This window comes from Pantoea dispersa (genome assembly GCF_014155765.1).
Lineage (GTDB): Bacteria > Pseudomonadota > Gammaproteobacteria > Enterobacterales > Enterobacteriaceae > Pantoea > Pantoea dispersa.
This window is the reverse complement of sequence record NZ_SCKT01000003.1, coordinates 432,249-489,473: the sequence shown is the minus strand read 5'-3', so window position 1 is coordinate 489,473 and position 57,225 is coordinate 432,249. Positions and strand designations below refer to the sequence as shown.

At 58.9% G+C, this 57,225-nt stretch carries 51 protein-coding genes, 1 tRNA gene, 1 pseudogene and 1 riboswitch (1 of these 54 cut by a window edge); of the genes and pseudogenes, 26 read left to right on the top strand and 27 right to left on the bottom strand.

The genetic code is table 11. From position 1 onward, the window contains the following. The 6 genes from mdtC to yegS form a co-directional block, all read left to right on the top strand. Positions 1–1,123 carry the 3' portion of a multidrug efflux RND transporter permease subunit MdtC gene (gene mdtC / locus H7K56_RS12320; protein ID WP_150360800.1) on the top strand. Its footprint begins 1,952 nt before the window's first position, so 1,123 of the gene's 3,075 nt are visible here — the last part of the coding sequence; its start codon lies off the left edge, out of view; its stop codon occupies positions 1,121–1,123. Positions 1,124–1,221: 98 nt separating this feature from the next. After that, positions 1,222–2,628 (top strand): multidrug transporter subunit MdtD, encoded by a 1,407-nt coding sequence (gene mdtD, locus H7K56_RS12315; RefSeq protein ID WP_031280060.1) that lies wholly within the window; start codon positions 1,222–1,224, stop codon positions 2,626–2,628. Continuing rightward, on the top strand, positions 2,625–4,010 hold the full coding sequence (gene baeS / locus H7K56_RS12310) for an envelope stress sensor histidine kinase BaeS (RefSeq protein ID WP_058757282.1): 1,386 nt from the start codon (positions 2,625–2,627) through the stop codon (positions 4,008–4,010). Before mdtD ends, baeS begins: the two co-directional genes overlap by 4 nt. 9 nt (positions 4,011–4,019) lie before the next feature. Then, positions 4,020–4,727, top strand: coding sequence for an envelope stress response regulator BaeR (gene baeR, locus H7K56_RS12305; protein WP_031280058.1), 708 nt, complete (start codon positions 4,020–4,022; stop codon positions 4,725–4,727). 139 nt (positions 4,728–4,866) lie between these two features. Beyond that, positions 4,867–6,237: a prephenate-dependent tRNA uridine(34) hydroxylase TrhP gene (gene trhP / locus H7K56_RS12300; protein ID WP_021509309.1), complete on the top strand. Its 1,371-nt coding sequence runs from the start codon at positions 4,867–4,869 to the stop codon at positions 6,235–6,237. A gap of 229 nt (positions 6,238–6,466) precedes the next feature. Then, entirely contained in the window at positions 6,467–7,366 is a 900-nt protein-coding gene (gene yegS, locus H7K56_RS12295; protein WP_150360799.1) for a lipid kinase YegS, read from the top strand. Positions 7,367–7,498: 132 nt separating this feature from the next. Here the strand turns inward: yegS and H7K56_RS12290 are convergent, their stop codons facing one another. Beyond that, positions 7,499–8,620, bottom strand: coding sequence for a Gfo/Idh/MocA family protein (locus H7K56_RS12290; protein ID WP_150360798.1), 1,122 nt, complete (start codon positions 8,618–8,620; stop codon positions 7,499–7,501). Positions 8,621–8,928: 308 nt separating this feature from the next. Here H7K56_RS12290 and H7K56_RS12285 point away from each other — a divergent pair. Further along, positions 8,929–9,004 (top strand) — tRNA-Asn (locus H7K56_RS12285). Positions 9,005–9,059: 55 nt separating this feature from the next. Here the strand turns inward: H7K56_RS12285 and H7K56_RS12280 are convergent. From H7K56_RS12280 to H7K56_RS12270, 3 genes are read right to left on the bottom strand one after another with little or no spacing between them, the layout of a single operon-like run. Further along, positions 9,060–9,833 (bottom strand): molybdopterin-binding protein, encoded by a 774-nt coding sequence (locus tag H7K56_RS12280; protein ID WP_150360797.1) that lies wholly within the window; start codon positions 9,831–9,833, stop codon positions 9,060–9,062. After that, positions 9,830–10,660, bottom strand: a complete 831-nt coding sequence (locus H7K56_RS12275; protein ID WP_150058663.1) for a cytochrome b/b6 domain-containing protein — start codon at positions 10,658–10,660, stop codon at positions 9,830–9,832. Before H7K56_RS12275 ends, H7K56_RS12280 begins: the two co-directional genes overlap by 4 nt. A 41-nt stretch (positions 10,661–10,701) precedes the next feature. Beyond that, positions 10,702–11,337, bottom strand: coding sequence for a hypothetical protein (locus H7K56_RS12270; RefSeq protein WP_150360796.1), 636 nt, complete (start codon positions 11,335–11,337; stop codon positions 10,702–10,704). A gap of 230 nt (positions 11,338–11,567) precedes the next feature. Here H7K56_RS12270 and H7K56_RS12265 point away from each other — a divergent pair, with 230 nt between their 5' ends. From H7K56_RS12265 to H7K56_RS12245, 5 genes are all read left to right on the top strand, one after another. After that, a complete protein-coding gene (locus H7K56_RS12265) occupies positions 11,568–12,113 on the top strand; it encodes a chorismate mutase (RefSeq protein WP_150360795.1) in 546 nt (181 codons plus the stop codon). A gap of 297 nt (positions 12,114–12,410) precedes the next feature. Then, the gene (locus tag H7K56_RS12260; RefSeq protein ID WP_150360847.1) at positions 12,411–13,421 is read left to right on the top strand and encodes a Zn-dependent oxidoreductase; all 1,011 of its coding nucleotides are present in this window, start codon (positions 12,411–12,413) and stop codon (positions 13,419–13,421) included. A 151-nt stretch (positions 13,422–13,572) separates the two neighbouring features. Continuing rightward, a complete protein-coding gene (locus H7K56_RS12255; RefSeq protein WP_150360794.1) occupies positions 13,573–14,856 on the top strand; it encodes an MFS transporter in 1,284 nt (427 codons plus the stop codon). Positions 14,857–14,908: 52 nt separating this feature from the next. Continuing rightward, positions 14,909–16,369: a mannitol dehydrogenase family protein gene (locus H7K56_RS12250; protein WP_150360793.1), complete on the top strand. Its 1,461-nt coding sequence runs from the start codon at positions 14,909–14,911 to the stop codon at positions 16,367–16,369. A gap of 99 nt (positions 16,370–16,468) precedes the next feature. Beyond that, positions 16,469–17,155 (top strand): GntR family transcriptional regulator, encoded by a 687-nt coding sequence (locus H7K56_RS12245; protein ID WP_021509299.1) that lies wholly within the window; start codon positions 16,469–16,471, stop codon positions 17,153–17,155. A 213-nt stretch (positions 17,156–17,368) separates the two neighbouring features. Here the strand turns inward: H7K56_RS12245 and fbaB are convergent, their stop codons facing one another. From fbaB to thiM, 3 genes are all read right to left on the bottom strand, one after another. Then, positions 17,369–18,421, bottom strand: a complete 1,053-nt coding sequence (fbaB, locus tag H7K56_RS12240; RefSeq protein ID WP_058757271.1) for a class I fructose-bisphosphate aldolase — start codon at positions 18,419–18,421, stop codon at positions 17,369–17,371. Between the two features lie 146 nt (positions 18,422–18,567). Then, positions 18,568–19,368: a bifunctional hydroxymethylpyrimidine kinase/phosphomethylpyrimidine kinase gene (gene thiD / locus H7K56_RS12235; RefSeq protein WP_104188485.1), complete on the bottom strand. Its 801-nt coding sequence runs from the start codon at positions 19,366–19,368 to the stop codon at positions 18,568–18,570. Continuing rightward, positions 19,365–20,150 carry a hydroxyethylthiazole kinase gene (gene thiM, locus H7K56_RS12230; protein ID WP_150360792.1) on the bottom strand — a complete coding sequence of 262 codons (786 nt, stop codon included), beginning with the start codon at positions 20,148–20,150 and terminating at the stop codon, positions 19,365–19,367. The genes thiD and thiM overlap by 4 nt, the downstream gene beginning before the upstream one ends. 33 nt (positions 20,151–20,183) lie before the next feature. Then, a riboswitch (TPP riboswitch) is annotated at positions 20,184–20,280 on the bottom strand. 345 nt (positions 20,281–20,625) lie between these two features. Between thiM and H7K56_RS12225 the strand changes: the two genes are divergently transcribed. Continuing rightward, positions 20,626–20,823 (top strand): hypothetical protein, encoded by a 198-nt coding sequence (locus H7K56_RS12225; RefSeq protein WP_021509295.1) that lies wholly within the window; start codon positions 20,626–20,628, stop codon positions 20,821–20,823. Positions 20,824–20,875: 52 nt separating this feature from the next. Here the strand turns inward: H7K56_RS12225 and ahpF are convergent, their stop codons facing one another. Together ahpF and ahpC are read right to left on the bottom strand one after the other, a co-directional pair. Beyond that, positions 20,876–22,444 carry an alkyl hydroperoxide reductase subunit F gene (gene ahpF / locus H7K56_RS12220; protein ID WP_058769944.1) on the bottom strand — a complete coding sequence of 523 codons (1,569 nt, stop codon included), beginning with the start codon at positions 22,442–22,444 and terminating at the stop codon, positions 20,876–20,878. A gap of 70 nt (positions 22,445–22,514) precedes the next feature. Next, positions 22,515–23,078, bottom strand: coding sequence for an alkyl hydroperoxide reductase subunit C (gene ahpC, locus H7K56_RS12215; RefSeq protein WP_010617942.1), 564 nt, complete (start codon positions 23,076–23,078; stop codon positions 22,515–22,517). Between the two features lie 290 nt (positions 23,079–23,368). Between ahpC and H7K56_RS12210 the strand changes: the two genes are divergently transcribed. Beyond that, entirely contained in the window at positions 23,369–23,812 is a 444-nt protein-coding gene (locus H7K56_RS12210; protein WP_125309732.1) for a GNAT family N-acetyltransferase, read from the top strand. Positions 23,813–23,815: 3 nt separating this feature from the next. Here H7K56_RS12210 and apbC read toward each other — a convergent pair whose 3' ends face one another. Beyond that, entirely contained in the window at positions 23,816–24,928 is a 1,113-nt protein-coding gene (apbC, locus tag H7K56_RS12205) for an iron-sulfur cluster carrier protein ApbC (RefSeq protein ID WP_150360791.1), read from the bottom strand. 162 nt (positions 24,929–25,090) lie between these two features. Between apbC and metG the strand changes: the two genes are divergently transcribed. Next, positions 25,091–27,124, top strand: a complete 2,034-nt coding sequence (metG, locus tag H7K56_RS12200) for a methionine--tRNA ligase (protein ID WP_150360790.1) — start codon at positions 25,091–25,093, stop codon at positions 27,122–27,124. Between the two features lie 819 nt (positions 27,125–27,943). On the opposite strand, the gene H7K56_RS12195 is transcribed toward metG, so the two are convergent. Further along, positions 27,944–28,291 carry an endonuclease domain-containing protein gene (locus H7K56_RS12195; protein ID WP_088516611.1) on the bottom strand — a complete coding sequence of 116 codons (348 nt, stop codon included), beginning with the start codon at positions 28,289–28,291 and terminating at the stop codon, positions 27,944–27,946. Between the two features lie 151 nt (positions 28,292–28,442). Between H7K56_RS12195 and H7K56_RS12190 the strand changes: the two genes are divergently transcribed. The 5 genes from H7K56_RS12190 (at position 28,443) to sanA (ending at position 33,247) form a co-directional block, all read left to right on the top strand. After that, positions 28,443–28,826, top strand: a complete 384-nt coding sequence (locus H7K56_RS12190; protein WP_021509289.1) for a CidA/LrgA family protein — start codon at positions 28,443–28,445, stop codon at positions 28,824–28,826. Beyond that, a complete protein-coding gene (locus H7K56_RS12185) occupies positions 28,819–29,511 on the top strand; it encodes a CidB/LrgB family autolysis modulator (protein WP_150360789.1) in 693 nt (230 codons plus the stop codon). The genes H7K56_RS12190 and H7K56_RS12185 overlap by 8 nt, the downstream gene beginning before the upstream one ends. 124 nt (positions 29,512–29,635) lie before the next feature. Beyond that, positions 29,636–30,532, top strand: coding sequence for a cytidine deaminase (cdd, locus tag H7K56_RS12180; RefSeq protein ID WP_127834342.1), 897 nt, complete (start codon positions 29,636–29,638; stop codon positions 30,530–30,532). Positions 30,533–30,690: 158 nt separating this feature from the next. Beyond that, positions 30,691–32,388 (top strand): NAD-dependent malic enzyme, encoded by a 1,698-nt coding sequence (locus H7K56_RS12175; RefSeq protein WP_150360788.1) that lies wholly within the window; start codon positions 30,691–30,693, stop codon positions 32,386–32,388. Positions 32,389–32,527: 139 nt separating this feature from the next. Then, positions 32,528–33,247, top strand: a complete 720-nt coding sequence (gene sanA, locus H7K56_RS12170) for an outer membrane permeability protein SanA (RefSeq protein ID WP_150360846.1) — start codon at positions 32,528–32,530, stop codon at positions 33,245–33,247. A 64-nt stretch (positions 33,248–33,311) separates the two neighbouring features. Here the strand turns inward: sanA and mglC are convergent, their stop codons facing one another. The 7 genes and pseudogenes from mglC to H7K56_RS12135 form a co-directional block, all read right to left on the bottom strand. Next, entirely contained in the window at positions 33,312–34,322 is a 1,011-nt protein-coding gene (mglC, locus tag H7K56_RS12165; protein WP_021509284.1) for a galactose/methyl galactoside ABC transporter permease MglC, read from the bottom strand. Positions 34,323–34,340: 18 nt separating this feature from the next. Beyond that, entirely contained in the window at positions 34,341–35,861 is a 1,521-nt protein-coding gene (mglA, locus tag H7K56_RS12160) for a galactose/methyl galactoside ABC transporter ATP-binding protein MglA (RefSeq protein ID WP_021509283.1), read from the bottom strand. A 71-nt stretch (positions 35,862–35,932) separates the two neighbouring features. After that, entirely contained in the window at positions 35,933–36,928 is a 996-nt protein-coding gene (gene mglB / locus H7K56_RS12155) for a galactose/glucose ABC transporter substrate-binding protein MglB (RefSeq protein ID WP_021509282.1), read from the bottom strand. Between the two features lie 308 nt (positions 36,929–37,236). After that, positions 37,237–38,277, bottom strand: coding sequence for an HTH-type transcriptional regulator GalS (gene galS / locus H7K56_RS12150; protein ID WP_058757261.1), 1,041 nt, complete (start codon positions 38,275–38,277; stop codon positions 37,237–37,239). 141 nt (positions 38,278–38,418) lie between these two features. Then, positions 38,419–39,579, bottom strand: coding sequence for a DUF418 domain-containing protein YeiB (gene yeiB, locus H7K56_RS12145; RefSeq protein ID WP_058780325.1), 1,161 nt, complete (start codon positions 39,577–39,579; stop codon positions 38,419–38,421). Between the two features lie 54 nt (positions 39,580–39,633). After that, positions 39,634–40,299: a GTP cyclohydrolase I FolE gene (folE, locus tag H7K56_RS12140; RefSeq protein WP_021509279.1), complete on the bottom strand. Its 666-nt coding sequence runs from the start codon at positions 40,297–40,299 to the stop codon at positions 39,634–39,636. Between the two features lie 124 nt (positions 40,300–40,423). Continuing rightward, positions 40,424–41,552, bottom strand: a pseudogene (locus tag H7K56_RS12135) (YbfB/YjiJ family MFS transporter). Between the two features lie 103 nt (positions 41,553–41,655). Between H7K56_RS12135 and ptrR the strand changes: the two are divergent. The 3 genes from ptrR to fghA are packed head-to-tail and all read left to right on the top strand — an operon-like array spanning position 41,656 to position 44,592. Continuing rightward, the gene (gene ptrR, locus H7K56_RS12130) at positions 41,656–42,567 is read left to right on the top strand and encodes a putrescine utilization regulator PtrR (RefSeq protein ID WP_182689018.1); all 912 of its coding nucleotides are present in this window, start codon (positions 41,656–41,658) and stop codon (positions 42,565–42,567) included. A 45-nt stretch (positions 42,568–42,612) separates the two neighbouring features. Next, complete coding sequence (locus tag H7K56_RS12125; protein WP_021509276.1) at positions 42,613–43,737, top strand: S-(hydroxymethyl)glutathione dehydrogenase/class III alcohol dehydrogenase; 1,125 nt, start codon at positions 42,613–42,615, stop codon at positions 43,735–43,737. Positions 43,738–43,749: 12 nt separating this feature from the next. After that, positions 43,750–44,592 carry an S-formylglutathione hydrolase gene (gene fghA, locus H7K56_RS12120; protein WP_021509275.1) on the top strand — a complete coding sequence of 281 codons (843 nt, stop codon included), beginning with the start codon at positions 43,750–43,752 and terminating at the stop codon, positions 44,590–44,592. A 47-nt stretch (positions 44,593–44,639) separates the two neighbouring features. Here fghA and H7K56_RS12115 read toward each other — a convergent pair whose 3' ends face one another. From H7K56_RS12115 to H7K56_RS12095, 5 genes are all read right to left on the bottom strand, one after another. After that, positions 44,640–45,428 carry an ABC transporter ATP-binding protein gene (locus H7K56_RS12115; RefSeq protein WP_150361309.1) on the bottom strand — a complete coding sequence of 263 codons (789 nt, stop codon included), beginning with the start codon at positions 45,426–45,428 and terminating at the stop codon, positions 44,640–44,642. Then, positions 45,428–46,507, bottom strand: coding sequence for a FecCD family ABC transporter permease (locus tag H7K56_RS12110; RefSeq protein ID WP_058769937.1), 1,080 nt, complete (start codon positions 46,505–46,507; stop codon positions 45,428–45,430). Before H7K56_RS12110 ends, H7K56_RS12115 begins: the two co-directional genes overlap by 1 nt. Before the next feature lie 596 nt (positions 46,508–47,103). Beyond that, positions 47,104–48,570, bottom strand: a complete 1,467-nt coding sequence (locus H7K56_RS12105) for an amino acid permease (RefSeq protein WP_021509272.1) — start codon at positions 48,568–48,570, stop codon at positions 47,104–47,106. Positions 48,571–48,706: 136 nt separating this feature from the next. Continuing rightward, positions 48,707–49,573 carry a DNA-binding transcriptional regulator YeiE gene (gene yieE / locus H7K56_RS12100; protein ID WP_021509271.1) on the bottom strand — a complete coding sequence of 289 codons (867 nt, stop codon included), beginning with the start codon at positions 49,571–49,573 and terminating at the stop codon, positions 48,707–48,709. Positions 49,574–49,582: 9 nt separating this feature from the next. Further along, the gene (locus H7K56_RS12095) at positions 49,583–49,960 is read right to left on the bottom strand and encodes a YkvA family protein (RefSeq protein WP_021509270.1); all 378 of its coding nucleotides are present in this window, start codon (positions 49,958–49,960) and stop codon (positions 49,583–49,585) included. A gap of 106 nt (positions 49,961–50,066) precedes the next feature. Between H7K56_RS12095 and H7K56_RS12090 the strand changes: the two genes are divergently transcribed. Both H7K56_RS12090 and nfo read left to right on the top strand, forming a co-directional pair. Beyond that, a complete protein-coding gene (locus H7K56_RS12090) occupies positions 50,067–51,113 on the top strand; it encodes a YeiH family putative sulfate export transporter (protein WP_150361310.1) in 1,047 nt (348 codons plus the stop codon). A gap of 56 nt (positions 51,114–51,169) precedes the next feature. Then, positions 51,170–52,015 (top strand): deoxyribonuclease IV, encoded by an 846-nt coding sequence (gene nfo / locus H7K56_RS12085; protein ID WP_058775787.1) that lies wholly within the window; start codon positions 51,170–51,172, stop codon positions 52,013–52,015. A gap of 70 nt (positions 52,016–52,085) precedes the next feature. On the opposite strand, the gene fruA is transcribed toward nfo, so the two are convergent. The 4 genes from fruA to H7K56_RS12065 form a co-directional block, all read right to left on the bottom strand. Beyond that, positions 52,086–53,792 (bottom strand): PTS fructose transporter subunit IIBC, encoded by a 1,707-nt coding sequence (fruA, locus tag H7K56_RS12080; RefSeq protein ID WP_104188504.1) that lies wholly within the window; start codon positions 53,790–53,792, stop codon positions 52,086–52,088. A gap of 16 nt (positions 53,793–53,808) precedes the next feature. Beyond that, the gene (fruK, locus tag H7K56_RS12075) at positions 53,809–54,747 is read right to left on the bottom strand and encodes a 1-phosphofructokinase (protein WP_021509266.1); all 939 of its coding nucleotides are present in this window, start codon (positions 54,745–54,747) and stop codon (positions 53,809–53,811) included. After that, positions 54,744–55,874, bottom strand: a complete 1,131-nt coding sequence (fruB, locus tag H7K56_RS12070; protein WP_058769932.1) for a fused PTS fructose transporter subunit IIA/HPr protein — start codon at positions 55,872–55,874, stop codon at positions 54,744–54,746. Before fruB ends, fruK begins: the two co-directional genes overlap by 4 nt. 277 nt (positions 55,875–56,151) lie before the next feature. Then, entirely contained in the window at positions 56,152–56,406 is a 255-nt protein-coding gene (locus H7K56_RS12065; protein WP_058757250.1) for a YkgJ family cysteine cluster protein, read from the bottom strand. Positions 56,407–56,558: 152 nt separating this feature from the next. On the opposite strand from H7K56_RS12065, the gene yeiP reads away from it, so the two are divergent. Continuing rightward, positions 56,559–57,131, top strand: coding sequence for an elongation factor P-like protein YeiP (yeiP, locus tag H7K56_RS12060; RefSeq protein ID WP_031280049.1), 573 nt, complete (start codon positions 56,559–56,561; stop codon positions 57,129–57,131). The last annotated feature ends 94 nt before the right edge of the window (positions 57,132–57,225 follow it).

Here is a 57,225-nt window from a genome sequence, read left to right as displayed (position 1 = left end):
CGTCGGCGGACGCGAGTCGAACGCCAGCTACCAGTACAGCCTGCTGTCGGATAACCTCGCCGATTTACGTGAGTGGGAGCCGAAAATCCGCCAGGCGTTCGCCGCGCTGCCAGAACTGGCCGATGTGAACTCGGATCAGCAGGACAACGGCAGCGAAATGGCGCTGACTTACGATCGCGAAAGCATGGCGCGCCTCGGCATCGACGTGTCGGCGGCCAATGCGCTGCTGAATAACGCCTTCGGCCAGCGGCAAATCTCTACCATCTACCAGCCGCTGAATCAGTACAAAGTGGTGATGGAGGTGGATCCGCGCTATACCCAGGATGTCAGCGCGCTGGATCAGATGTTCGTGATCAACAGTGACGGCAAAGCGATTCCGCTGAGCTGGTTTGCCAAATGGCAGCCGGCCAACGCGCCGCTGTCGGTCAACCATCAGGGGCTGTCGGCGGCCTCGACCATCTCGTTTAACCTGCCGGAAGGGGTATCGCTGTCGCAGGCGTCAGAGGCCATTGACCGCACCATCACGGCGATTGGCGTGCCGTCCAGCGTGCGCGGCAGCTTCGCCGGCACTGCGCAGGTATTTCAGGATTCGCAGTCGAACCAGCTGTGGCTGATGCTGGCGGCGATTGCCGCGGTGTATATCGTGCTCGGCATTCTGTATGAGAGCTACGTGCATCCCCTGACGATTCTCTCTACCCTGCCCTCGGCGGGCGTCGGCGCGCTGCTGGCGCTGCAGCTGTTTAATACGCCGTTCAGCCTGATTGCGCTGATCGGCATCCTGCTGCTGATCGGCATTGTGAAAAAGAACGCCATCATGATGGTGGATTTTGCGCTGGAGGCGGAGCGCAACGGCAACCTGTCGGCGCGCGACGCCATTTTCCAGGCGTGCCAGCTGCGTTTCCGCCCGATTCTGATGACCACGCTGGCGGCGCTGTTTGGTGCGCTGCCGCTGGTGCTGACCAGCGGGGACGGCGCGGAGCTGCGCCAGCCGCTGGGCATCACCATTGCCGGTGGGCTGGTGATGAGCCAGCTGCTGACGCTGTACACCACACCGGTGGTGTACCTGATGATGGATAAACTGCGCCGTCGGAAAAAGCAGCCGCGGTTGATAACGGAGCCATAACGCCATACCTGCACTAACCGTAGCGGCGCAATTCAACGCGCGATAAATCGCGCCGCTACGCGACCTGCGGTTGATGAAACTGTTAACACGGGATGACCATGAACGCACAAACCGCCACTGTCCGCTGGCAACTGTGGATTGTGGCCTTCGGCTTTTTTATGCAGACGCTGGATACCACGATTGTGAACACCGCGATACCGGCGATGGCCCACGATCTCAACGTCAGCCCGCTGCATATGCACTCGGTGATTGTCTCCTACGTGCTCACCGTGGCGGTCACGCTGCCGCTCAGCGGCTGGCTGGCGGACCGCTTTGGCGTGCGCAACATCTTCTTCTGCGCCATCGTGCTGTTTAGCCTCGGTTCGCTGCTGTGTGCCTTCGCCACGTCACTTGACCAGCTGGTGATGGCGCGCGTGGTCCAGGGCATTGGCGGCGCGATGATGGTGCCGGTCGGCCGGCTGACGGTGATGAAGATCGTGCCGCGTGAGCAGTACATGTCGGCCATGACCTTTGTCACCCTGCCCGGCCAGATTGGCCCGCTGCTCGGCCCGGCGCTGGGCGGCATTCTGGTGGAGTATGCCAGCTGGCACTGGATCTTCCTGATTAACATTCCGGTCGGCATCATCGGTGCCATTGCTACGCTGCTGCTGATGCCGAACTACACCATGCAGACGCGACGCTTTGACTTCCTCGGTTTTGTGCTGCTGGCGGTCGGCATGGCTACGCTGACGCTGGCGCTCGACGGCCAGCGCAGCGCCGGCGGCTCACCGCTGCTGCTGTGCCTGCTGATTCTGCTGGGGGTGTTTTCCCTGTTGTTCTACCTGATGCACGGTCGCAACAACGATAACGCGCTGTTTAGCCTGAAGCTGTTTGACAACCGCATATACGCCATCGGCCTGCTCGGCAGCTTCACTGGCCGCATCGGCAGCGGCATGCTGCCGTTTATGACGCCGATTTTTCTGCAGGTGGGTCTCGGCTTTAGCCCGTTCCACGCCGGTCTGATGATGATCCCGATGGTGCTGGGCAACATGGGTATCAAACGCGTGGTGGTGCGCATCGTAAATCTGTTTGGCTATCGTAACGCGCTGGTGGGCGGCACGCTGGCGCTGGCGCTGGTGGTGCTGCTGTTTCCCGTCGTGGCGCTGCTCGGCTGGATCTGGCTGCTGCCCGTGGTACTGCTGTTGCAGGGCATGGTCAATGCCATCCGCTTTTCGTCCATGAATACCCTGACGCTGAAAGAGCTGCCGGACGAGCTGGCCTCGAGCGGCAACAGCCTGCTGTCGATGATCATGCAGCTGTCGATGAGTATCGGCGTCACCGTGGCCGGTCTGCTGCTCGGCGCTTTCGGCCATGGCGCGGTGAGCGACAGCGCCGCGACCCATCAAACCTTTATGTACACCTATCTGTGCATGGCGCTGGTGATTGCGCTGCCGGCGCTGGTGTTCTGGCGCGTACCCGCCGATGTGAGTAAAAACGTGGACCTGAGAGGCAGGAGAAAAGGATGAAGCAGCCGGTAAAACTCGGCATCAGCGCCAAACTGTTTATGGCGATTTTTTCCACCTGCATGCTGGTGATCATCACCATGCACTGGGGCGTGCGCCTCAGCTTTGAGCATGGCTTTGTCGATTACATCAAAAAGGGCAATGAGCAGCGCCTGACGCTGCTGAGCGATGCGCTGGCCGATCAATACGAACAGCACGGTAGCTGGGATTTTTTGCGTAACAACGACCGGCTGATTTTCACCATTCTGCGCTCGCTGGAACAGAATCCCGGCAGCGGCACTCAGCTGCCGCCGCACGGCTGGCGCACCCAGTTCTGGATTATCGATCAGCAGTACAAAATATTGTCCGGCCCGCGCTCGCCGGTGCCGCCGGAAGGCTCGCGCCGCAATATCACCACCAGTAACGGCAAGATTGTTGGCTGGGTGATTGCCTCGCCCGCCGAGCGGCTGACGCGCAGCACCGATATCAATTTTGACCATCAGCAGCGTCAGACCAGCTGGCTGATTGTCGGCCTCACCACGCTGCTGGCCGCGCTGGTCACCTGGCTGCTGGCGCGCGGCCTGCTGGCACCGGTGAAACGGCTGGTGGACGGCACCCATCAGCTGGCGGCGGGCAAATTTACCACCCGGGTGGAGGTTGGCAGCAGCGACGAAATTGGTCAGCTGGCGCGCGACTTCAACCAGCTGGCGCGCTCGCTGGAGAAAAACGAGAGCAACCGGCGCGCCTTTATGGCCGATATTTCCCACGAGCTGCGTACGCCGCTGGCGATTTTGCGCGGTGAGCTGGAGGCGATGCAGGATGGCGTGCGCAAGCTGACGCCCGACGCCATCAGTTCGCTGCAGAGCGAAGTCGCGCTGCTGACCCAGCTGGTGGAAGACCTGCACCAGCTGTCGCTCTCCGACGCGGGCGCCCTCGCCTACCGCAAACAGCCGGTGGATCTGGTCAGTCTGCTGGAGGTGGTGGCGGGCAGTTTTGGCGAACGCTATCGCAGCCGGGGGTTGACGCTCAGCCTGATGCTGCCGGCACAGGCCAGCAGCTTTGGCGATCCGGACCGGCTGATGCAGCTGTTTACTAACCTGCTGGAAAACAGCCTGCGCTACACCGATGCCGGCGGCACGGTGCAGCTCAGTATGCAGCTCAGCGGCGAGCAGTGGCAGCTGCAGTTTGCCGACAGCGCACCGGGCGTCGAGCGCCAGCAGCAGGCACAGCTGTTTGAGCGCTTCTTCCGCGCCGAAAGCTCGCGCAATCGCGCCAGCGGCGGCTCCGGGCTCGGTCTGGCGATCTGCAAGAATATTGTTGAGGCGCATGACGGCAGCATTAATGCGGCCGACTCTGATTTAGGTGGGCTGAAAATCACGCTAAACTTGCCGTATGTTCCTCACTAGACACCCTTTATGAGCACGGAAAATAGCGATCCCCTGATTCTTGTTGTGGAAGACGAACCCAAACTGGCGCAGCTGATGATTGATTATCTGCAGGCGTCAAACTACCGCACGCATCACCTCGCCGATGGCAACGCGGTACTGAGTTACGTGCAGCAAACGCCGCCGGACCTGATGCTGCTGGATTTGATGCTGCCGGGCCGTGACGGCCTGACGCTGTGTCGGGAAATTCGCCGCTTCTCCGAGCTGCCGATTATCATGGTGACCGCACGCACGGAAGAGATTGATCGCCTGCTCGGGCTGGAGATTGGCGCTGACGACTATATCTGCAAACCCTTCAGCCCGCGTGAAGTGGTGGCGCGGGTGAAAACCATTCTGCGCCGGGTGAAACGTTCGCCAGAAGAGGCGCAGCTGGCCTCGCATCTGCTGATCGACGAAGGGCGTTTTCAGGCCAGCTGGCGCGAACAGCCGCTGGAGCTGACGCCCGCCGAGTTCCGCCTGCTGAAAACGCTGGCGCTGGAGCCGGGCAAAGTGTTCTCGCGCGAGCAACTGCTGAACCATCTGTATGACGACTATCGCGTGGTCACCGATCGCACCATTGACAGCCACATCAAGAACCTGCGGCGCAAGCTGGAGAACCTTGATGCCGAACAGCCGTTTATTCGCGCCGTGTACGGCATGGGATATCGCTGGGAAGCGGATGTTGGCCGCCTGCTGTAACCGCTTAGATTGATCCAGGTCAATTTACATCGGGAGTCGCCCTGCCTACAATTCCCCACCTTTTGCAGGGCCGCCTGACGCGGCCGCTGCACGTGCCATCCGTGATGGCATGCTGACCTGACATCAGTGAGAACTCCCCATGCTTAAACCCGAACTGCTTTCGCCGGCAGGCACGCTGAAAAATATGCGTTACGCCTTTGCCTACGGCGCCGACGCGGTCTATGCCGGCCAGCCGCGCTACAGCCTGCGCGTGCGCAATAACGAATTCACCCATGAAAACCTCGCCAAAGGCATCAGCGAGGCGCACGCGCTCGGCAAGAAGTTTTACGTGGTGGTGAATATTGCCCCGCACAACGCCAAGCTGAAAACCTTTATCCGCGATCTGACGCCGGTCATCGAAATGCAGCCGGATGCGCTGATCATGTCTGATCCCGGCCTGATCATGCTGGTGCGTGAAGCCTTCCCGCAGATGCCGATTCACCTGTCGGTGCAGGCTAACGCGGTGAACTGGGCCACGGTGAAGTTCTGGCAGCAGATGGGGCTGACGCGCGTGATTCTGTCACGCGAGCTGTCGCTGGAGGAGATCGCCGAAATTCGCCAGCAGGTACCGGAGATGGAGATTGAAATCTTTGTTCACGGCGCGCTGTGCATGGCCTACTCCGGCCGCTGCCTGCTCTCTGGCTATCTGAATAAGCGCGATCCCAATCAGGGCACCTGCACTAACGCCTGCCGCTGGGAATACAACGTGGCCGAAGGCCAGCAGGATGAGGTCGGCAACATTGTTGGCTTCCATCAGCCGGTTGCGGTGCAGCCCGCGACGCTCGGCGTCGGTCAGCCCACCGACCGGGTATTCCTGCTGGAAGAGAAGATGAAGCCAGGCGAGGTGATGAGCGCGTTCGAAGATGAGCACGGCACCTACATCATGAACTCGAAAGATCTGCGCGCGGTGGCGCACGTCGAACGCCTGAGCCAGATGGGCGTGCATTCGCTGAAAATTGAGGGCCGCACCAAATCGTTCTACTACTGCGCGCGCACCGCGCAGGTGTACCGCCGCGCAATCGACGATGCGGCCGCCGGCAAACCTTTCGATCCGGCACTGCTGGAGACGCTGGAAGGGCTGGCGCACCGCGGCTATACCGAAGGTTTTTTGCGTCGCCACACCCATGACAGCTATCAAAACTACGAGCAGGGTTTTTCCATTTCGGAGCGTCAGCAGTTTGTTGGTGAATTCACCGGTGAGCGGCGCGGTACGTGGGCGCAGGTGGCAGTGAAGAACAAGTTCATGCTGGGCGATAGCGTAGAGATCATGACGCCGGACGGCAATCTCAACTGCACGCTGCAGGCGATGCAGAATGACAAGGGTGCCGCGGTTGAAGTCGCTCCGGGAGATGGTCATCGCGTCTGGATCAGCGTGCCGGAGGGGGTCGATCTGGCCTATGCGCTGCTGCTGCGCAATTTTACCGACGGTAACAGCACTTACGATCCGCACGGTAAAAATCGCACTAAATGAAAAGAAAACGGCGAAGTTAGAACAGGATCACAGACCGCCGCTTCGCCGCGCTTTAGAATCGCGCCTGCTGCTAACGAGTAACAACAAACAGCAGGTAGTACCAGGAACCACCTCATTCACCCGCCCGGCTCCCCCGTGCGGGTTTTCTTTTTTTCATCGTTCGCCGATAAAGTTCCCGCCGCAGCTATGCTATAACCACAGCTCTGTCTTACTCATCAGGGAAGCGATAATGCAAAATAAACCCCTCACTTTGCTGATTCTGAATGGAAAAGGCGCAGGCAATGAAGAGTTGCGTGCCGCCGTGAATACCCTGCGCGACGAAGGCTTTAACCTGGCGGTGCGCGTGACCTGGGAAAAAGGCGACGGTGACCGCTACGTGCAGGAAGCGCTGCAGCTGCAGGCGGAAACCGTGGTGGCTGGCGGCGGCGATGGCACCATCAATGAGATTGCCACCGCGCTGGCCGCCCTGCCGCCAGCGCAGCGGCCGGTGCTGGGGATTTTACCGCTTGGCACTGCCAACGATTTTGCTACCAGCGCCGGTATCCCGGCAGAAATGGAAGCGGCACTGCGGCTGGCGGTGCTGGGCAAAGCCATGGCCATCGATCTGGCGCGGGTTAACGGCGACCGTTACTTCATCAACATGGCGACCGGCGGTTTTGGCACACGCATCACTACGGAAACGCCGGAGAAACTGAAATCGGCGCTGGGCGGCGTCTCCTATTTTATTCATGGCCTGATGCGCGTTGATGCGCTGAAGCCGGACAGCTGCGAAATCAGCGGACCGGGCTTTCACTGGCAGGGTGACGCGCTGGTGATTGGCATTGGCAATGGCCGTCAGGCCGGTGGCGGACAGCGGTTGTGTCCGGAAGCGCTGATCAATGACGGACAACTCAATCTTAGTATCGTAACCGCTCAGGAGCTGCTGCCAACGCTGCTGCACTCGCTGACGCGCGACGATGAAAACCCGAACATTGTCGCGGCACAGCTGACGTCACTGACCATCCGTTCACCGCATGAGATGACCTTTAACCTCGACGGCGAGCCGCTGTCCGGCAGCGAGTTTGTGATTGAGGTGCAGCCAGGCGCGTTGAGCTGCCGCCTGCCGCCGCAGTGTCCGTTGCTGGCGTAATCTTTGGAAAATTTCTGCATTATCCCGGTGCGCATAAATGCGCACCCTGTGAGGATCGCCATCCCTGCACGCACAGTGTAGGGTCGCCATTGATGGCGACCGGTGACGTGCGTCTGCGGCTGACGCTCTGCATCACACCTTCATCCAACGGCGCTCCACGGCGGAAATCGCCACCGCTTCCAGCACCTTCTGCACCTGCAGCCCTTCGGCAAAATCCGGCCACATGCGATCGCCGGCGGCGATGCCGTTAATCAGATCGCGAATCTCGACCGTTTTCTGATCGTTAAAACCGATGCCGTGGCCGGCCGAGACGCAGAAGCTGGCGTAATCCGGGTGCGCCGGACCGGTGAGAATGGTTTTAAAGCCCTGGCGACCGGCCGGATCGTCGTGCAGATACAGTTCCAGTTCAGCCATGCGCTCCTGCGTGTAGCGCAGCGTGCCTTTGGTGCCGGTCACCACATAAGTCAGCCCCATCTTGCTGCCGCAGGCGATACGCGAGGTTTCAATCACGCCGTGCGCGCCATTTTTAAAGCGCAGCAGCGCGCTGGCCTGATCTTCATTTTCCACCGGCAGCAGACGTGACGGCGCCTTCGGATCCGGTCGCTGTTTGATCACCGTCATCATGTCACCGCTCACCTCATCAATATCACCGACCAGATAGTGCGCCATGTTGACGATATGCGCCGCCAGATCGCCAAGCGCGCCGAGACCGGCCAGCGCTTTCTGGCAGTGCCAGTCGAGCGGCGTCTCCGCGCGCGCCAGATAATCTTCGTTATGGGTGCCGTAAAAGTGCACCACCTCGCCGATCTCACCGCGCGCAATAATCTCCCGTGCCAGCTGACTGGTGGGGTTTTTCATGTAGTTGAAGCCTACCAGGGTTTTCACCCCCGCCTGCTCTGCCGCCTGCACCATCTCTTCGGCATCGGCCACCGAGAGCGACAGCGGCTTTTCGGAGTAAACGTGCTTGCCGTGGCGAATCGCCTCCAGCGCCATCTCTTTGTGCAGGAAATTGGGCGCGCAGATATCGACCACGTCGATGTGCGGATCGCGCACCAGCTCGCGCCAGTCGCCCGTCGAACGGGCAAAGCCAAACGTCGTCGCCTGCTGCGCCGCCAGCGCCGGATTCACCTCTGCCAGCATCTCGCGCACAATCTCACCCTTGAGGGCGAACACCGTGGGTGCCTGCGCATAGGCAATCGCGTGACAACGCCCAATATATCCACTGCCAATCATACCGATTCTGACTTTGTTCATGCTGCACCTGCGGTTCACGGGGATGAGTTTCCCGGAATATATGTTTCGTTTTGGGCGGCGACAACGGCGAAATGAAATATCTGTGATCATACATGCGAGGTATCTGACAGACGCGACAAATCAGAATGTAATTTTGCATAGCATTGGTGACATCTCTCACAATCAGGCACAGTGCTGGCGCTAATTCGCGCCATCGCGCGGGCCCGCGTCGGGCAATTGACGCTTTATTCAGCAGTCAGAAAAAATTGTGAAAAAGAGCTTTGACAAGCCACAGCCTGCCCGATAATATGCGCCCCGTTCCAAACGATTCCTCTGTAGTTCAGTCGGTAGAACGGCGGACTGTTAATCCGTATGTCACTGGTTCGAGTCCAGTCAGAGGAGCCAGATTTAGAAAAGCCTGCTTTTATAGCAGGCTTTTTGCTTTTCTGCGTTCTGCCGGTTAGATACCGCCATACCACTCATAGCCGCGATCTTCCCAGTAGCCGCCGCGTCCGCCCCACAGCTGGGCAAACGAATCCACCACTTTAATTTCCATCAGATACTTGGCGTGCTTGTAACCGAGCTGGCGCTCGACCCGGAGACGCAGCGGCGCGCCGTGCGCGACCGGCAGCTGCTGATCGTTCATACGGTAGGCCAGCAGCGTTTGCGGATGCCATGCATCCTGCAGATCGATACTTTCGTAGTAGCGCCCGCTGCCGTCCAGCGTCTGCTCCAGCTCGTCGGCACACAGGAACACTACGTAGCGGGCACCTGGCCGCAGGCGCGCCGCATCCAGCACCAGTCCGAGCGGTACGCCCTGCCATTTGCCAATCGCGCTCCAGCCCTCCACGCAGTCGTGACGGGTGATTTGCGTGCGGCTAGGGAACCGCTGCAGATCGCTGAGCGATAAACTCAGCGGCTGCTGCACCAGCCCGGTGACGCGCAGCCGCCAGTCGGCAAACCCGTTCGCCAGCAAACGCGCATACTCGTCGGAGTCGGGCATTTGCGTGCCGTTGGCGCGGAACAGCGGCGAAATATCGGCCTCGCTGAACTCTGGTGCCAGCCGCTGGCCGCCCAGCAGGCGCTGGCTGGCACGCGTCAGCCGCTCGGTCTGATTGAGCCAGCCGCTGACCGTGTCGTTTTGCGTCAGTTGATCGCAACCGCTCAGCAGCGCCGCGCCGGCGCCGGACAGCGCGCCCAGCAGCAGGCGGCGACGCGACAGCTCGATTTTCATGATGGGGTATCCTCTTTGTCGATCGCGTAACGTCCGGTGATCATCGAACGCAGGTTATTGAACACGCCTGACACCAGCACCATCACTACATGCACCAGCACAAACAGCACCAGCAGCGTTGCGGTGATAAAGTGCACCGTGCGCGCCGTGGGACGGCCGCCAAACAGATCGGGTAAAAACGGCAGCGCCGCATCCAGCGCTGGCGACAGGGTTAATCCACTGAGCAGCATCAGCGGCAGCAGTATGAAGATCACCAGCAGATAGCTGAGTTTCTGCAACGCGTTATAGCGCCGCGCCGCTTCACCGCGGGCGAAGCGCAGCCGGGCGTGGTCGCAAATCTCCTGCCACAAATGACGCGCGCCCAGCTGCTGACGGTCGGGCAACAGATCGCGGCGAAAGTGCCGGTGCCAGAAACCGTGCAGCAGATAAATCACGCCGTTGAACAGCAGCAGCCAGGCAAAAAAGAAGTGCCAGTGGCGACCGGCTCCCAAATCCTGCCACGACGGCAGCGTCAGCCAGCCGGGGAACGCGCGCGCCGTCAGCGTGCCCTCCAGCTTCGAGACACCGAGCACGCCGGTGGTATTCAGTTGCAGCGAGCCGAGCCGGACAAATCCCTGCTGCTGACGATTGCCGATTTCAAACACCGGCTGCTCATGGTCTGCGCCATACAGGCCGACATACAGACGTGGATGCGCATTAAAGATTTGCAGTCCGCTCATCAGCAGTACGGCAAAACACAGGGCGTTGACCCAGTGCGTCACGCGCACCAGCAGCGAATGACGACGGATTAGCGTTTTACTGCGGGAAGGTGAAGGCTGTTGCATCATCGAGCCCCTTACCAGCCAGGCGAGGCCTGGCTGGAGCCGGATTACATCGGCGGCACTACGCCGTTTTTGCCGACAATGATATTGCCTGCGGTGAGCTTACCGTCGGCGCCTTTCTCGGCCGGAACAAACACCGTGGTGCCGGGTTTCAGGTCATCCGTGGTAGCGGCGGCCAGTGTCACCACCGGCGTACCGGCCGGAATGGCAATTTTTTTCTGATGGCCGTGATAGCTCACCGTCACTTCGCTGTTGTCCACCGAGGTGACGCTATTGGCGACCGTGGCGTTGGTCATTGAGCTGCCCGGCTTCAGATCCCAGCTGAAGTTGCCCTCGCCAGCACCTTTCAGCTGCGCCGGGAAAATCAGCACTTCGAGCGCGCCATCACCGCCGCCCGCTTTCGGCAGCGAGGCTATGCCCACGTAATCGCCCTTTTTAATGTCGCTGATGCTGGCCTTCGCCACCGCAGACACCATCGCGCCTGGCTTCATGGCCACGCTGACATCCGATCCTTCGCGTGACTTGATAGTGAGCTGCTGCCCGTTTACCGATTCAACAACGCCACGTACCTGCACTTTTTGCCCTGCCATCTCTGCCGCCATCGCCAGCGACAGCGTGGCGCCGGCCAGCAGTGAACCGGCAATCAGCAGTGAAAGGCGTTTGTAATGTGATAAGACCGTCATGGAGTATTCCTTTTGATGATAAGCGCTGCCTCAGCGGCAGCCCTGTGCCAGAAATCATTCAACCCAAAGCGCAATAACATTGCGGCAAAAGGCGCTGGAAAACAAACCTACTAGTTGGTAGATTAAAAAACAAGATAATTTTTCACCCTGTACTTTGTCATGTCATTATTTTGTCTTAGCCTGAGCCTCGCGCAGATCCAGCGCCTGGGTTGAACATTGGGAGCATCAGTATGGAAATGCAGTTACGATCGGCCACGTTAGCGCTGCTGATTTGCAGCTGTTCCGCCGCCGCGGCAGAACTCAGCAGTCCTTCGCCGGGCCAGCTTATTAACACGCGTTTGTCTTACATGAAGGATGTGGCGGGTTATAAAGCGCAGCATCATCAGCCGATTGAAGATTTGGGTCAGGAGCGCAAGGTGCTGGACAAAGCCCTGGCGGAAGCGCGTCAGCTGGGTCTGGACGATGCCACGGTGCAGCCGTTTATTCAGGCACAGATGGATGTGGCGAAAGCGGTGCAGTATCGCTATCGCGCCGACTGGCTGGCAACGCCGGAGCCGCACTGGCAGCCGCGTCCGCTGGATGAAGTGCGCAAAAGCATTGGTCATTACAGCGACGCGATTCTGACGCAGCTTGCCGCGCAGTTGAAACAGGGCGCGACGCTGCAGGCACCGCAAAAGGCCGAATTTATGCGAGACATTCAGCAGCGCAACGTGTCATCGCAGGATAAAGAGCTATTGTGGCGCACGCTCAGCGCGGTAACGCTACGGCAGCCGTAATGTTGCGCGGCGAGCGTGCCGTCGATCGCAGCAGGCCTGTCATTTTACTGCGTTTTTCCCGGTTGCCATAAATGGCGAGCCTGCAAACTGGCTAATGACCTTACATGGTGCGCAGTGATGCGCACCGCAACGCCATTCTGAAACTTCTCTTTGCAACTACCCCATCCGCTCTGTGATTGCGTTCACAACTCTGCAACAGCAACTTGTATGGTAGTATTATTGCGCGTATTTTTTCGTCATTACTGTCGTGTTATTGCTGGTGTGCCGCACCTTGAGGCCACCTGCCAGGAGCTGATGATGAAAAGTGTGGTGATTGAACAACCGGGTGAACTGCTGCTGGCCGAGCGCGCGCTGGCGCAGCCCGCCGCTGATGAAGTACGGGTAAAAGTGAAATTTGCCAGCATCTGTGGCTCTGATGTGCACATCTGGCACGGTCACAATCCATTTGCCCGCTATCCGCGCGTCATCGGCCATGAGTTCTTTGGCGTGATTGACGCGGTCGGACAGGACGTTGATGCCAGCCGGCTGGGCGAGCGCGTGGCGGTCGATCCGGTGGTGAGCTGCGGCCACTGCTATCCCTGCTCCGTTGGCCGTCCTAATGTCTGTCAGTCGTTGCAGGTGATTGGCGTCCACCGCGACGGCGGCTTCAGCGAGTATGCGGTGGCGCCAGCCCAAAATGCTCATCGCCTGCCGGCGAGCATTCCCGACCAACTCGCCAGCCTGGTTGAGCCCTTCACCATTGCCGCGAATATCACGGCGTTCCTCAAACCGCAGCCACAGGATGTGGCGCTGATTTACGGTGCCGGTCCGATGGGGCTGACGGCGATTCAGGTGCTGAAAGGCGTGTACGGCGTACAGCAGGTGCTGGTGGTGGACCGCCTGCCGGAGCGGCTGGCGCTGGCGCAGCAAAACGGTGCCGATCGCCTGTTCAACAACAGCGAGATCCCGCTGGCGGCGCAGCTGGAAGGCGTTCAGCCGACGCTGATTATCGACGCCGCCTGCCATCCGGCGATCCTCGCTGAAGCGGCTGCGCTGGCCTCGCCGGCGGCGCGCATCGGCCTGCTCGGGTTTTCTGCTGAGCCGTGTAGCCTGACGCAGCAGGCGTTGACCAGTAAAGAGCTGTCGCTGTTTACCTCGCGCCTGAACAGCAACCGCTTCCCGCAGGTGATTGCGTGGCTGGAACAGGGACTGATCCAGCCGGAGAAACTGGTTACCCACTATTTCCCGCTGGCGCAGATCGAGCGCGCCATGACGCTGTTTGAACAAGACCCGCGCACCTGCTGCAAAGTGATCCTGCAAATGGATTGAATGATGCGCCACACCAGATGTCCCTGATGCCGGTGCGTACCCGCCGGCCACAACAATAATCCCCTGCATAAATCAGGCGCAGCGCCGCGGTCATCAAGGTCATCTCCCCGTGACGCTGCAGCCTGAAGAAGAACAGGGAAACGGAGTTTCTATGCTGAAGAATCTACGCTGGACCCTCGTACTGCTGCTGTTCCTGGTTTATATGATCAATTACCTCGATCGTATTGCCCTGTCGCTCACCGTGCCGCTGGTGGAAAAAGATCTGATGATCAATGCCGAGCAGTTCGGCCTGATTTTCGGCAGCTTCTTCTTCGGCTACGCGCTGTTCAACTTTATTGGCGGCTTAGCCACCGATAAATTTGGTCCGACGATTGTGCTCGGCACCGCCGTCGGCATGTGGTCGCTGTTCTGCGGTATGACCGCGCTGGCGACCGGTTTCTGGTCGATGATGATTCTGCGCGTGCTGTTCGGCATGGCGGAAGGTCCGATTTGCGCCTCGGCCAACAAAGCCATCAATGGCTGGTTCCCGAAAAAGCAGGCCGCCACCGCCATGGGCCTGCTGAGTGCCGGCTCCCCGCTCGGCGGCGCGGTCGCCGGGCCGATTGTCGGCTACCTGGCGCTCTCCTTCGGCTGGCGTCCGGCGTTTGTGGTGATCTGCCTGATTGGTCTGGTGTGGATGGCGCTGTGGTTCTTCTTCGCCGCCGATAATCCGGCGCGCAGTAAGCGCGTTTCTGCGCAGGAGCGCGCGCTGGTAGAGAAACTGAAAGCGGAAGAGCCGGCAGATATCATCGACGCGGACGGCAAAGCGCACGGCATGGGCTACTATCTGCGTCAGCCGATTATCCTCGTCACCGCGTTCGCCTTCTTCTGCTACAACTACATTCTGTTCTTCTTCCTGAGCTGGTTCCCGGCCTATCTGGTGCAGGCGCACGGGCTGGATATCAAAGCCATGAGCATCACGACCATGATCCCGTGGATTGTCGGCTTCATTGGCCTGGCGCTGGGCGGCTGGATTTCCGATAAAATCTTTAATATCACCGGTAAGCTGCTGCTATCGCGCAAGATTGTGCTGGTAGTGTCGCTGCTGGCGGCAGCGATATGTGTGGCGCTGGCGGGCACCATCAAAGAGGTGAATTCGTCAGTGATCATGATGTCGATCTCCATCTTCTTCCTCTACATCACCGGTGCCATTTACTGGGCGATTATTCAGGATGTGGTGCACAAGAGCCGCGTCGGCAGCATCAGCGGGTTTATTCACCTGATTGGCAGCCTGTCCGGCATTATCGGCCCGATCGTTACCGGCTTCATCGTGCAGCACACCGGCAAATTTGACAGCGCCTTTGTGCTGGCGGGCGTGGTGGCGGCCCTTGGCGCGCTGCTGGTGCTGTTTGTGATTCGCAGCCCGAAAGCCAGCGACAAACCGGTTTCCGTTTAATCGAATGACTCTGCCGGGGCGCCGCGCGCCCCGTTTGCCACAAGGATTATGCATGTTACAACCCGATCGCCTTCCCGCTGACGTACAGCGCCCCCGTTACGACCGCAGCCAGCTGAAAACCCGCATGGTGCACATCGGTTTTGGTGCCTTTCACCGCGCGCATCAGGCGCTGGCCACTGACCAACTGGCGCAGCACGGCAGCGACTGGGGCTACTGCGAAGTGAATCTCAACAGCGGCGCACTGATCGCCGCTCTGCGCCAGCAGGATTTGCTGTACAGCGTGACCGAAATGGCCGACGACAGCCTGCACACGCGTATTGTTGGCGTAATTACCCAGGCGCTGCACGCGAAAAGTGACGGTATTGAGGCGGTGATTGAAGCGATGAGCCAGCCGGAAATCGCCATCGTGTCGATGACGGTCACGGAAAAAGGCTACTGTTCGCTGCCGTCGAGCGGTCAGCTCGACCTGACGCATCCGGACATCGTGCACGATGTGGCGCATCCTGACGCGCCGCGCTCGCTGCCCGGCGTGATCCTGGCGGCGATTGAACGCCGTCGCCAGCGCGATCTGCCGCCGTTTAGCGTGATGTCGTGTGACAACATGCCGGAGAACGGCCACGTTACGCGCAATGTGATAACCCAGCTGGCGCAGCGTCGCAGCCCGGCGCTGGCGGATTACATTCAGACCCACCTCACCTTTCCCTCAACCATGGTGGATCGCATCGTACCGGCGATGACCGATGAGGCTTTCGCGACGCTGGAAGCGCGGCTGGGCAGTCGCGATCCGGTGGCGGTGGAGGCCGAATTTTTTTTCCAGTGGGTGATTGAAGATAACTTCGTCAGCGGCCGCCCGGCGTGGGAACAGGCCGGTGCGGAGCTGGTGCGTGATGTGCTGCCGTACGAAGAGATGAAGCTGCGCATGCTCAACGGCAGCCACTCGTTCCTGGCTTATCTCGGCTATCTGGCCGGGTATCAGCACATCAGCGATTGCATGGCCGATGCCAATTTTCGTCAGGCGGCGCGCGCGCTGATGCTGCAGGATCAGGCACCCACGCTGCGCACGCAGAATGTCGATTTGGTCGCCTATGCCGACTCGCTGATCGCCCGTTACGAAAACCGGGCGATTAAACATCGCACTTATCAAATCGCCACCGACGGCACGCAGAAACTGCCACAGCGCCTGCTGGATAGCGTGCGCTGGCATCTGCGTAACGGGACGGCCTGTGATTATCTGCTGCTGGGCGTAGCAGGCTGGATGCGCTATATCAGCGGCGTCGATGAGCAGGGCGCGGCGATTGAGATTCGCGATCCGCTCAGCGCGCAGCTGGCCAGCATTGTTGCCAATAGCGAGGATGGCCCGCAGCGCGTTGAGGCCTTACTGCGCCTGCAGGCGGTGTTCGGCGACGACTTACGTTATCACTCGGTGTTTGTTACGCGGCTTACTGAGCTGTATCAGCAGCTGCGTCTTACCGGTGCACGCGCCACGGTGCAGGCGCTGGTCACAGAAGGCTAAGCCGCCTGCACAAATGTGTAGCGCAGACGCAGCGTGCTGATTAGACTGACGCTTTCTCATCGGGCTGGCGGCGGCCAGCCGTAATACGGATATTGCTGCATGTCGATTGCCTATACCATAACCACCAGCGAACCGGTAAATCAGCAGATTTATCGCTATCTGCGGAAGGATATCGTGACCTGCGTGATCCATCCGGGCTCGCTGCTGTCGGAGAAAGAAGTGTCGGCGCGCTTCAACGTGTCGCGGCAGCCGGTGCGGGAAGCCTTCATCAAACTGGCGGAAGCCGGCCTGGTGCAGGTCCTGCCGCAGCGCGGCACCTTCGTGCGCAAAATCTCCGCCCAACGCGTGGCCGATGGCCGTTTCATCCGTGAAGCGGTGGAGATTGCCGTGGTTCGCCGCGCCGCGCTGGAGATCGCTGCCACCGGACTAATGGCGCTGGAACACAATCTGCAGCTGCAGCGTCTGGCAGCGGAACGCCACGACAGCCAGGCGTTTCTGGCGCTCGACGATGAGTTTCACCGGTTGATTGCCGAAGGCATTGACTGTCTGCTGGCGTGGGAGACGGTGGAGAACATTAAAGCGACGATGGACCGCGTGCGCTTTCTGACGCTGAGTGAAGTGTCGCCGCCGGAGAGCCTGATTCAGCAGCACGAAGAGATTTTTGCCGCGCTGAAAGCGCAAGATGCCGATGCGGCTGAGAAGGCGATGCGGCGACATCTGCAGGAGATGATTCTGACCATCACGCCGATTGCCGAGCGCAACAGCGAATGGTTTGAAGGGCCGTAGTGCTGTGGGGTGAGCTTGCGGTGGGGTGCGGTGTGATGCAGTGCGGTGTGATGCCCTCACCCCGGCCCTCTCCCACCGGGAGAGGGAGCTGTTCCAGTAAGCTGTCAGAGAATTAATACATTAAAAAACCGCACAAAACAGTCCCCTCTCCCGCTCGCGGGAGAGGGTTAGGGTGAGGGTAAGGGTGAAGGTGAAAAAACGCCCCTCACACCATCAGGCAATCGTCACATCCTTCGCCAGATACACATCCTGCACCGCATTAATCAGCGCCACGCCCTCTTTCAGCGACTTCTTAAACGCCTTGCGTCCGAGAATCAGCCCCATGCCGCCGGCGCGTTTATTGATCACCGCCGTACGCACCGACTCTGCCACATCGGTCGCACCAGCTGAAGCACCGCCGGAGTTGATCAGCCCGGCGCGGCCCATGTAGCAGTTGGCCAGCTGGTAGCGCACCAGATCGATCGGATTCTCACTGGTCAGCTTGCTGTACACGCGCTCATCGGTGTGACCAAACTTCACCGCGTTATAACCGCCGTTATTCTCCGCCATTTTCTGCTTCACAATGTCGGCACCAATGGTGGCCGCCAGATGGTTAGCCTGACCGGTTAAATCGGCGCTGGCGTGATAATCCACCCCATCCTTCTTGAAATCGTTGTTGCGCAGATAAGCCCACAGCACCGTCACCATGCCCAGCTCGTGCGCGCGCTCGAAGGCCGCTGCGATCTCCTCGATCTGCCGGCGTGACTGCTCAGAACCAAAATAGATGGTGGCGCCGACCGCAACCGCGCCCATATTGAATGCCTGCTCGACGCTGGCGTACAGCGTCTGGTCATACTGCGTGGGATAGCTCAGGGTTTCGTTATGGTTCAGCTTGACCATAAACGGGATGCGGTGCGCGTAGCGACGTGACACGGAGGCCAGCACGCCATAGGTTGATGCCACACAGTTACAGCCGGCTTCAATCGCCAGCTCGACGATATTCTTCGGGTCGAAATAGGCCGGATTGGCAGCGAACGAGGCGCCAGCAGAGTGTTCCACGCCCTGATCCACCGGCAGGATCGACAGATAGCCGGTACCCGCCAGACGGCCGGTGTTGTAGAGCGTCTGCATATTGCGCAGTACCGCAGGAGAACGATTGTTATCAATCATCACGCGATCGACATAATCCGCGCCCGGCAAATAAAGGCTGTCCGCTGGAATGGTCATGCAGCGATGTTGAAGAAGCGTATCCGCCTCTTTACCCAATAACTGTACGATGTCCGTCATGTTCGCTCCTGATAAATGGCTGGAAAAGAACCGGCACCTGCCGATTCGCCCCCACAGCCTGGACCGAAACGCGCCAGGCTGGCAAATTGCTGACTCCATTTTTCAGACGGATACGCAGTGAAAAAACGGCAATCTGGCGTTACGCCCTACCACCACTGATGGAAATGATGCACCGGCCCAATGCCGTGGCCGACCTCCAGCGAATCGGCGTGCAGCAGCGCCTGCTGCAGCCAGGCCTTGGCCTCCGCTACGGTGCCCGCCCAGTCCGCATGGCGCGGTCGCAATGCCGCCAGCGCCGCCGACAGCGTACAGCCGGTGCCGTGCGTATGACGGGTGTTAACGCGCGGTGCGGTAAAGCGCTGGCGGCCGGCACGGGTGATCAGCCAGTCCGGGCTTTCCGCATCGCTGAGATGACCGCCCTTCATCAGCACCGCTTCGCAGCCCAGTTCCAGCAGCGCATCGCCCTGCTGCAGCATACTCGCCTCGTCCTGCGCCATGCGGCAACCCAGCAGCGCCGCGGCTTCCGGCAGGTTGGGCGTGATCAGCGATACCTGCGGCAGCAGCCGTTCACGAATGCTGGCTACCGCATCGGGCGACAGCAGCGCATCGCCGCTTTTGGCAATCATCACCGTATCCAGCACCACAAACGGCAGGCTGGCGCGTTTCAGCTTCTCTGCCACCACCTCGACGATCGCCGTCTCCGCCAGCATACCGATTTTCGCGGCGTCAATGCGCACGTCGTTCAGCACCGAGTCGAGCTGCGCCGCAACAAATGCCGGTTCGATGCGATACACCGACTGCACGCCGCGGGTGTTCTGTGCCACCAGCGCGGTAATCACGCTGGTGCCGTACGCGCCGAGCGCGGAAAAGGCTTTCAGATCCGCCTGGATACCTGCGCCGCCGCTGGGATCGGTACCGGCAATGGTCAATGCATTGATGCGTTTCATGCTGCCACCTCCAGCGTCCAGAGCGCATCGAGAAAAGCGGCGACGAAGCTGCCGGGCCCTGCCACGCTGCGCGCGGCCTGCTCACCGGCCAGCGACATCAAGCGGCAGGCCGCTGCCACGTGCTGGATACGCTCGCCCGGCAGGCTGCTGCACGCCGCGACGACGGCGGATAGCGCACAACCGGTGCCGACCACGCGCGTCATCAGCGGGCTGCCGCCGGGAATCGCCAGCGTATGGCGGCCATCGGTGACGTAATCGACTTCGCCGGTTACCGCAACGATAGTCGTGCAGCGTTGCGCCAGCTGCTGCGCGGCGTTCAGTGCGGCATCGGCCTGATGCACGCTATCCACACCGCGTCCGCCCGTGGCCTGGTGGGCTAAGGCGAGAATCTCTGAAGCGTTGCCGCGAATGGCCGCCGGTCGCAGGCTCAGCAACAGCTGACAGAATTCCGTACGCAGGGTTAGCGCGCCTACCGCCACCGGATCGAGTGTCCACGGTGTGCCAGCCTGGTTAGCGGCCTGTACCGCCGCCAGCATCGCATCGCGGCGCTCACGGGTTAACGTACCGACGTTGATCAGCAGCGCATCGACAAAACCGGCAAACTGCGCCGCTTCATCGCCATCAATCACCATCGCGGGCGAAGCCTGCAGTGCCAGCAGCACGTTGGCGGTAAAAGTTTGCACCACGTCGTTGGTCATACAGTGCACCAGCGGTGCCTGCTGCCGCAGCAGTTGCAGAGAGTGCGCGAGTTGCGCCGGGGAAAGAGGGTCAGGCTGTGTCATAAGGCTCCCAACCGGCAATCAGGAAGGCGAATGCGGTCAGGCATCTGACTTCCCTACGCTGGCATTATCCAGATCAGGTATTACGGGTATTTCTCAGCCTTCACAAAGAAGGGCACCCCGAGTCATGCACGTCCGTGTCAGACGTGCCTTCACAGCATAAAGGGTCAGCTTAAAGTTGTAAATCCTGCGGCGGGTGCGCTTTTTTTGCCGGACAACGATGAGCAAAAATACGTGCGCTATCAATTTTCATGATTTTTTGATCATCAGGAAAATATAAACAAATCGACGGAGATCAATTTTCCCAAAAGCCCTAAAATTCATCAGGATAGTTAATTTAATCTGCCGGGGCAGTAGGCGGGAAATAAACAGAAGAAAGCGCGCAACTTGATTAATATCAAACCGGCCGGCGGCGTAACACGGCCTAATTCCCTTCCGGATTTGAAGACCGCTGTTTCACCTTCACCCGGAATCGCTAATGACTTTATTCAGTTTTCTTCCGCACGCGCATCACTGGCACAATATCACCATTTCCCGTCAAGGCGCCGTTGCCCCCGGCGGCCGTTACCGGTATTCCACGTACCTCGAAGCCGAATGCAAACGCTGCGGCGAGCGCATCCATAAAATTTATTATCGCGATATCAGCGATGAACAGGCGCGTCGCTGGCTGGGATAAAAAAAAGCCCCGCAACACAGGTTGCAGGGCGCTTGCGTGGCTATCGCAAAACTTATTCAGCCGGTTTGGTGCGGATCAGGTAATCAAACGCGCTCAGTGACGCTTTAGCCCCTTCCCCGCTGGCAATGATGATCTGCTTGTACGGCACCGTGGTGCAGTCGCCGGCGGCAAATACGCCTTTCAGGCTGGTTTCGCCTTTGGCGTCGATCAGGATCTCGCCCATGCGGTTGCGCTCTACCGCGCCTTCCAGCCAGTTGGTGTTGGGCAGCAGACCAATCTGAACGAAGATACCGCTCAGCGCCAGTTCGTGGCTGGTCTGGTTATTGCGGTCGATGTAGGTCAGACCGGTAACTTTACTGCCGTCACCTTTTACTTCGGTGGTCTGCGCGTTGAGGATCACATCGACATTTTTCAGGCTGCGCAGTTTATCCTGCAGCACTTTATCGGCGCGCATTTCGCTGGCGAACTCCAGCAGCGTAACGTGCTCGACAATACCGGCCAGATCGATGGCCGCTTCAACGCCGGAGTTACCGCCGCCGATCACCGCCGTGCGTTTGCCTTTAAACAGCGGGCCGTCACAGTGCGGGCAGTAGGTTACACCTTTGGTGCGATACTGCTCTTCGCCTGGAACGCCCATGTTGCGCCAGCGTGCGCCGGTAGCAATGATGATGCTGCGTGATTTCAGCACTGCGCCAGAAGCGGTTTCGATGGCGTGCAGGCCGCCCTCTTTCGCTGCCGGAATCAACTTGATGGCGCTCTGGGTGTCGATCACGTCCACGTCATAGTCATCAACGTGCGCACGCAGGGAACCGGCGAGCTTGGCCCCTTCGGTTTTCGGCACGGAGATGTAGTTTTCAATGTCAACGGTGTCCAGCACCTGGCCGCCAAAGCGCTCGCCCATCAGGCCGGTACGGATGCCTTTACGCGCCGAGTAGATGGCCGCCGCAGCGCCCGCCGGGCCGCTGCCGACGATCAGCACTTCATAGGCATCACGCTTGTTCAGCTCTTCAGCCGCACGCTTATCCGCGTTGGTGTCTACCTTACCGACGATTTCTGCCAGGCTCATGCGACCCTGACCGAACTCTTTGCCGTTGAGGTAAACCGCCGGCACGCCCATGACGTTGCGTTCGGTGATCTCGTTCTGGAACATGCCACCGTCGATGGCGGTATGACGGATGCGCGGATTGAGCACCGCCATTAAGTTCAGCGCCTGTACCACGTCCGGACAGTTGTGGCACGACAGAGAATAATAGGTTTCGAAATGCAGGTCGCTGTCCAGCGCAACAACCTGATCCAGCAGGCTCTGCGCCTCTTTCGACGGATGTCCACCGGTCTGCAGCAGTGCCAGCACCAGTGAGGTAAATTCGTGGCCCATTGGCGAACCGGCAAAGCGCGGGCCGCTGTGGCTGCCTGGGTTAGTAATCAGGAATGATGGCTTACGTACCGGTTGATCGTTCTCTTCACGGAAGCTGACTTTATCAGACAGACTCGCGATATCGGTCAGCAGAGTGCGGATCTCTGCGGATTTTGCGCCATCGTCCAGTGTGGCAATCAACTCAACCGGTTTCGTTAGTTTCTCAAGGTAGGCCTTGAGCTGGGTTTTTAAATTGGTGTCGAGCATAGTGAGTTCCTGTGAAGAAAATCGGGTGCCGCAGCACCCGATGGAAGAAAGATCAAAGGGCGGAGGTGACTTAGATTTTGCCAACCAGGTCCAGTGATGGAGCCAGCGTTGCGTCGCCTTCTTTCCATTTAGCCGGGCAAACTTCACCTGGGTGAGAAGCCACGTACTGAGCCGCTTTCACTTTACGCAGCAGGTCAGACGCGTCACGGCCGATGCCTTCTGCAGTGATTTCGATGGCCTGGATGATGCCTTCCGGGTCAACGATGAAGGTACCGCGGTCAGCCAGACCTTCTGCTTCACGCATGATTTCGAAGTTGCGGGTCAGAGCACCGGTCGGGTCGCCGATCATCGCGTACTGGATTTTCGCGATGGTGTCTGAAGAACCGTGCCAGGCTTTGTGGGTAAAGTGCGTGTCAGTTGAAACGGAGTAGATGTCTACGCCCAGTTTCTGGAACTCTTCGTAGTGGTCTGCCACGTCACCCAGTTCAGTTGGGCATACAAAGGTGAAGTCAGCCGGGTAGAAGAAGAAAACACTCCATTTACCTTCAACGTCTTTCTCGGTTACGTCGATGAATTCGCCGTTTTTGAATGCAGCGTTTTTGAACGGTTTGATTTTGGTATTGATGATAGACATGGGTGACCTCCGTTAAAAAGATGTGATGCAGGCTACATAATTTTCGGGCCAACTTCTAATATGCAGACGTTATCAATCAGATAATCAAAAGCTATCAAAGTGCCGACGCCAGATTTGATGCGGCTTGCCGCGGCATTCTACACAGAAAAGCCGCAGAGTTAACAGGCTTTATCTTTGCGCGCAGCAACTGCTATTTTTTTATAAACATTCAATCATCTTTGCTGCACGATTCAACTGCGTGCGCAACGCCGCTAAAAAACGTGCCTGCTTACTCGTCATGGAGTCTGGAAGTGAAAATTCGTCTTTTTGAAGAAGCCGACCGCCCTTTTTTACGCACGCTGTATCTCGCGGCGCGCCGTCATAACTGGACATGGCTGGCCGGTGACGACTGGCAGCTTGAAGATTTCGACGCGATTATTCCCGGTGAAACGGTACTGGTAGCGGAGATCGACGGCCACCGCGCAGGGTTTGCCGGCGTGATGGATAACGATAATTTTTTGCACAGTTTGTATGTCGATCCGGCCTTTCAGGGCCAGGGCGTCGGCAGTGCGCTGCTGAACGCGGTGCAGCAGCGTTTTACCTCCACCGGCGCGCTGAAATGTCTGCTACAGAACGAAGCGGCGCTGCAGTTTTATCAGCAGCACGGCTGGCAGCGCGAAGCGCTGGGAGAGAGCGAACAGGGCCAGTACGTATTGATGCACCTGCCGCTGGCGACACGCACCAGCGGCAGCTAAGGCTTAAACCGCGCGGAAGGCGATGTCGCCCGGAATCACCTCACCCTGCCAGTAAAGCTGGGCGGCAACCCGGCCCGCAAGTTCACGATACAGCGCGGTGAATTCACTCTCCGGACGGCGAATCACGGTCGGTTCACCGTCGTCGAGATCTTCGCGCAGATTAATGTGCAGCGGCAGCTGAGCCAGCAGGCGGGTGTGATAATCCTCAGCCAGCTTCTGCGCACCGCCGGTACCAAAAATCGGCTCGTGATGCCCGCATTCGCTGCAGATGTGCATGCTCATGTTTTCCACCACACCCAGCACCGGCACGCTGACTTTTTCGAACATCACCATGCCCTTGCGCGCATCAATCAGCGCAATATCCTGCGGCGTGGTCACCACCAGCGCGCCGGTCACCGGCACGTTCTGCGCCAGCGTCAGCTGAATGTCACCGGTGCCCGGCGGCATATCCAGAATCAGGTAATCGAGATCCGGCCACAGCGTTTCGTTCAGCAGCTGCATCAGCGCCTTGCTGGCCATCGGTCCGCGCCACACCATGGCGTTATCGTCGGTCACCAGATAGCCGATAGAGTTGGTTGCCAGGCCGTGCGCCATGATCGGTGCCATGTGCGTGCCATCCGGCGAAGTGGGACGCTGATTTTCGGTGCCGAGCATGTCCGGGATCGACGGGCCGTAAATATCCGCATCGAGAATACCGACGCGCGCTCCTTCGGCCGCCAGCGCCAGCGCCATATTCACGGCGGTGCTGGATTTGCCCACGCCACCTTTACCGGAGCTGACGGCGACGATGTTTTTCACGCCGTTGACGCCCGGCTGATTTTTCACGCGTTTCAGGGTGGCAATGTCATGACGCAGCCGCCAGTCGATGGCGCGCGTGTTGGTCAGGCGCAGCAGTTCCGCGCTGGTCTGGGCTTTCAGCGCCTCAAACGCGCTGGCCCAGGCAAATGGCATCACCAGTTCAATGTGCAGCTTGTCGTCGAGCAGCGCCACGTGGCGCAGCGCTTTGAGGGTAGTCAGATTGTGTTGCAGCGTCGGATGCTCAAACTCGCTCAGCACGCCGATAACCACGGCGCGCAACGCTTCAGGTGAATGATGGTCCCGGGATTGTGCGGTCATCCCAACTCCTTATTTAGTCATGACGCCAGACGATGGCGGTGTGCCATCAATCATATCAGATAGGCGCTAAAAGTGACGTGGCCGAGCTGCTGTGTTTACGCCAGAGGGTGCTTCGGTTAACATCTAAGCCCGATTTTTTATTCACGGAATGCTACGCAAATTATGACTCAAGTCGCTAAAAAACTACTGGTAACGTGCGCCCTGCCGTACGCAAACGGCTCTATCCACTTAGGTCACATGCTTGAACACATTCAGGCTGACGTGTGGGTCCGTTACCAGCGAATGCGTGGCAATCAGGTGTTCTTCATCTGTGCGGACGACGCCCACGGCACGCCGATCATGCTGAAAGCCCAGCAGCTGGGTATCGCGCCAGAGCAGATGATTGCGGAAATGAAGCAGGAGCATGAGACCGATTTCGCAGGTTTCAACATCAGCTATGACAATTATCACTCCACGCACGGCGACGAAAACCGCCAGCTGTCTGAGCTGATTTACACGCGCCTGAAAGAGAACGGTTTCATTAAAAACCGCACCATTTCGCAGCTATACGATCCGGAAAAAGGCATGTTCCTGCCTGATCGCTTCGTCAAAGGCACCTGTCCGAAATGTAACTCACCCGATCAGTACGGCGATAACTGCGAAGTGTGCGGCGCGACCTACAGCCCGACTGAGCTGATTGAGCCGAAATCGGTGGTGTCAGGTGCAACGCCGGTGATGCGCGATTCTGAACACTTCTTCTTCGATCTGCCGTCCTTCAGCGCGATGCTGCAGGCGTGGACGCGCTCCGGTGCGCTGCAGGAGCAGGTGGCAAACAAGATGCAGGAGTGGTTTGAAGCCGGTCTGCAACAGTGGGATATCTCCCGCGATGCGCCGTACTTCGGCTTCGAAATCCCTGGTGCGCCGGGCAAATACTTCTACGTCTGGCTGGATGCGCCCATCGGCTACATGGGGTCGTTTAAGAACCTGTGCGACAAACGCGGCGACATCGATTTCGACGAGTTCTGGAAGAAAGATTCCAGCACCGAGCTGTATCACTTCATCGGCAAAGACATCGTCTATTTCCACAGCCTGTTCTGGCCAGCGATGCTGGAAGGCAGCAATTTCCGCAAGCCGACCAACCTGTTTGTGCATGGTTATGTCACGGTGAACGGCGCGAAGATGTCGAAATCGCGCGGCACCTTTATCAAAGCCAGCACCTGGCTGCAGCATCTTGATGCCGACAGCCTGCGCTACTACTACGCGGCCAAGCTCTCTTCGCGCATCGACGATATTGACCTTAATCTGGAAGATTTCGTTCAGCGCGTGAACGCTGACATCGTCAACAAGGTGGTGAACCTCGCCTCGCGCAACGCTGGCTTTATCACCAAACGCTTTAACGGCCAGCTGGCAAGCGAACTGGCAGATCCGGCGCTGTATCAGACCTTTGTTGATGCGTCAGAGAAGATCGGTGAAGCCTGGGCCAGCCGCGAGTACAACCGTGCGATCCGCGAGATCATGGCGCTGGCCGACCTGGCCAACCGCTACGTTGACGAGCAGGCACCGTGGGTGGTGGCGAAACAGGAAGGCCGCGATGCCGACCTGCAGGCGATTTGCTCGATGGGTATCAACCTGTTCCGCGTGCTGATGACCTGGCTGAAGCCGGTACTGCCGTCGCTGAGCGAGCGCGCAGAAGCCTTCCTGCAAAGCGAACTGAGCTGGGATGGCATTGCGCAGCCGCTGCTCAACCACAGCGTAGCGCCGTTTAAAGCGCTGTATGGTCGTATTGAGATGGCAAAAGTGGAGGCGCTGATTGCGGCTTCGAAAGAGGACGCAGCGGCGGCGAACCAGCCGGCGGCAAGCGGTCCGCTGGCCGATGCACCAATTGGCGAGACCATCACCATTGATGACTTCGCCAAAGTCGACATGCGCGTGGCGCTGATCGAGCAGGCTGAGCTGGTAGAAGGTTCCGATAAGCTGCTACGTCTGCAGCTGGATCTGGGTGGCGAGAAGCGCCAGATTTTCTCCGGCATTCGCGCCGCTTATCCGGATCCGTCGGTGCTGGTGGGCAAGATGACCATCATCGTCGCTAACCTGGCGCCGCGCAAAATGCGTTTCGGCGTGTCCGAAGGCATGGTGCTGTCTGCCGGGCCTGGCGGCAAAGACCTGTTTGTGCTGTCAGTGGATAGCGGTGCGCAGCCGGGTATGCCGGTTAAGTAAGGGTTGGTGCGCGCTGGCCCTCACCCTAACCCTCTCCCGCTTACGGGAGAGGGAACCGCTGAGTGCGGGGTCTGGGTTCAGATCCAGGCCTGCACATAGCAAAACACCGCACAAGACTACCTCCTCTCCCGCTTACGGGAGAGGGAACCGCTGAGTGCGGGCTCTGGGTTCAGAGCCATGCCTGCACCTCGTTCGCTTGACTCACTCTCCCGCATTAAAAAGGGCCGAACAGCGCACGTTGTTACCCAGGTATCAAACCTGCACATAGCAAAACACCGCACAAGACTACCCCCTCTCCCGCCTGCGGGAGAGGGCTGGGGTGAGGGGAAAACCGCACCGCGCTTATCGCGCCAACATCAGACAGCGATAAATCTCCGCCATTACCGCCTCAAATTCATTAAACTCCTGATGATTCCAGAAGCGCAGCTTCGTGCTGACAGTGGATAGCGGTGCCCAGCCGGGTATGCCGGTGAAGTAAAGGTCAGTGCGCGCTGGCCCTCACCCTAACCCTCTCCCGCTTACGGGAGAGGGAACCGTTAAGTGCGGGGTCTGGGTTCAGAGCCAGGCCTGCACCTGGCAAAACCCCGCATAAGACTACCCCCTCTCCCGTCTGCGGGAGAGGGAACTGCTGAGTGCGGGGTTTGGGTTTAGAGCCAGGCATGACCTTGTTCGCTTGACTCACTCTCCCGCATTAAAAAGGGCCGAACAGCGCACGTTGTCACCCATGTATCAAACCTGCACATAGCAAAACCCCGCACAAGGCTACCCCCTCTCCCGCCTGCGGGAGAGGGCCGGGGTGAGGGGAAAACCGCACCGCGCTTATCGCGCCAACATCAGACAGCGATAGATCTCCGCCATTACCGCCTCAAACTCATTAAACACCTGATGATTCCAGAAGCGAATTACGCGCCAGCCGCAGCGCTGTAAATACGCCGTGCGCCGGGCATCGTAAGCCTGATCTTCAGGCGCATTGTGCTGTCCACCATCCAGTTCCACGATCAGCGATCGCTCAACGCAGGCAAAATCAACGATATACCCTCCAACAGGATGCTGGCGGCGAAACTTCGCGCCACACACATTTCGGTTGCGTAAATAGCGCCATAGTTTTTGCTCCGCTTGCGGCATCGCCTTTCGCAGCGCGCGCTGCGGTTGCACGGTGTGGTTCATCGCTGCTCCTTCGCTCTGGCCACCACCTTACGCCGCTTTACTCAGCTTCAAAGCAGAGGTGTTGAAATCCTGAATCTGCATTCCAGTGTGATCGCTAGCACGCTAAGCGCTTAATGCGTATGATGAAGCGCCACGAAAACAGGAGCCTGACATGCCCACCGTGCTATCTGCCTGCTGGCGCTATCTGCGCGCCTTTGCCATCGTCTATGCCGCGCTGTACGCCGGCAACGGCCTTGCCGCCCTGCTGCCATTTACCATTCCCGGCAGCATCCTTGGCATGCTGCTACTGTTTGCCCTGCTGGCGCTGCAGATTATCCCGGTAACGTGGGTGAAACCCGGCTGTCAGCTGTTGATCCGCTATATGGCGCTGCTGTTTGTACCGATCAGCGTTGGCGTGATGGGCTACACCGATATCCTCAGCGCACAGTTTGGCCCGATTGTCGTCTCCTGCATGGTCAGCACCCTGCTGGTATTACTGATTGTCGGCCTCAGCGCCGAGCGCCTGCAGCGTCCGAAGGAGTCCGGCCATGAGTGACGCCTGGTGGTCACTGCCACTTACCGTGGTGGCGTATCTGCTGGCACGCCGTCTGGCAGCCAGAATCAACCTCTCCATTGTCAATCCACTGCTGGTGGCCATGGCGATCATTATTCCACTGCTGCTGCTGACGCACCTGCCCTACGCGCGCTATTTCGCTGGCAGCGCGCTGCTTAATCAGCTGCTGCAGCCCGCCGTGGTAGCGCTGGCGCTGCCGCTGTATGAGCAGATGCACCAGATTCGCGCGCGCTGGAAAACCATCATTAGCGTCTGCTTTATCGGCAGCATTACCGCCATGATGTCCGGCACGGCGATCGCGCTGTGGATGGGGGCGACGCCGGAAATCGCAGCCACCATCCTGCCGAAGTCGGTGACCACGCCCATCGCCATGGCAGTATCGGGCTCGCTACACGGTATTCCGGCCATCAGCGCCATTTGCGTGTTGATTGCTGGCGTGCTGGGCGCGGTGTTTGGTCACATGCTGCTGAATCTGTTTAAAGTGCGCAGCAAGTCATCACGCGGGCTGGCGATTGGCAACGCGTCTCATGCGCTCGGCACCGCGCGCGCCGCGGAGATTGACTATCAGGAAGGCGCCTTCAGTTCACTGGCGCTGGTAATCTGCGGCATCATCACCTCGTTACTGGCGCCCTTCATTTTTCCTTTGCTGATGCGCTTACTGGGGTAAAACTTGCGAGAGATCTCGCAAAGTTGAAACAAGCCAATCAGCTTGCATTGTCATAGCGACCTGGATCACATATAAACCTTGAGGCGGCGCTTCGCCGCTGACGAGTTAATGAGGCCATAAGATCATGCATGCACGATTCACTTCCGCTTTCTCTGCCCTGCCCGCTGCGCTGCAGAGCGCGCTTCAGCCGCTGCTGGACGCCGCTGATTTTCACGGCGTGCTGCGACCGCAGGAGGTGACTCAGCTGCAACAGGCAACCGGTCTGGATGATGATGCGCTGGCACTCGCACTGCTGCCGATTGCCGCCTGTTGTGCCGTGGCACCGGTTTCGCACTTTAACGTGGGCGCTATTGCGCGCGGCATCAGTGGCCACTGGTACTTCGGTGCCAATATGGAGTTCTTACATGCGCCGCTGCAGCAAACGGTCCACGCCGAGCAGAGCGCAGTCACGCATGCCTGGCTGCGGGGCGAAGCGCAGCTGGCGACCATTACCGTCAACTACACGCCGTGCGGACACTGCCGCCAGTTTATGAATGAACTGAATAGCGGTACGGCGATTCGCATCAGCCTGCCGGGCCGCGCAGTCAGCACGCTGGCCGACTATTTACCGGATGCCTTTGGCCCGGCCGATCTCAATATCAGCGAACGGTTGCTGACCCCCGTCGACCACGGTTTCCTGCCGCAGGGCGATGCGCTGCAGCAGGCCGCGATTGATGCCGCCAGCCGCAGCCATGCACCTTACAGCCAGAGTTATAGCGGCGTGGCGTTGCAGAGCCGCAGCGGCCAGATTTACCCCGGGCGCTATGCCGAAAATGCCGCTTTCAACCCGAGCCTGCCGCCATTACAGGCCGCGCTGATTCTGATGAATATGCACAACGAAGCGCTGGAGGAGATTCAGCAGGCGGTGCTGGCAGAAAGCGCCGACGCCACGCTGAGCCAGTTTGATGCCACCCGCACCACCCTCGCCGCGCTCGGCTGCAGCAATTTCTCGGTTACTTTAGTTTCGAAACCAACAGTTTAGTGATCCTTTTACCGCTTTTGTGACCTTCTATTAACAAAAGCTGTACATCTGCAGGAATTTTCATAGGATCGGGCGCCAGAACTTCACAATAAACGGGTCTGGCGTTACCTTCTTGCTGGCGACACGTCAGAAAACACTGCAACCGGAGCAAACACTGCATGGAACTCGAGTACGAAAGTAAACGTCCGCTGTATATTCCTTACGCGGGTCCGATCCTGCTGGAATTTCCGCTGTTGAACAAAGGCAGCGCCTTCTCGCTGGAAGAACGTAACGAATTTAACCTCAATGGCCTGCTGCCAGACGCCGTAGAAACCATCGAAGAGCAGGCCGAGCGCGCCTGGCGTCAGTTCCTGGACTTCAAAAACAATAACGACAAGCACGTCTACCTGCGCAACATCCAGGATACCAACGAAACGCTATTCTATCGCCTGCTGGACAACCACCTGGAAGAGATGATGCCGATCATCTACACCCCAACGGTTGGCGCGGCCTGCGAACACTTCTCAGAAATTTACCGTCGCGCGCGCGGGGTGTTTATCTCCTACAACAACCGCGACCGCATTGAAGACATGCTGCAAAACGCCACCAAGCAGAATGTCAAAGTCATCGTGGTCACCGACGGCGAGCGTATTCTCGGCCTCGGCGACCTGGGCATTGGCGGCATGGGCATTCCTATCGGCAAGCTGTCGCTGTACACCGTGTGCGGTGGCATCAGCCCGGCCTACACCCTGCCGGTGGTGCTGGATGTCGGCACCAATAATCAGCAACTGCTGAACGATCCGCTCTACATGGGCTGGCGCCATCCGCGCATCACCGGCGAAGAGTATGAAGCCTTCGTTGATGAATTCATTCAGGCGGTGAAGCGCCGCTGGCCAAACGTGCTGCTGCAGTTTGAAGATTTCGCGCAGAAAAACGCCATGCCGCTGCTGGAGCGTTACCGCGATGAGATCTGCTGCTTCAATGACGATATTCAGGGCACGGCCGCTGTCACGGTGGGCACGCTGATCGCTGCCAGCCGCGCCGCAGGCAGCCGTCTGTGCGAGCAGAAAGTGGTGTTCCTCGGTGCCGGTTCCGCCGGCTGCGGTATCGCTGAGCAGATCGTCGCACAGATGAAATCCGAAGGCCTGAGCGATGATGAAGCGCGCGCGCGCGTGATGATGGTAGACCGTTTCGGCCTGCTCACTGACAAATTGCCTAACCTGCTCGATTTCCAGAGCAAGCTGGTGCAGAAGAGCGACAATCTGAAAGACTGGGACGTCACCAGCGATTCGATTTCACTGCTCGACGTGGTGCGCAATGCCCAGCCGGATATCCTGATCGGCGTTTCCGGCCAGCCGGGACTGTTCACCGAAGAGATCATTCGCGAGATGCACAAGCACTGCAAACGCCCGATCGTGATGCCGCTCTCGAACCCGACCTCACGCGTGGAAGCGACCCCGGCTGATATCATCGCCTGGACCGACGGTGACGCGCTGGTCGCCACCGGCAGCCCGTTTGCACCGGTCACCTGGAAAGGCAAAACCTACCCGATTGCCCAGTGCAACAACTCCTATATCTTCCCGGGTATCGGTCTCGGCGTGATCGCTGCCGGCGCCACCCGCGTAACGGATTCGATGCTGATGACCGCCAGCCGCGCGCTGGCTGACTGCTCACCGCTGGTTAACGACGGTGAAGGTCCGGTGCTGCCAGAGATTAAGGACATCCAGGGCGTCTCCAAAGTGATCGCCATGGAAGTGGGCAAAGCGGCGCAGCTGGCGGGTGTGGCGGTGGTCACATCCGAGGACGTGCTGTCGAAAGCCATCAACAACAACTTCTGGCTGCCGCAGTATCGTCACTATCGCCGTACCTCGATTTAATTGCAGACCGACGCTGCCGCACGCTTCAGGTGCGGCAGCGCTTAAAAAAACGCCAGCCGACCGGCACAAACTTGCTTAGCCGTGCCGCCTCAAGTAGCCTTGACCCATCTGAATTTTCGTCAACCGAGTGCCCGTGCGCATACTTAAACGCATTTTCTTTGCTCTGTTTATCATCATCTTACTGGTGATGGCGACCGCGCTCGGCCTCGATCGCTGGATTAGCTGGCGAACCGCGCCGTTTATTTATGAAGATGTCGCTTCGCTGCCGCATCGTCAGGTCGGCGTGGTGCTGGGCACCGCCAAGTATTACCGCACCGGCGTCATCAATCAGTATTACCTGTATCGCATTCAGGGCGCGCTCAACGCTTACAACAGCGGCAAGGTGAATTATCTGCTGCTGAGCGGCGATAATGCGCTGCAGAGCTACAACGAGCCGATGACCATGCGACGCGATTTAATCAAAGCCGGCGTCGATCCCTCGGACATCGTGCTGGATTATGCCGGTTTCCGTACGCTGGATTCGATTGTGCGCACGCGCAAAGTCTTCGACACCAACGACTTCATCATCATTACCCAGCGCTTCCACTGTGAACGCGCACTCTATATCGCCCAGCACCTTGGCATTCAGGCGCAGTGCTACGCCGTGCCGTCGCCAAAGAATATGCTGTCGGTGCGGTTCCGCGAGGTGGGTGCGCGTCTCGGTGCGCTGGCGGATCTCTATCTGATGAAGCGCGAGCCGCGTTTCCTTGGCCCGCTGGTGCCGATTCCGGCGGTGCATGAAGTGCCGGAAGATGCGCAGAGCTACCCAGCGGTCACACCGGAACAGTTACTCGAGCTGGAAGAGAAGCTGCGGAAATAGCAGAAGCGAAACAAAACAAAAAGGGCCGCGTTGCCGCAGCCCTGATGGTTGACCTTGTTCTCTGCTATTTCTTACGCGCGTATTTCAGCGAATCAAGCGCCACGGCGAAGATGATGATGCCGCCCTTGATGATGTACTGCCAGTACGGGTTCACGCCGATGTAGGTCAGACCGTAGTTGATGACGGTGAAGATGATCACACCGGTCACCACACCCGCGACGGTACCTACCCCGCCGGCGAACGACACGCCGCCCACCACGCAGGCTGCAATCGCATCCAGCTCATACATAAAGCCGAGGTTGTTAGTGGCGCTGCCGATACGGCCCGCTTCCAGCATCCCGCCGAAGGCATAGAACACGCCGGACAGCGCATACACCAGGATCAGGTTAAGCGGAACGTTAACGCCAGAGACTTTCGCCGCTTCCGGGTTACCGCCGATAGCAAAAATGTTTTTGCCGAAGCGGGTTTTATTCCACAGGATCCAGACGAACACAATAGCGATAATCGCGTAGAAGGTGATAAACGACAGCTTGAAGTCGCCGAAGCGCAGGAAGCCCTGGGCAAACTTCGAGAAGCCAGCGTCAAAACCGGCAATCGGTGAAGCGCCCACGAAGTCGTAGTACAGCGAGTTGATGCCGTAAACGATGATCATGGTGCCCAGCGTGGTGATAAACGGCGTCACCTTCAGGTAAGCGATGATCACGCCGTTAACCAGGCCAATCACGCCACCGATGATGCACACGGTCAGAATCACCAGCGGAATCGGCACGGTTTCCAGATGCGGGAACACCTTGTTGGCGTTATCCATCGACTGCAGCAGCGTTGCCGCTACCACCGCCGCCAGACCCACCTGGCGCCCTGCCGACAGGTCGGTGCCCTGGGTCACGATCAGACCGGCTACGCCGAGTGCGATAATAATACGGACCGATGACTGAGTCAGAATGTTACTCAGGTTCATCAGGCTTAAAAAGGTCGGATCCTGGAAAATAATAATCGCCAGCAGTACCAACAGGACAACATAAATGCCGCCCTCTTTTAACCAGGTTAGCGCATTCTTTTTAGTAGTCGCTTTCATGTTAAAGCCCTTGCTTCATTAAAGGTGTAATGACGCTAAACGCAGGATTTCATTCTGCGAGGTCGTTTTAGTATCGACAATGCCCGCTACCTGACCATTACTCATTACCAAAATACGGTCGGTAATGCCCAACAGCTCTGGCATTTCAGAAGAGATAATAATGATGCCCTTTTCTTTTTTCGCCAGCTCCGAGATCAGCTGATAAATCTCGAATTTAGCGCCGACGTCAATACCGCGCGTCGGTTCATCAAGCATCAGTATTTCCGGCTGCGTCAATAACCAGCGACCAATAATGACTTTTTGCTGGTTACCGCCGGAGAGCGATCCAATTTGGGTATGATGGCCGGGCGTTTTCACCCGCATGGCATCAATGACCCACTGGGTATCGCTTTTCATGCGTTTATTATCCAGCAGACCCATACTGGATTTATATTTCTTGATATTAGAAATGAGCGAGTTAAAACCAATATCCAGGTAGGCATAAATCCCGGTGGAACGCCGCTCTTCCGTTACCAGCGCAAAACCATGGTTGATGGCTTCGTTGGCGCTGTGGTTATTAATCGCTTTACCGTGCAGTTTAATGGTGCCGCCCGACTTCTCACGGATACCAAATAAGGTTTCCACAATGTCAGTACGCTTGGCGCCCACCAGGCCGGCAATCCCGAGAATCTCGCCTTTATGCAGATCAAACGAGATATCACGGATCGATGGCTGGCGCAGCGAGGTCAGATTGCGCACCTCCAGAATCACTTCACCCGGCACGTTAGTTTTGTCCGGGAAGCGCTGGTTGAGCGAACGGCCGACCATCATGGCGATGATCTTGTCCATGTCCAGCCCTTCCAGCGGCTGGGTGGCAATCCACTGGCCGTCACGCAGAATGGTGATCTCATCGCACAGCTGGAAAATTTCTTCCATTTTATGCGAAATATAAACAATACCGCAGCCGCGATCTTTCAGCTTACGGATAATGGTGAACAGGTGGTTAACTTCTTTTTCGGTCAGCGATGACGTGGGCTCATCCATAATGACGATTTTCGCGTCATAGGAAAACGCCTTGGCGATTTCAATCATCTGCATTTGCGATACCGAAAGCGTCGCGACTTTATCGCGCGGATCGATATCAATATCTAATTCATCAAAGATCGCTTTGGTATCACGATACATTTTATCCTGATCGACAAACGGACCTTTGCGCGGATAGCGCCCCAGCCACATGTTGTCCATCACGTTGCGCTGCAGCACCAGATTTAATTCCTGATGCACCATTGAAACGCCATTTTCCAGCGCCTCTTTGGAGGATTTGTAATCTATTTCCTCACCCTGAAACAGGATGCTCCCCGTATCCTTTTTATAAATCCCAAACAGGCATTTTAATAAAGTGGATTTACCGGCGCCGTTTTCACCCATTAAGGCATGGACGGAGTGCGGCCGCACTTTTAAATTCACATTATCTAAGGCTTTCACCCCTGGAAATGATTTCGAGACATTCGTCATCTCCAGCAGATATTCTCGCTGTGTGGTCGGATTCTCACTGGCCATAATTTACCTGGCTAAAAAAAGCGTTGGTCAGATGCAATAAGGCGCGGCAGAAAAGCCGCGCCCGGGACGAATTACTTCACAAACTGCGACAGGTTTTCTTTATCAACCGGTACGTACGGTACGCGGACCACTTTGCCGTCCATCTTGAAGTTAGTACCTGCGGTTGGCTCTTTGCCATTGGCCAGGTTATTAGCAATGTCCAGCGTGGCTTTCGCCTGGTTTTCCGCATCGTTCAGCACGGTACCGGCCATCGCACCGGATTTCACCAGCGCCAGCGCTTCTGGCAGGGCGTCAACACCAAACACCGGAATGCTGGTTTTGTTGTGCGCCTTCAGCGCTTCAACCGCACCCATCGCCATCGCATCGTTGTTCGCGATGATTACTTCAATTTTGTTGGCGTTCGGGCCAGACAGCCAGGCATCCACTTTGTCTTTCGCCTGCGCGGTATCCCACATTGCAGTATCCATCGCCAGCTGCTGGGTTTTGATGCCGTCTTTGTTCAGGGTTTCGATGACGTATTTGGTACGTGCTTCGGCATCCGGATGGCCCGGTTCACCTTTCAGCAGCACGAACTGAATCTGACCGTCTTTGTTCAGATCCCAGGCTGGCGTAGCTTTCCAGTGTTTCTCGATCAGCTCACCCTGCTTGATGCCGGACTCTTTGGAGTCGGTACCGACATAGTAAGCTTTGTCGTAGCTGGCCAGCACTTTCGCGTTAGGCTCTTTGTTGAAGAACACCACCGGCACGTCGTTCGAGCGCGCTTTGTCGATCACCACTGCCGCAGCAGCCGGATCCACCAGGTTGATGGCCAGCGCTTTCACGCCTTTCGCCATCAGCACGTCAATCTGGTCGTTCTGTTTGGATTGGTCGTTCTGTGAGTCGTTCATCAGCAGCTGAATGCCGCCAACGGCTTTCGCCTCTTTTTCGATGTCCTTGCGCACCATCGACATGAAGTTGTCGTCATATTTATAAATTGTCACGCCAATGCGGGTATCGGCGGCGTGCGCAGTTGCACCAAACATCATGCTGGCAACCAGTGCTGTGAGCGTGAAAACCTTCTTATTCATGGTATCTCCGGTTTTTTTATGCAGGGTATTTCATCGCGCCGTATTGCCTGCGGGCAGACAGCGCAGTCGGTTGAAACGCTATTTTTTATGGGGCAGGCGCTGCTACCAAGCCGGACCACCATCGCTATCCTGACTTCCCTGTAGGTAAACGCTTCCTGAAGTGTGTTGTGAACCATTTCAATCGGCTACTGAAACCAGACCGGGGAAGGAAAGCCCGGCGTTACATAATGTTTCAGTCCGGTAAGACGCTGCCATCATAGTGAGCGCCATGTTAATTAACTGTGAATACAATCACAGATTGGAAACGGTTACACGGCGCTATCGCCTGAATTAGTGACCGACTCCACAATTTGCCGCTGCGCCACCGAATGGCGCCGCACCAGCGTAGGCATGAAGCAGTGCGCGGCGTGCGGATCGAGCGTGCCTGCTGCGCCCTGCAGGGCCAGCTCAGTCGCCAGTTTCGCCATAGAAACAATGGGATAGCGCACCGTGGTCAGTTGCGGGTCGGTGTAACGGGAAATGGGAATGTCATCGAAGCCGATGACAGAGAAATGCTGCGGTACCTGAATACCATTATCTTTCAGCGCGGTGAGTGCACCGGCCGCCATGCCATCGTTATAGGAGAACACCGCAGTGAGGTGCAGATTACGCCCCAGCAGCTCCACCATCGCGGCTTCACCGCCCTGCATGTCCGGTTCGGCATGCGCAATCCAGCCCTCCGGCGGGCGGATGCCCTGCTCCGCCAGTGCCTGCAGCCAGCCGTCGCGGCGCTGAGCCACGTCCTCAATCGGATGGCTGGAGCTGAGGTAACCAATGCGCTGATGGCCCTGCTGTAACAGCATGCGCGTCGCTACCTGCGCCCCGGTAACATTGTCGAGGCAGACGCAGCGGTGCTCGTAACCGGGAATAGTACGATTAATCAGTACCATACCGGGAACCTGATCCATAAACTGCGCCAGTTCCGCGTCTGTAAGCGTTTTCGCGTGCACCACCAGCGCGTTGCAGCGCTGGCGGATCAGCACCTCAATGGCATGACGTTCTTTCTCTTCCTGATGCCACGAATTGCTGATGAGCACATGCTTGTGCATGCGCTGCGCCACGGTATCCACCGCTTTAACCAGCGCACCAAAGAAGGGATCGGAAACGTCCATGACCACCACGCCGATGGTATCGCTCACCTGGGTCGCCAGCGCCTGCGCGTTGGCATTCGGCCGGTAGCCGAGCGATTCAACCGCCTGCAGCACGGCTTCGCGGGTATCAGAGGTGACTGCACTGCTGTTATTGAGCACCCGCGACACGGTGGCAACGGAAACCCCGGCCTGACGGGCGACATCACGAATCGTTATCATGCAGTTGTTCCACAGAGGAGAAAATGCGCGACTGGCGCGTAACGGCGCTATTCTGTCAGGGCATCGGAAACAGCTGCGTGAATTACGTCACACGGATGAAAACGGTTACATACAATTATGCAACCTTTGTGATGAACATCATTATCTGCCGGCGGACGCGTTGTCCGCTTTTCCGGCGGCGAGCTGCGTCAGCCGGCGCCAGATCCACTCCATCGGTCCCTGCGGGAAGACGCGCAGCCACAGCACGGAGAACAGAATATTGACCAGCCAGATAGCCGGTACAAAAGCCAGTAGTTGCAGGCGGTCAAATTTGAGGAACAGATCGAAGCGGTAGAACAGCGTGGTGCAGATTAGCGTCTGCAGCAGATAATTGCTCAGCGCCATGCGGCCGACGCACTGAATGGCGTAACTGATCCGCGTGGCGGCGATGGCCGGCCAGTAACCGAGACAGAGTGCAGCGTAGCCAAGGCTGATAAACGGACTGGCGAGATCGCGTGGCACCTGCAGGAAAAAGCCGCTCCAGCGAAATTCCCACTGTAGCAGCCACTGTGCCAGCACGCCGGGTATGGCAATCAGCCAGCCGATGGTAAGTAACAGCGCCGCCGCGCGTCGGTAGTGTTGCAGACTAAACTGGCCGCTCAGCCAGCCGCTGCGCATCAGCGCGGCACCGATCAGCATCAGCCCGGCCAGCTGCCAGCCATACTGCGAAGCCAGCGCCATCAGGCCGGATGACAGGTGTTCGAGGCGATTCTGCACCGCTTCCCAGCCGCCGACCAGTTTCCAGTAGCTCTCATACTCCAGATCTGCCGCGCCAGGCAGCCACGAACGCGTCGGCTGCGGACTGGAGATGACGCCAAACACCAGCAGCACGGCACAGCCCACCAGATAGAGCAGCACGCCGGTATGTAATAGCGCCCGCTCCGACGGCACGTCACGCAGCATGCGCCAGACAATCAACCCAATCAGCCCATAATCCAGCAGGATGTCGCCTTCCCACAGGAACACCGCGTGGATGAACCCGATGAAGACCAGCAGCGTTAAGCGTGAGGAGATCCAGCGGCTGCCGCGCGGCACCTGCAGTGCCAGTCCGGCACCAAACAGCAGCGCAAACAGCGTCAGGAATTTTAGCTGCGCCAGGCCATCCATGATTGCCCAGGTCCAGGCATCAGAAACGGAGGCTTCACCCTGCCAGGCCGGATTGAGATAGGCCGCCGAGGGCAGACCAAAGCCGACGATATTCAGCAGCAATATGCCGAGAATGGCGCAACCACGAATGAAATCCAGCGCGAGATAGCGTTGCATCGAGTGCCCTGACGGTGAGAGGAACACGGGCGACAACGACGCCGCCCGCGCTGCTTAGCTGTGGCGTACCGCGCGCAGGAACTCCTGACGCGTGTTCTGGCTCGATTTGAACAATCCGCCGAGTGAAGTGGTGGTGGTCGCGCTGGTCGCATCTTTGACGCCGCGCGCTTTCACGCAGTAGTGCACCGCATCGATCGACACCGCCACGTTATTGGTGCCCAGCAGGGTTTGCAGCGCCACCAGCACCTGCTGGGTTAAACGCTCCTGCACCTGCGGACGCTGGGCGAAGAACTGTACGATACGGTTGATCTTCGACAGGCCAATTACCTTGTCTTTAGGGATATAGGCCACGGTGGCTTTGCCGTCGATGATCACGAAGTGGTGTTCACAGGTGCTGGTCAGGGTGATATCACGCACGGTGACCATTTCGTCCACCTTCATCTTGTTTTCGATGACGGTGATTTTCGGGAAGTTGGCGTAATCCAGACCTGAAAAGATTTCGTCGACGTACATCTTGGCGATGCGGTGCGGCGTCTCCATCAGGCTGTCGTCTTCCAGGTCCAGATTCAGCAGCTGCATAATCTGGGTCATGTGGCCGGCGATCTCGCGCTTGCGTGACGCGTCGTCCATATCGCGCACCGGGGCGCGTAATGGCGTTTCCAGGCCACGCGCCAGCAGTGCTTCGTGAACCAGGGCGGCTTCCTGACTTAAGGTGCTCATCGTACTCTTCTCCGGCAGGTGATGCGCCCGCAGGTCTGCGCCTGCGGGGGAAATTCTGAGCGCGTATTGTGAAACACAACGCGCGCTTAATCCAGCAATCAATCCGATTGGAAATGAAAGCGTTTCAGGTGGGCGATCGCCGCATCACCAGCGCCCCCGCCAGCAGCAACCCGCCTCCGGCCACCCACAGCGCCGGATCGAGCCGGTGCCACAGCAGGCTGGAAATCCAGGACAGCAGCGGCCCACCGAGCTGTCCGATGGCATAACCGGTCGTGAGCAGGCCGGCGAGATAGCGCGCATGGTGCGGCGCCAGCTCCCGGCTGTACTGCAGCGACAGCTGCACCACGCAGAGAAAGCCGCCACCAATCAGCAGCGCTGCCAGCAGTAGACCGTTGATGCCCGGCAGTACGATGGCCGCGATTACGCCCAGCGCCTGCGCCCACAGCACCAGCGCCAGCCGCCGATGGCTGCTGCCCCAGTGGCGCGTCACGATCCCCAGCACGATGCCGATCACCGCCGCGCCGCCAAACACCGGCCAGACAAACTGCGCAAAAGCGCTATCAGGGAAGCGCTGCCGCCATTTGCGACAGGAAGGTGGCGGGCAGAATATAGCCAAAGCCGGCGAGGCTGTAGCTGAGGATCAGGCGCTTCAGATCACGCGTCAGCAGCAGCGGTGCGGCGGCCTGTTGCGGACGATGCAGCTGTCCGCTGCGCGGCAGGCAGCGCGCAATCGCGGCAATCAGCAGCAGCGCCAGCACACCGTACGCCGCCCAGGCAAACGCCGCGCTCACGCCGCTGGCGTGCAGCAGTACCGCCAGCATGCCGCTGATGAAGATGCCGGTGCCGGGACCGGCAAACACCGCTGCCGACAGGCCCGGCCGGCCGTGGTGCAGCAGTTGCTCATTGCTCCATGCTGCCACCAGCACCATTGCCCAGCCGCTGGCGACGCCGATCAGGAAACGCACCACCGCATGCAGCCACGGCCCGCTGATACAGGCGGACAGCAACGTCAGCGCGACGGCACCCCAGACGCCCAGCTGCAGCCGCCACTCCACACGCCGCTGCGCGCGCATCGCGTCAAACGATCCGGCCAGATAACCGAGATAGTTCAGCGCCGCGACCAGGCTGGCGCTGGCGAGCGTGAGCTGACCGTCGTGAATCATCAGCGGCACCTGCGGGGTAAACGCAAATCGCCCAATCCCCATTGCAACCACTAAACTTAAAAACGCGCTAAGCGCAACTCGCCACGCCATTCTGACTCCGGATCGATTGGATTATCACTTGTCAGCAGCATGCATGACGTTTAGACTCACGAAAAGTGAATAATATTAACCAAGTTGTTTACGAGAAGAGAATATGGATTTAGTACAGCTCCGCATGTTCTGTTCCGTGGCCGAAACCGGCTCACTGGCGCGCGCCGCCGAAGTGCTGCATCGCGTGCCGTCTAATCTCACCACGCGACTGCGACAGCTGGAAGAAGAAATCGGCGTCGATCTGTTTATTCGTGAGAAGCAGCGCATTCGTTTGTCGCCGATGGGCCACAATTTCCTCAATTATGCGCAGCGTATTCTGGCGTTGAGCGACGAGGCGCTGAACATGGCGCGCGCCGGTGAACCCGGTGGTAACTTTGCCTTCGGTTCGATGGAGAGCACCGCCGCCACCCGCCTGCCGGGATTGCTGGCCGCCTATCATCAGCGCTTCCCCAACGTCGCGCTGTCGCTGGTGACCGGCACCTCAGGCGATATCATCGATAAAGTGCGCGCCGGCACGCTGGCGGCGGCGCTGGTGGACGGTCCGGCCAGTCATGACGATCTGAATGGCTGCATCGCCTTTCGTGAAGAGATGGTACTGATCACCAGCCTCGAACATGCGCCGATTCACAGCGCCCGCGATACGCAGGGCGATACGCTGTTTGCCTTTGGCAACAGCTGCTCGTACCGCACCCGGCTGGAGTCCTGGTATCGCGACAGCCAGAGCGCACCGCACAGCGTTATGGAGATTCAGTCTTATCACGCCATGGTCGCCTGCGTAGCCGGCGGCGGCGGCGTGGCAATGATTCCCGCCTCGGTGCTGGCGCAGATGCCGGCCCGCGCGCGCGTGCAGCAGCACAGCCTGCCGCCGACCTGGCGCGACACGGCCACCTGGCTGATGTGGCGCCGCGACGCCTTTACGCCCAACGTTGAGGCGCTGAAGTATCTGATTATTGAAATGTTTGATGACCGCCCGCTCAACGATGAACTGCTGCATCCGCTGCAGGCCGCTGAGTAAGCGTTATTTTTTATCCAATCACGACATCACAGGAAGAGGGATTGCATGAACATGATTAAAACCCGCGCGGCCGTGGCCTGGGCTGCTGGCGAACCGCTGAAGATTGAAGAAGTGGATCTGATGCCGCCACAGAAAGGGGAAGTGCTGGTGCGCATCGTTGCCACCGGCGTGTGCCATACCGATGCTTACACCCTGTCAGGTAAAGATCCGGAAGGCGTATTCCCGGCGATCCTCGGTCACGAAGGTGGCGGCGTGGTTGAAGCGGTGGGCGAAGGCGTTACCAGCGTGGCGGTCGGCGATCACGTGATCCCGCTGTACACGCCAGAGTGCGGCAAGTGTAAATTCTGTCTCTCCGGCAAAACCAACCTGTGTCAGGCAATCCGCACCACGCAGGGCAAAGGGCTGATGCCCGACGGCACCACCCGCTTCTTTAAAGACGGCAAGCCGATCTTCCATTACATGGGCACCTCGACCTTCTCTGAGTACACCGTTGTACCGGAAATCTCCCTGGCGAAAATCAGCAAAGAAGCGCCGCTGGAAGAAGTGTGCCTGCTCGGCTGTGGCGTAACCACCGGCATGGGCGCGGTGATGAATACCGCCAAAGTGAAAGAAGGCGACACCGTGGCGATTTTCGGCCTCGGCGGTATTGGCCTGTCGGCGATCATTGGGGCGAAAATGGCGAAGGCCGGTCGCATCATCGGTATTGATATCAATACCAGCAAGTTTGACCTGGCGCGCAAACTGGGCGCAACCGACCTGGTTAATCCGAAAGATTTTGCTAAGCCAATTCAGGAGGTTATCGTCGAGATGACCGACGGCGGCGTGGACTTCTCGTTTGAGTGTATCGGTAACGTCAACGTGATGCGTTCCGCGCTGGAGTGCTGCCATAAAGGCTGGGGCGAATCAGTGATTATCGGCGTTGCCGGTGCCGGCGAAGAGATTTCTACCCGGCCGTTCCAGCTGGTCACCGGCCGCGTATGGCGCGGGTCGGCGTTTGGCGGCGTGAAAGGACGCACCCAGCTGCCGGGCATCGTGCAGGATTACCTCGACGGTAAGTTTGCGCTGAATGATTTCATCACCCACACCATGCCGCTGGAAGAGATCAACGAGGCATTTGAGCTGATGCATGAAGGCAAATCGATCCGTTCCGTGGTGCATTTTAATAAATAAGCAGGAGGCGACATGGCATCCACTCTGGAGCTGCTGGAAGAACACCGTATTTTTGGCGGCTGGCAGCAGCGCTGGCGTCATCAGTCGGCCGTGCTCAACTGCCCGATGACGTTCAGCATTTTTCTGCCACCGCCGCGCGACGACGCGCCACCGCCGGTGGTGTGGTTTCTCGCCGGGTTGACCTGCAACGATGAGAACTTCACCACCAAAGCCGGTGCGCAGCGCGTGGCGGCCGAACTCGGTCTGGTGCTGATTATGCCGGACACCAGCCCGCGCGGCGATGCAGTGGCCAATGACAGCGGGTACGATCTGGGCCAGGGTGCCGGGTTTTATCTCAACGCCACGCAGCAACCGTGGGCGGCACATTATCGCATGTTCGATTATCTCAGCGAGGAGCTGCCGGCACTGGTGGCGGATAACTTCAAGCTGAGCGATCGCCAGTCGGTAATGGGGCATTCGATGGGCGGCCACGGCGCGCTGGTGCTGGCGCTGCGCCTCGGCGGGCGCTTTGCGTCGGCGTCCGCGTTTGCGCCAATCGTCAATCCGACCGAAGTGCCGTGGGGACAGAAAGCCTTTGCCGCCTATCTGGGCGACGATCGCCAGACGTGGCGCGAGTGGGATAGCTGCCTGCTGATGCAGAACGCTGAACATCGCCTGCCGGTGCTGATCGATCAGGGCGATAGCGATCAGTTCCTCGCCGATCAGCTACGCCCGGAGCGGCTGGAAGCAGTGGCGCGCGAGCAGAACTTCCCGCTGGAGCTGCGTATCCAGCCGGGGTATGACCACAGCTACTTCTTTATCGCCAGCTTTGTGGAGGACCATCTGCGGTTCCACGCGCAGCATTTACTGGCGTAGTGCACTTTTCTGCCCCTCTGATGCTGAGGGGCAGAACGTGTCTGGCGTCAGGCCAGCGATTCCGCCACCAGCCCATCAATCATTACCTGCGGCATGCCCTGTGAGCAGTGCTCAATGCGGCCGCGCACGCCATACACCTGCGCCAGCGTCTCCGGCGTAATCACCTGCGACGGCACACCGTCGGCCAGCAGTTGCCCCTGCTTCAGCATCAGCGCATGATCGGCATGACGCAGCGCGATATTGATGTCATGCACCACCACCACCGTCACCATGTTGCGCAGCCGGGTTTCGCGCCGCACCAAATCCATCACGTGGAACTGATAATTCAAATCCAGCGCGCTGAGCGGTTCATCCAGCAGCAGCAGTTCCGGACGGCGAATCAGCGACTGCGCCAGCCCGACCAGCTGCTTCTGGCCACCGGACAGCTGATCGAGATAACGCATCGCCAGGTGGGCAATGCCCAGCTGCTCCAGCAGGTGCATGATTTCCGCTTCACTGGCGGCGCTGTGTAATCCACCGGAGGCACGCTGCGCCACGATGATCGACTCCAGCACGTGCAGATGCACACCGGCTGGCAGCGTCTGCGGCAGATAGACCACGCGCTGCGCGCGCCGGGCAAACGGCTGGCTCATCAGCTCTTCACCGTTGAGCCACAGCTCGCCCTGCCCTTTGCTCAGACCGGCCAGCGCGCGCAGCAGCGTCGATTTGCCGCAGCCGTTGGGGCCCAGCAGTACGGTGATTTTGCCGCGTGGCAGCGGCGTGACATTGAGATCGTCGATGACGTTCCGCTTCGGGTAACCGGCGTAAAAGTGGCTGACGCGTAAGCCCTGCTCCATCACACTGTCCCCCGATGACGCAGAATAATGCTGAGAAAGAACGGCACGCCCACCAGCGAGGTGACGATGCCGACCGGAATGATGACGCCGGGAATGAGGTTTTTCGAGGCTACCGACGCCAGCGACAGCACCAGCGCGCCGGTCAGCGCACTGGCCGGCAGATAGTAGCGGTGATCTTCACCAAACATCATGCGCGCAATGTGCGGCGCGACCAGGCCGATAAAGCCGATCGGGCCGACGAATGCCACCGCCAGCGCTGAGAGAATGCTGATGCGCAACAGCGTCGCCAGCCGCAGACGCCGCACATCAATGCCGAAGCTCACCGCGCGATCTTCACCCAGGCGCAGCGCCGTGAGTTTCCAGCTGCTGAGCATCGAGAACGGCAGCAGGATGGCAAAGGCGGCGCTCAGCACGCCCAGTTTTTCCCATGAGGCACGCGCCAGACTGCCCATGGTCCAGAACACCAGGCCCTGCAGCGTATCTTCGCTGGCGATGAACTGCATCATCGAAACCAGGGCGTTAAAGGTGAACACCAGCGCGATGCCAAACAGCACCACGCCGGAGGTTGAGACTTTGGTCCAGCGCGTGATGCCATCCAGCATCAGCGCGGCAAACAAGGCGAAGACAAAGGCATTGGCGGAGATCAGCCACTGGTCCGGCACGCCGGGAATACCAATGCCGAGAATGATCGCCAGCGCGGCACCAAACGCCGCTGCCGACGAGACGCCGAGCGTAAACGGGCTGGCCAGCGGGTTATTGAGGATGGTCTGCATTTCAGCACCGGCGAGGCCGAGTGAGAAGCCGACCACCACCGCCATTAGCGCATACGGCAGACGGATGTCCCAGACGATCACGCGCGTGCCAGCATCCACCGCTGCGGGATGGAGCAGCGTTTGCCACAGCGTATTGAGCGTCAGGCCGGCCGGGCCAAGGGTGAAATCGAGGATAACTGAAGCGAGGATCGCCAGCACCAGCACACCAATCAGCAGCAGTCGCTGACGCAGAACCTGACGATAACGGGTCAGGGTATCGGCTTCGGTGCCATGTTCCGCCACCAGCGCGGAGTCCGTACTACGCATTGTTCTACCTGTTTCCTGTCGCCTTATAACGGCTGCCACAATAGAGCAGGTGATAATAATTATCAATGCTGTCTCTGTAACAAAGCCCGAATGGTTTGCGCCAGGTTTGCATAGTGTAATAGTTCGCAAAAAAAACGCGGCCGGGGCCGCGTTGTCAGGTATTACTGCCTGTTTGCCAGCGCAATAAATTGCGCCGCTACAGAGGGTTGCACCGATTTGTAGCGGCACGATGCATCGCGCAAAACCGCGCCAGGCCGCGTTGTCATGCATTACTGCCTGTTTGCCAGCGCAATAAATTGCGCCGCTACAGAGGGTTGCACCGATTTGTAGCGGCGCGATTCATCGCGCAAGACCGCGTCCAGGCCGCGTTGTCAGGTATTACTGCCTGTTTGCCAGCGCAATAAATTGCGCCGCTACAGAGGGTTGCACCGGTTTGTAGCGGCGCGATTCATCGCGCAAAAACGCCTCCCGGCCGCGTTGTCGGGCACTACTGCCTGTTTGCCAGCGCAATAAATTGCGCCGCAACAGAAAGTTGTACCGATTTGTAGCGGCGCGATTCATCGCGCAAAAACGCCTCCAGGCCGCGTTGTCAGGCATTACTGCTTAAAGGAAGGGAATTCCATCTCGCTGTATTTCACGAAGCGGGTGCCGCGCGTCAGCTTGTAGCCCAGCCAGATCACCAGGAACAGCGGAATACCGATATAGGTTGCGGCTACGCCGTACCAGTCGATGCGATCGGCGAGAAATGCCTGATAATTCTGCCCCAGCGTAATGATCAGACACAGCGCGAACGCAAACATCGGACCCAGCGGGAAGAAGCCGGAGCGGTAAGGCAGATCGGCCAGATTCAGCCCCTGCGCCACATAGCCGCGGCGGAAGCGATAATGGCTGATAGCAATGCCGAGCCAGGCGATAAAGCCGGTCATCCCTGACGTATTCAGCAGCCACAGGTACACTTCCTGATTGCCAAATTTCGAGGTCAGGAAGCACAGCGCTGCCACCACCGTGGTCGCCAGCAGGGCATTGCGCGGTACGCCGCCTTTCGACAGCTTCGCAAAAATGCGCGGTGCCTTGCCTTCCTGCGCCAGGTTAAACAGCATACGCGTTGAGGCGTACATGCCGGAGTTACCCGCCGACAGCACCGCCGTCAGGATCACCGCGTTCATCACCGCCGCCGCGGACAGCAGACCGGCATTCTGGAACACCAGCGTGAACGGGCTGACGCTGATATCGGTGACATCGTTATGCAGCAGCTGCGGATCGGTATACGGCAGAATCAGGCTGATGATCAGGATCGCGAACACATAGAACAGCAGAATACGCCAGAACACCTGGCGCACCGCGCGCGGGATATTCTTCGCCGGGTCTTCTGATTCACCGGCGGCAATCCCGATCAGTTCGGTGCCCTGGAAAGAGAAGCCGACAATCATCGCCACGCCAATCATCGCGGCAAACCCGCCGGCAAACGGCGCATCTCCCACCGTCCAGTTGTGCCAGCCTGCATTTTCTGCGCCGCGCAGGATGCCGGTAATCATCAGCACACCGACCACAATAAAGATGATGACGGTGGCGACTTTGATCAGCGAGAACCAGTATTCCGCCTCGCCGAAGCCTTTGACCGAAATGTAGTTGAGCAGGAACATCAGACCGAGGAACAGCGCGCTCCAGATCCAGCCTGGCGTGTCCGGGAACCAGTAGTTCATCACCAGCTGTGAGGCAACGAGGTCAACGGCGATGGTCACCGCCCAGTTGTACCAGTAGTTCCAGCCCAGCGCGAAGCCAAAGCCCTCTTCGACATATTTGGCGCCGTAGGTGGCAAAGGAACCGGAGACCGGCATAAACGCCGCCAGTTCGCCGAGGCTGGTCATCAGGAAGTAGACCATCAGGCCGATCAGCGCGTAGGAGAGTAACGCACCGCCAGGACCCGCCTGAGAGATAGTGGCACCCGAGGCGACAAACAGGCCGGTGCCGATAGAACCGCCAATGGCGATCATGGTGAGATGGCGCGCTTTTAATTCACGGCGCAGCCCAGGTTGTTGTGTTGTTTTTGAGTCATTATGCATGTGTAAACGCTATGCTGGATAAAAATAAGGCGCGATTGTAGCAGCAAAGCCTGCACTGTATAGCATTCGCCTCGGGTTATTAGTTACCTTCATAATCGGCCGGGAATTATTAGCCACAGCACAGGGCACACCGCAGCTATTCCCGGCAATAGGCGAGGAAGCGGCTCAGCGCTTTCGACAGATGTTTCTGCCGGTGATGGATGCGATACAGGGTGCGCGTCAGGCGCGGCAGGGGCACCGGCACTTCCGTCAGCGTGCCCGCCTCCAGCAAATCGGTAATCACCCGGCGCGATAAGCAGCTGATGCCCATGCCGTGGCGCACCGCGTGTTTAATCGCCTCCGAGTTGCCCAACTCCATCCCCAGCTGAAACTGCGGCAGGTGCGACAGCAGCAGGTAATCGACAATCTCACGCGTACCGGAACCACGCTCGCGCAGGATCCACGGCGCAGCGGCCAGCGTCTCCAGCGTCACCGGCTGCCGTAACAGCGGCGCATCCGGCGCGGCGAACACCACCAGTTCATCTTCCAGCCACGGTTCGCTGATGATATCCGGCTCATGGCACGGCCCTTCAATCAGGCCAATGTCGACGCGAAAATCGGCCACCGCATTGATGGCGTCCTGGCTGTTGCCAACGCTCAGCTCCAGCGGCAGCGTGGGAAAATCGCGACGATACGCGGCGATCATCCCCGGCAGCAGATAGTTGCCGATGGTGCTGCTGGCAAACAGGCGAATCGCTCCGTTGTCCTCTTTAAACAGCTGTTCGATCTCAATCGCCTGCTCCAGCAGCCCGACCGCACGCGGATAGAGCAGCCGGCCGTGCTCGTTGAGCACCAGCCGTTTACCGACGCGGTCGAACAGCTGTACACCGAGCTGACTTTCCAGATCGGCCAGGGCCGCGCTGACCGCCGACTGCGACAGCGCCAGCACCTGCGAGGCCTGCGTGGTGGAGCCGCTTTTCAGCACCTCGGTAAACACTTCAATCTGACGCAGCGTAATGTGCATGCGTGCTCCTTACATGGCGTACCGCTTCACCAGATAGATCACCACCGCCAGCCAGATCAGCAGCATCAGAATCAGGCCGCTCCAGCTGACGATCTTTTTGCCGCGCGCCCGTTGCACCTCGGCGCGTTCGGCGCTGCTGATGCGCACGTCGCGCGGCAGCAGACGCAGCAGGACCATCACGCCAAGCGGGATGATAATCGCGTCATCCAGCAGGCCAATAATCGGGATGAAGTCCGGAATCAGATCGATGGGGCTGAGCGCATAAGCGACGATGCCAAACGCCAGCAGCTTAAACCACCACGGCGTACGCGGATCGCGACAGGCAAACCACAGCGTCAGCACGTCCCGTTTGATGAGCTTCGCCCAGCGGCGCAAGCGCATGAACATTGTTGCCCTTCCTTATCACTTATTCCGGTTGATTATAAATATATTATCAATTTCACTTTTAAGCCAGCCAGGCGCACGCTAAAGCCTCACTGAGGAGAAGCGTATTATGGCTGAACTAAGCGTCAACAAAACCCCTTTTCATGTTCATCGCTGGCTGCCGGGACTGCTGCTGACCGCCGCCATCGCCGCAGGTGCCGCGTGGCTGGCCAGTCAGCCGTGGCTGGCGGGCGCGGGATTCGGCGCGCTGACGCTGGCCATCATTATCGGCATCGTGCTGGGTAATAGCCTGTATCCCCGCGTTGCGACCCCGTGCGACAGTGGGGTGCTGCTGGCCAAACAGCGACTGCTGCGACTCGGCATCATTCTTTACGGCTTCCGCATCACCGTGCAGCAGATCGCCGATGTCGGCGTCAGCGGCGTGCTGATTGATGTGCTGGTGCTAAGCTCAACCTTTCTGATCACCTGCCTGATCGGCATCCGTGTACTGAAAATGGATCGCGAAACCGTGTGGCTGATTGGTGCCGGCAGCAGCATTTGCGGTGCGGCAGCGGTGCTGGCAAGTGAACCGGTGATCAAAGCCGCACCGTCGAAAGTGGCGGTCGCGGTGGCCACCGTGGTGCTGTTTGGCACCGTCGGCATTGTGCTGTACCCGTTTCTCTGGACGCTGCTGCCGCAGGTCAGCGCGCAGCACTTTGGCGTCTTTACCGGCTCGACGCTACACGAAGTGGCGCAGGTGGTGGCGGCTGGCCATGCAATGGGCGCGGAAACGGAGAACACGGCGGTGATCGCCAAGATGCTGCGGGTGATGATGCTGGCACCGTTTCTGCTGATCCTCGGCAGCTGGCTGCAGCGCCAGCGCAGCCACCAGCGTCAGGCACAGCAGCCGATCCGCTTTCCGTGGTTTGCCCTGTTGTTTATTGTGGTGGCGCTGTTTAACTCGCTGCACCTGCTGCCACCGCCGGTGGTGTCGGGACTGAATCAGCTGGCGAATCTGCTGCTGGCGATGGCGATGGCGGCGCTGGGCTTAACCACCCGTTTCGGCGCGCTGAAGCAGGCGGGCGTCAAACCGCTGCTGCTTGGTCTGCTGATGTTTATCTGGCTGATTCTTGGCGGCGGCGCACTGAATGTGCTGGTGCAACATTTCATGGCGTAAGCGCATCCGCTATCATGGGCGTTTTGCATCAGCAATCGCCCATTCAGGAGAGCGGCATGAAATATATCGGCGCACACGTAAGCGCATCCGGCGGCGTAGACCAGGCAGTGATCCGGGCCCATGAAATCGAAGCCACAGCCTTTGCGCTGTTCACTAAAAATCAGCGCCAGTGGAAAGCCGCGCCGCTCTCTGCGCAGGTGATCGACGCTTTTAAAACCGCCTGCGATCAATACAACTTTAGCGCCGCGCAAATCCTGCCGCACGACAGCTATCTGATTAACCTCGGTCACCCGGTGATGGACGCGCTGGAGAAATCGCGCGAGGCGTTTATCGATGAGATGCAGCGCGCCGAACAGCTTGGTCTGACGCTGCTCAACTTCCATCCCGGCAGCCACCTGCAGCAGATTGATGAAGATGCCTGCCTGAAGCGCATCGCCGAGTCGATCAACATTGCGCTGGATAAAACCCACAACGTGGTAGCGGTGATTGAGAATACCGCCGGTCAGGGCAGCAACCTCGGTTTCCGCTTTGAACACCTCGCGGCGATTATTGACCACGTCGAGGATAAGTCGCGCGTCGGCGTATGCATCGACACCTGCCATGCCTTCGCTGGCGGATATGATTTACGCAGCGAAGCCGCCTGTGAAGCTACCTTTGCCGAGTTTGAGCGCGTGGTGGGCTTTCAGTATCTGCGCGGTATGCACCTTAACGATGCCAAAAGCACGCTCGGCAGCCGCGTGGATCGCCATCACAGCCTCGGCGAGGGCAACATTGGCAAGACCGCGTTTAGCTGGCTGATGAAGGATGCGCGTTTTGACGGTATCCCGATGATTCTCGAAACCATCAATCCGGATATCTGGAAGGATGAAATTGCCTGGCTGAAGGCCGAGCAGCAGGCGTAACGGGTTTCACCGGGGCCTGTCGCCAATAAAAAAAGGGAGCCGCGGCTCCCTTTGTTGTTCCTGGCTGCCGTTACGCGGCTTTGACCAGTTCCTCTTCCGGACGTTTCAGAATCGCATAGCCCAGACCCGCAATCAGCGTACCAATCACAATCGCCAGCAGGTAACCCAGTACCGGCGTAATGGCGCCTGGAATCAGCAGGACGAACAGCCCGCCGTGCGGCGCCATCAGTTTGGCACCCATCGCCATGGAGATCGCACCGGTCACTGCGCCACCCACGATACAGCATGGCAACACGCGCATCGGATCACGCGCCGCAAACGGAATGGCACCTTCGGAGATAAAGCACAGGCCGAGTACCAGCGCGGCTTTACCGCCCTCCTGCTGACCTTTATTGAACTTACGACGCGCTACCAGCGTTGCCAGCCCCATCGCCAGCGGTGGCACCATACCGGCCGCCATGATCGCGGCCATCGGCGCGTAGGTTTGCGAACTCAGCAGACCGACACCAAACGCGTAAGCCACTTTGTTCACCGGACCGCCCATGTCGGTACACATCATGCCGCCCAGAATCGCGCCCAGCAGGACCGCGTTAGCAGTGCCCATGTTCGCCAGCCAGCTGGTCAGGCCGCTCATGATGCCGGCAACCGGTTTGCCTACCACGTAAATCATCAGCAGGCCGGTAATCAGACTGGCCACCAGCGGAATGATCAGAATCGGCTTCAGCGCTTCCATACTTTGCGGCAGCTTCACTTTGCTGCTCAGTAGTTTCGCGGCGTAACCGGCGATGAAACCGGCGATAATGCCGCCAAGGAAACCGGCGTTGATGCTGGTGGCAATCATGCCGCCAATCAGACCCGGCGTCAGGCCCGGACGGTCAGCAATCGAGAAGGCGATAAAGCCCGCCAGCACCGGCACCATCAGCGCAAAGGCGCTGCCGCCACCGATCTGCATCAGCGCCGCGGCTAAGGTGCCCTGCTCTTTAAACGCGGTAATCCCAAAGGCGAATGACAGCGCAATGCTCAGACCGCCGGCGACCACCATCGGCAGCATATAAGATACGCCGGTCAGCAGATGCCGATAGGCACCGGCTTTCTCTTTGCTGTCGCTCTGGCTGGCTGCCGCCTGGTTGCCGGAAGGCTGCCAGACTTTGGCTTCCGCCTGCGCTTTATCCAGCTCCTGTGCGGTTTTCTTCAGCGCCAGACTGGTGGAGGTGCGGTACATCGGCTTGCCGGCAAATTTCGCCAGGTCAACGTCGATATCCGCCGCAACGATCACCAGATCGGCCGCCGCCACTTCTTCCGGGGTGATCGGGTTGCCGGCGCCGACTGAGCCGCGGGTTTCCACTTTTACCCACCAGCCGCGTTTGCTGGCTTCCGCCTCAATCGCCTCGGCTGCCATGAAGGTATGCGCCACGCCGGTCGGACAGGCAGTGACGGCCACAATACGTTTCTGCCCGGCGCTCTGCGCCGGTGCACTTGTCGCCGGTGTCGCCGGGGTTGCCGCAGCCGGCTGCCACGGTTGCGCCGCATCTTTAGCCAGCGCCAGTGCCGCCTGCGGATCGCGCAGCGCCTGCTGCACATCCACGAGGGCAACGGACTTGCCGGCGAGCTGCGCGTTGTCGGTAATCTGCTGGCCAATCACCAGCACCAGTTCGGCATCCGCGGCGCTGTCGACCAGCGTCAGTCCTGCCTGCCCTGCCGCCGCCTGCAGACGTTCCGAGGCTAAATGGCCTGATGCCAGGCCGAGTGAAGAATCTTTTATCAGCAGCGTTTTCATTATCGCTCTCCTGCTGTTAGTTAACGGGTTGTAAGTCGACGCGCGCCATCATCGCGGCCAACTGGGTACGATCGGTCACGCCGACGTTGCTCTGGCTGACGGCCATGGCCGCCACCGCCGTCGCCAGACGCAGCGTGTGTTCACTGGATTCCCGCATCAGCAGGCCATAAATCAGGCCGCCAACCATCGAATCTCCGGCGCCTACGGTGCTGACCACTTCACACGCAGGCGGTTTGGCGATCCATTCGCCAGAGGCATTGACCCACAGCGCGCCTTCCGCACCGAGGGAGATCACCACGTGGGCAATGCCCTGCTCGCGCAGCTGGTGCGCGGCGTCAATCACATCCTGCAGCGTCGGCAGCTTGCGGCCGGCCCAGATCTCCAGCTCGCGGCGATTGGGTTTTACCAGCCACGGTGCCGCTTTCAGACCGGCCACCAGCGCTTCACGGCTGCTGTCAAAAATGATGCATGGGCAGTGGGTGCGCAGATCGCTCATCCATTTGGTGAAGGCGTCTGGCGCAACGCCGGCTGGCAGGCTGCCGCTGACACACACCATATCGAACTGGCCCAGCCAGGTCAGCGAGTCGGCGGTGAAGCGGTCCCAGTCCTGGGGCGTGACGTCAAAGCCCGAGAAATTGAGGTCGGTGACGTCGCCGTCTTTTTCCGTCAGCTTAACGTTAATGCGGGTACGGCCCTGCACCACCTGAAAACGGTTAGCGATACCGAGTTCGCTGAACAGCTGCTGAAAGCCGTCCTGATTCTCTTTGCCGAGGAAGCCGCCGACGGTGACGTCGATGCCGAGATCTTTCAGCACCTTGGCGACATTGATGCCTTTACCCGCAGCGTGCAGCCCGGTGGTTTTGACCAGGTTAACTTCGCCGCGCTCGATCTCCGGCGTGTAGCCGACCAGATCGTACGCCGGGTTCAGGGTGATAGTGGCAACGCGACGACTCATGCTGCCCCCTCGCCCAGACCGCTATTAATGGCTTCTTCGATAGCGTGCAGTGCCTGCTGCGCATCGTCACCGCTGGCGGTGAAACGCAGACGATGGCCTTTCTTCACGCCCAGCGCGACCACCTTCATCAGACTGCGCCCATTAGCCGGCTTACCGCTGCCGTCGAGATTGGTCACGGTGATATCACTGTTGAACTGCTTGATCACGCTCACCAGCGCGGTGCCCGGACGCGCATGCAGACCGTGCTCGTTGCGGATGGTGAATTCCGCGGTTAAGACGTCCGCAGCTTCATCAACTTCGCTGGTCAGCAGCGCGAGAATACCTGCCGCGTCCGCCTTCAGAAGGCGTTCAGCCTGCTTGTTCAGCAGCAGATTGCTGAGGTAGCCCAGCACCTCAAGCGGGCGCTGATCGGTGGCGGCGACCGTCAGCAGCAGCGCTACCGGTTCGCCCTGATGTGTCAGCGGCGTCGCGCTGCGGCTCACTGCCACCGCGCTGTTGAGGTTGCCGTGCGTGCTGTCGCTCAGCCAGATGCCCTGACCGAGGCTGAGCGGCGCGTGCGAGACAACGTCCGCGACAAAGCTGGCGTCAACGGCACCGGCCGCCTGCAGACGACCGGCGTTCAGCGCCTGCAGCGTCATCAGATCGCTGGCGGCCACGTCAGTGGCGATCAGCGACGTATCGAACTGGAATTCAGCGGCCTGCTTTTCACCCATCAGCAGCGCGCGCAGCTCTTCAGCAGAGGCAGATTTCAGCTGCTCCGCGATGCTGTCATCGCTTAAGACGTGGGTCAGCTGGCGCAGCAGCGCGAGGTGCTCGTCAGATTTAGCGGCAATGCCGATGGCGACGTACGCTGTCTGGCCATCGCCCCAGTCCACGCCCTGCGGGAACTGATAAACCTGCACGCCGGTTTTCAGCACCAGATCGCGGGTATCGGTGGTGCCGTGCGGAATGGCGATGCCGTTGCCGAGAAAGGTGGTGGTTTGCTGTTCGCGCGCCAGCATGCCGTCGACGTAGCCTTCGGCCACATTTCCGGCCGCGGTAAGCGCAGCGGCAACCTGACGAATGGCCTGTTCTTTATCGGACGCGCTGGCGCCGGTGTGAATGGCCTGAACTTCGAGCTGGAACATATTTCTCCTCGCTTGCTGAAAGTGAATCGTTTCAGCCTGATGGCGAAAAAATACGCTGTGCGACACGGACTTAGCCGGGAGGACAACGCTGAAACGTTTCAGGGAATATGGTACAGCACCCGATTACAGGCAAGAAAATGCGCAATCGGCGTAGCAGATTTTTGATGCTCCGCACACTTCGCGGCGGATTTAGGATTTTTCACAGCGGGCAAAGCTGACGCGTTGCTGTAACGGGGTCAGTGAAAGGCATACGTTCTTCAGCTCGCGTCAGCTTAACTCAGGGCGCGGTATCCGCTTCCAGCTGCAGCAGGTAGATCATGGCGTCGGCGCGGCTGTTGCCGCACATCTCCGCCTGTGGCTGTAAACCGGCACACACCGCCGGACGCAGCGGCGAGCCAAAAATTTTGCAGCGCTGCTGTTCGTCGAGCTGAACGCAGCGGGTATTGGCCGGTTTGCCGTCAGGCATACCCGGAATGGGGGAAGAGATGGAAGGGGCTGTGCAACAGGCACCGCACTGGTCTCGACATAACATCATGCGCTCCTGCAAAGATTAGCGGCCGACAATAGCAGTCTGCACCGCGGAATTCTATGCGCGACCAACAATTTTCACCGGCCTCACTTGCCTGTTTTTCACCGCGCGAGTAAGTTGGCGCGCATCTACCTGGTTATAGCGAGTCAAGCATTATGCCAAAGGCAAACGAAATCAAAAAAGGAATGGCCGTCACCTGGAACGGTAAACTGTTGCTGGTGAAGGATATCGATGTCCAGAGCCCAAGCGCGCGCGGTGCCGCCACGCTGTACAAGATGCGTTTCACCGATGTGCGCACCGGCCTGAAAGTAGAAGAGCGCTTCAAGGGTGACGACATTATTGATGCCATCCAGCTCAGCCGCCGCGCAGTGACCTTCTCATACATCGACGGCGACGAATACGTGTTTATGGATGACGAAGATTACACGCCGTACAGCTTTAAAAAAGATCAGATCGAAGAAGAGCTGCTGTTTATTCCGGAAGGCGGCATTCCCGGTATCCAGGTGCTCACCATGGATGGCCAGGTGCTGGCGCTGGAACTGCCGCAGACGGTAGACATGGAGATTGTTGATACCTCACCTGGCATCAAAGGGGCATCCGCCAGTGCGCGCACCAAACCGGCGGGCATGAGCACCGGGCTGTCGATTCAGGTGCCTGAGTACCTGAGCAATGGCGATCGCATCCGTATCCATATTGCCGAGCGTCGCTATATGGGACGCGCCGATTAAGCGCACGATTTTCTCCGGCGGCGGTTGATTGTTATAGTATAACAACAGCCTGCGCGCCGGATGCGGTTGTCCGGCGCGGCTATTTTAACGGAGT

Excerpts from the sequence above, each read along its gene's own strand:
- mdtD (WP_031280060.1), top strand. The coding sequence starts at position 1,222 with ATGAACGCACAAACCGCCACTGTCCGCTGGCAACTGTGGATTGTGGCC.
- baeS (WP_058757282.1), top strand. The coding sequence starts at position 2,625 with ATGAAGCAGCCGGTAAAACTCGGCATCAGCGCCAAACTGTTTATGGCG.
- baeR (WP_031280058.1), top strand. The coding sequence starts at position 4,020 with ATGAGCACGGAAAATAGCGATCCCCTGATTCTTGTTGTGGAAGACGAA.
- trhP (WP_021509309.1), top strand. The coding sequence starts at position 4,867 with ATGCTTAAACCCGAACTGCTTTCGCCGGCAGGCACGCTGAAAAATATG.
- yegS (WP_150360799.1), top strand. The coding sequence starts at position 6,467 with ATGCAAAATAAACCCCTCACTTTGCTGATTCTGAATGGAAAAGGCGCA.
- H7K56_RS12290 (WP_150360798.1), bottom strand. The coding sequence starts at position 8,620 with ATGAACAAAGTCAGAATCGGTATGATTGGCAGTGGATATATTGGGCGT.
- H7K56_RS12280 (WP_150360797.1), bottom strand. The coding sequence starts at position 9,833 with ATGAAAATCGAGCTGTCGCGTCGCCGCCTGCTGCTGGGCGCGCTGTCC.
- H7K56_RS12275 (WP_150058663.1), bottom strand. The coding sequence starts at position 10,660 with ATGATGCAACAGCCTTCACCTTCCCGCAGTAAAACGCTAATCCGTCGT.
- H7K56_RS12270 (WP_150360796.1), bottom strand. The coding sequence starts at position 11,337 with ATGACGGTCTTATCACATTACAAACGCCTTTCACTGCTGATTGCCGGT.
- H7K56_RS12265 (WP_150360795.1), top strand. The coding sequence starts at position 11,568 with ATGGAAATGCAGTTACGATCGGCCACGTTAGCGCTGCTGATTTGCAGC.
- H7K56_RS12260 (WP_150360847.1), top strand. The coding sequence starts at position 12,411 with ATGAAAAGTGTGGTGATTGAACAACCGGGTGAACTGCTGCTGGCCGAG.
- H7K56_RS12255 (WP_150360794.1), top strand. The coding sequence starts at position 13,573 with ATGCTGAAGAATCTACGCTGGACCCTCGTACTGCTGCTGTTCCTGGTT.
- H7K56_RS12250 (WP_150360793.1), top strand. The coding sequence starts at position 14,909 with ATGTTACAACCCGATCGCCTTCCCGCTGACGTACAGCGCCCCCGTTAC.
- H7K56_RS12245 (WP_021509299.1), top strand. The coding sequence starts at position 16,469 with ATGTCGATTGCCTATACCATAACCACCAGCGAACCGGTAAATCAGCAG.
- fbaB (WP_058757271.1), bottom strand. The coding sequence starts at position 18,421 with ATGACGGACATCGTACAGTTATTGGGTAAAGAGGCGGATACGCTTCTT.
- thiD (WP_104188485.1), bottom strand. The coding sequence starts at position 19,368 with ATGAAACGCATCAATGCATTGACCATTGCCGGTACCGATCCCAGCGGC.
- thiM (WP_150360792.1), bottom strand. The coding sequence starts at position 20,150 with ATGACACAGCCTGACCCTCTTTCCCCGGCGCAACTCGCGCACTCTCTG.
- H7K56_RS12225 (WP_021509295.1), top strand. The coding sequence starts at position 20,626 with ATGACTTTATTCAGTTTTCTTCCGCACGCGCATCACTGGCACAATATC.
- ahpF (WP_058769944.1), bottom strand. The coding sequence starts at position 22,444 with ATGCTCGACACCAATTTAAAAACCCAGCTCAAGGCCTACCTTGAGAAA.
- ahpC (WP_010617942.1), bottom strand. The coding sequence starts at position 23,078 with ATGTCTATCATCAATACCAAAATCAAACCGTTCAAAAACGCTGCATTC.
- apbC (WP_150360791.1), bottom strand. The coding sequence starts at position 24,928 with ATGACCGCACAATCCCGGGACCATCATTCACCTGAAGCGTTGCGCGCC.
- metG (WP_150360790.1), top strand. The coding sequence starts at position 25,091 with ATGACTCAAGTCGCTAAAAAACTACTGGTAACGTGCGCCCTGCCGTAC.
- H7K56_RS12195 (WP_088516611.1), bottom strand. The coding sequence starts at position 28,291 with ATGAACCACACCGTGCAACCGCAGCGCGCGCTGCGAAAGGCGATGCCG.
- H7K56_RS12190 (WP_021509289.1), top strand. The coding sequence starts at position 28,443 with ATGCCCACCGTGCTATCTGCCTGCTGGCGCTATCTGCGCGCCTTTGCC.
- H7K56_RS12185 (WP_150360789.1), top strand. The coding sequence starts at position 28,819 with ATGAGTGACGCCTGGTGGTCACTGCCACTTACCGTGGTGGCGTATCTG.
- cdd (WP_127834342.1), top strand. The coding sequence starts at position 29,636 with ATGCATGCACGATTCACTTCCGCTTTCTCTGCCCTGCCCGCTGCGCTG.
- H7K56_RS12175 (WP_150360788.1), top strand. The coding sequence starts at position 30,691 with ATGGAACTCGAGTACGAAAGTAAACGTCCGCTGTATATTCCTTACGCG.
- mglC (WP_021509284.1), bottom strand. The coding sequence starts at position 34,322 with ATGAAAGCGACTACTAAAAAGAATGCGCTAACCTGGTTAAAAGAGGGC.
- mglA (WP_021509283.1), bottom strand. The coding sequence starts at position 35,861 with ATGGCCAGTGAGAATCCGACCACACAGCGAGAATATCTGCTGGAGATG.
- mglB (WP_021509282.1), bottom strand. The coding sequence starts at position 36,928 with ATGAATAAGAAGGTTTTCACGCTCACAGCACTGGTTGCCAGCATGATG.
- galS (WP_058757261.1), bottom strand. The coding sequence starts at position 38,277 with ATGATAACGATTCGTGATGTCGCCCGTCAGGCCGGGGTTTCCGTTGCC.
- yeiB (WP_058780325.1), bottom strand. The coding sequence starts at position 39,579 with ATGCAACGCTATCTCGCGCTGGATTTCATTCGTGGTTGCGCCATTCTC.
- folE (WP_021509279.1), bottom strand. The coding sequence starts at position 40,299 with ATGAGCACCTTAAGTCAGGAAGCCGCCCTGGTTCACGAAGCACTGCTG.
- ptrR (WP_182689018.1), top strand. The coding sequence starts at position 41,656 with ATGGATTTAGTACAGCTCCGCATGTTCTGTTCCGTGGCCGAAACCGGC.
- H7K56_RS12125 (WP_021509276.1), top strand. The coding sequence starts at position 42,613 with ATGAACATGATTAAAACCCGCGCGGCCGTGGCCTGGGCTGCTGGCGAA.
- fghA (WP_021509275.1), top strand. The coding sequence starts at position 43,750 with ATGGCATCCACTCTGGAGCTGCTGGAAGAACACCGTATTTTTGGCGGC.
- H7K56_RS12115 (WP_150361309.1), bottom strand. The coding sequence starts at position 45,428 with ATGGAGCAGGGCTTACGCGTCAGCCACTTTTACGCCGGTTACCCGAAG.
- H7K56_RS12110 (WP_058769937.1), bottom strand. The coding sequence starts at position 46,507 with ATGCGTAGTACGGACTCCGCGCTGGTGGCGGAACATGGCACCGAAGCC.
- H7K56_RS12105 (WP_021509272.1), bottom strand. The coding sequence starts at position 48,570 with ATGCATAATGACTCAAAAACAACACAACAACCTGGGCTGCGCCGTGAA.
- yieE (WP_021509271.1), bottom strand. The coding sequence starts at position 49,573 with ATGCACATTACGCTGCGTCAGATTGAAGTGTTTACCGAGGTGCTGAAA.
- H7K56_RS12095 (WP_021509270.1), bottom strand. The coding sequence starts at position 49,960 with ATGTTCATGCGCTTGCGCCGCTGGGCGAAGCTCATCAAACGGGACGTG.
- H7K56_RS12090 (WP_150361310.1), top strand. The coding sequence starts at position 50,067 with ATGGCTGAACTAAGCGTCAACAAAACCCCTTTTCATGTTCATCGCTGG.
- nfo (WP_058775787.1), top strand. The coding sequence starts at position 51,170 with ATGAAATATATCGGCGCACACGTAAGCGCATCCGGCGGCGTAGACCAG.
- fruA (WP_104188504.1), bottom strand. The coding sequence starts at position 53,792 with ATGAAAACGCTGCTGATAAAAGATTCTTCACTCGGCCTGGCATCAGGC.
- fruK (WP_021509266.1), bottom strand. The coding sequence starts at position 54,747 with ATGAGTCGTCGCGTTGCCACTATCACCCTGAACCCGGCGTACGATCTG.
- fruB (WP_058769932.1), bottom strand. The coding sequence starts at position 55,874 with ATGTTCCAGCTCGAAGTTCAGGCCATTCACACCGGCGCCAGCGCGTCC.
- H7K56_RS12065 (WP_058757250.1), bottom strand. The coding sequence starts at position 56,406 with ATGTTATGTCGAGACCAGTGCGGTGCCTGTTGCACAGCCCCTTCCATC.
- yeiP (WP_031280049.1), top strand. The coding sequence starts at position 56,559 with ATGCCAAAGGCAAACGAAATCAAAAAAGGAATGGCCGTCACCTGGAAC.